This is a genomic window from Streptomyces acidiscabies (genome assembly GCF_020010905.1).
Taxonomy (GTDB): Bacteria; Actinomycetota; Actinomycetes; order Streptomycetales; family Streptomycetaceae; genus Streptomyces; species Streptomyces acidiscabies.
The window spans coordinates 461374-519044 of record NZ_JAGJBY010000002.1; the positions used below are offsets into that span (position 1 = coordinate 461374).

43 protein-coding genes and 1 pseudogene (2 of these 44 only partly in view) are annotated in these 57671 nt (G+C 71.6%); 27 read left to right on the plus strand and 17 right to left on the minus strand.

Annotated elements, in window-relative coordinates; translation table 11 throughout:
- From J8M50_RS29150 to groL, 3 genes are all read left to right on the plus strand, one after another.
- Nucleotides 1-391: the final stretch of a polysaccharide deacetylase family protein gene (locus J8M50_RS29150; RefSeq protein WP_029183580.1), read on the plus strand. It extends 542 nt beyond the left edge of the window; the window shows 391 of its 933 coding nt (coding positions 543-933); its start codon lies off the left edge, out of view; it ends in the stop codon at nucleotides 389-391.
- A 213-nt stretch (nucleotides 392-604) separates the two neighbouring features.
- On the plus strand, nucleotides 605-913 hold the full coding sequence (groES, locus tag J8M50_RS29155; protein ID WP_010351749.1) for a co-chaperone GroES: 309 nt from the start codon (nucleotides 605-607) through the stop codon (nucleotides 911-913).
- A gap of 115 nt (nucleotides 914-1028) precedes the next feature.
- The gene (gene groL / locus J8M50_RS29160; RefSeq protein ID WP_010351750.1) at nucleotides 1029-2654 is read left to right on the plus strand and encodes a chaperonin GroEL; all 1626 of its coding nucleotides are present in this window, start codon (nucleotides 1029-1031) and stop codon (nucleotides 2652-2654) included.
- A gap of 96 nt (nucleotides 2655-2750) precedes the next feature.
- Here the strand turns inward: groL and J8M50_RS29165 are convergent, their stop codons facing one another.
- Nucleotides 2751-3524, minus strand: coding sequence for an SDR family NAD(P)-dependent oxidoreductase (locus J8M50_RS29165; protein WP_010351751.1), 774 nt, complete (start codon nucleotides 3522-3524; stop codon nucleotides 2751-2753).
- A gap of 131 nt (nucleotides 3525-3655) precedes the next feature.
- Nucleotides 3656-4324, minus strand: a complete 669-nt coding sequence (locus J8M50_RS29170; protein WP_029183581.1) for an MOSC domain-containing protein — start codon at nucleotides 4322-4324, stop codon at nucleotides 3656-3658.
- A gap of 92 nt (nucleotides 4325-4416) precedes the next feature.
- Between J8M50_RS29170 and J8M50_RS29175 the strand changes: the two genes are divergently transcribed.
- Entirely contained in the window at nucleotides 4417-5328 is a 912-nt protein-coding gene (locus tag J8M50_RS29175) for a LysR family transcriptional regulator (protein ID WP_010351754.1), read from the plus strand.
- A 74-nt stretch (nucleotides 5329-5402) separates the two neighbouring features.
- On the opposite strand, the gene J8M50_RS29180 is transcribed toward J8M50_RS29175, so the two are convergent.
- Entirely contained in the window at nucleotides 5403-5729 is a 327-nt protein-coding gene (locus J8M50_RS29180) for a WhiB family transcriptional regulator (RefSeq protein WP_010351756.1), read from the minus strand.
- A 378-nt stretch (nucleotides 5730-6107) separates the two neighbouring features.
- Here J8M50_RS29180 and J8M50_RS29185 point away from each other — a divergent pair, with 378 nt between their 5' ends.
- The 4 genes from J8M50_RS29185 to J8M50_RS29200 all read left to right on the plus strand — a co-directional run bounded on the left by J8M50_RS29185 (nucleotide 6108) and on the right by J8M50_RS29200 (nucleotide 10615).
- Nucleotides 6108-6719, plus strand: a complete 612-nt coding sequence (locus J8M50_RS29185; RefSeq protein ID WP_003948568.1) for a response regulator transcription factor — start codon at nucleotides 6108-6110, stop codon at nucleotides 6717-6719.
- A 346-nt stretch (nucleotides 6720-7065) separates the two neighbouring features.
- Nucleotides 7066-7653, plus strand: a complete 588-nt coding sequence (locus J8M50_RS29190) for a sigma-70 family RNA polymerase sigma factor (RefSeq protein WP_010351757.1) — start codon at nucleotides 7066-7068, stop codon at nucleotides 7651-7653.
- 217 nt (nucleotides 7654-7870) lie between these two features.
- A complete protein-coding gene (guaB, locus tag J8M50_RS29195; protein WP_010351758.1) occupies nucleotides 7871-9373 on the plus strand; it encodes an IMP dehydrogenase in 1503 nt (500 codons plus the stop codon).
- 117 nt (nucleotides 9374-9490) lie between these two features.
- Entirely contained in the window at nucleotides 9491-10615 is a 1125-nt protein-coding gene (locus tag J8M50_RS29200) for a GuaB3 family IMP dehydrogenase-related protein (RefSeq protein WP_010351759.1), read from the plus strand.
- 658 nt (nucleotides 10616-11273) lie between these two features.
- On the opposite strand, the gene J8M50_RS29205 is transcribed toward J8M50_RS29200, so the two are convergent.
- On the minus strand, nucleotides 11274-12473 hold the full coding sequence (locus J8M50_RS29205; RefSeq protein ID WP_010351760.1) for a nucleotide sugar dehydrogenase: 1200 nt from the start codon (nucleotides 12471-12473) through the stop codon (nucleotides 11274-11276).
- 222 nt (nucleotides 12474-12695) lie between these two features.
- Between J8M50_RS29205 and J8M50_RS29210 the strand changes: the two genes are divergently transcribed.
- Nucleotides 12696-14402, plus strand: coding sequence for a glycerol-3-phosphate dehydrogenase/oxidase (locus J8M50_RS29210; RefSeq protein ID WP_029183582.1), 1707 nt, complete (start codon nucleotides 12696-12698; stop codon nucleotides 14400-14402).
- 214 nt (nucleotides 14403-14616) lie between these two features.
- Here the strand turns inward: J8M50_RS29210 and J8M50_RS29215 are convergent, their stop codons facing one another.
- A complete protein-coding gene (locus tag J8M50_RS29215; protein ID WP_010351762.1) occupies nucleotides 14617-15657 on the minus strand; it encodes a serine hydrolase domain-containing protein in 1041 nt (346 codons plus the stop codon).
- A 347-nt stretch (nucleotides 15658-16004) separates the two neighbouring features.
- Between J8M50_RS29215 and J8M50_RS29220 the strand changes: the two genes are divergently transcribed.
- The 6 genes from J8M50_RS29220 (at nucleotide 16005) to J8M50_RS29245 (ending at nucleotide 27420) form a co-directional block, all read left to right on the plus strand.
- Nucleotides 16005-17828 (plus strand): serine/threonine-protein kinase, encoded by a 1824-nt coding sequence (locus tag J8M50_RS29220; RefSeq protein WP_010351763.1) that lies wholly within the window; start codon nucleotides 16005-16007, stop codon nucleotides 17826-17828.
- Nucleotides 17829-18006: 178 nt separating this feature from the next.
- Nucleotides 18007-20583: a serine/threonine kinase C-terminal domain-containing protein gene (locus tag J8M50_RS29225; protein WP_010351764.1), complete on the plus strand. Its 2577-nt coding sequence runs from the start codon at nucleotides 18007-18009 to the stop codon at nucleotides 20581-20583.
- A 133-nt stretch (nucleotides 20584-20716) separates the two neighbouring features.
- Nucleotides 20717-22507: a serine/threonine-protein kinase gene (locus J8M50_RS29230; protein WP_010351765.1), complete on the plus strand. Its 1791-nt coding sequence runs from the start codon at nucleotides 20717-20719 to the stop codon at nucleotides 22505-22507.
- A gap of 298 nt (nucleotides 22508-22805) precedes the next feature.
- The gene (locus J8M50_RS29235) at nucleotides 22806-23852 is read left to right on the plus strand and encodes a serine/threonine-protein kinase (protein ID WP_075662316.1); all 1047 of its coding nucleotides are present in this window, start codon (nucleotides 22806-22808) and stop codon (nucleotides 23850-23852) included.
- A gap of 146 nt (nucleotides 23853-23998) precedes the next feature.
- Nucleotides 23999-25618: a succinic semialdehyde dehydrogenase gene (locus tag J8M50_RS29240; protein ID WP_010351767.1), complete on the plus strand. Its 1620-nt coding sequence runs from the start codon at nucleotides 23999-24001 to the stop codon at nucleotides 25616-25618.
- A gap of 11 nt (nucleotides 25619-25629) precedes the next feature.
- A complete protein-coding gene (locus J8M50_RS29245; protein WP_010351768.1) occupies nucleotides 25630-27420 on the plus strand; it encodes a GMC family oxidoreductase N-terminal domain-containing protein in 1791 nt (596 codons plus the stop codon).
- A gap of 58 nt (nucleotides 27421-27478) precedes the next feature.
- On the opposite strand, the gene J8M50_RS29250 is transcribed toward J8M50_RS29245, so the two are convergent.
- Complete coding sequence (locus tag J8M50_RS29250; protein WP_029183583.1) at nucleotides 27479-28480, minus strand: LAETG motif-containing sortase-dependent surface protein; 1002 nt, start codon at nucleotides 28478-28480, stop codon at nucleotides 27479-27481.
- Between the two features lie 239 nt (nucleotides 28481-28719).
- Here J8M50_RS29250 and J8M50_RS29255 point away from each other — a divergent pair, with 239 nt between their 5' ends.
- Nucleotides 28720-29868, plus strand: a complete 1149-nt coding sequence (locus J8M50_RS29255) for a hypothetical protein (RefSeq protein WP_010351770.1) — start codon at nucleotides 28720-28722, stop codon at nucleotides 29866-29868.
- Between the two features lie 577 nt (nucleotides 29869-30445).
- On the opposite strand, the gene J8M50_RS29260 is transcribed toward J8M50_RS29255, so the two are convergent.
- Complete coding sequence (locus J8M50_RS29260) at nucleotides 30446-30727, minus strand: chorismate mutase (protein WP_010351772.1); 282 nt, start codon at nucleotides 30725-30727, stop codon at nucleotides 30446-30448.
- A 278-nt stretch (nucleotides 30728-31005) separates the two neighbouring features.
- Here J8M50_RS29260 and guaA point away from each other — a divergent pair, with 278 nt between their 5' ends.
- Nucleotides 31006-32580 carry a glutamine-hydrolyzing GMP synthase gene (gene guaA, locus J8M50_RS29265; RefSeq protein WP_010351774.1) on the plus strand — a complete coding sequence of 525 codons (1575 nt, stop codon included), beginning with the start codon at nucleotides 31006-31008 and terminating at the stop codon, nucleotides 32578-32580.
- On the opposite strand, the pseudogene J8M50_RS29270 reads toward guaA, so the two are convergent.
- Nucleotides 32581-32739, minus strand: a pseudogene (locus J8M50_RS29270) (pyridoxamine 5'-phosphate oxidase family protein); the annotation flags it as partial.
- 194 nt (nucleotides 32740-32933) lie between these two features.
- Here J8M50_RS29270 and J8M50_RS29275 point away from each other — a divergent pair.
- On the plus strand, nucleotides 32934-33722 hold the full coding sequence (locus tag J8M50_RS29275) for a class II aldolase/adducin family protein (protein ID WP_010351776.1): 789 nt from the start codon (nucleotides 32934-32936) through the stop codon (nucleotides 33720-33722).
- Here J8M50_RS29275 and J8M50_RS29280 read toward each other — a convergent pair.
- Nucleotides 33719-34594 carry a DUF4429 domain-containing protein gene (locus J8M50_RS29280; protein ID WP_010351777.1) on the minus strand — a complete coding sequence of 292 codons (876 nt, stop codon included), beginning with the start codon at nucleotides 34592-34594 and terminating at the stop codon, nucleotides 33719-33721. The genes J8M50_RS29275 and J8M50_RS29280 overlap by 4 nt on opposite strands.
- A gap of 193 nt (nucleotides 34595-34787) precedes the next feature.
- On the opposite strand from J8M50_RS29280, the gene J8M50_RS29285 reads away from it, so the two are divergent.
- Nucleotides 34788-36074: a hypothetical protein gene (locus J8M50_RS29285; RefSeq protein ID WP_010351778.1), complete on the plus strand. Its 1287-nt coding sequence runs from the start codon at nucleotides 34788-34790 to the stop codon at nucleotides 36072-36074.
- Between the two features lie 124 nt (nucleotides 36075-36198).
- Nucleotides 36199-36717 (plus strand): DoxX family membrane protein, encoded by a 519-nt coding sequence (locus tag J8M50_RS29290; protein ID WP_029183584.1) that lies wholly within the window; start codon nucleotides 36199-36201, stop codon nucleotides 36715-36717.
- On the opposite strand, the gene J8M50_RS29295 is transcribed toward J8M50_RS29290, so the two are convergent.
- The gene (locus J8M50_RS29295; RefSeq protein WP_010351780.1) at nucleotides 36714-36932 is read right to left on the minus strand and encodes a hypothetical protein; all 219 of its coding nucleotides are present in this window, start codon (nucleotides 36930-36932) and stop codon (nucleotides 36714-36716) included. The two genes, J8M50_RS29290 and J8M50_RS29295, sit on opposite strands and share 4 nt — an antisense overlap.
- The gene (locus tag J8M50_RS29300; protein ID WP_010351781.1) at nucleotides 36919-38280 is read right to left on the minus strand and encodes a PspC domain-containing protein; all 1362 of its coding nucleotides are present in this window, start codon (nucleotides 38278-38280) and stop codon (nucleotides 36919-36921) included. The genes J8M50_RS29295 and J8M50_RS29300 overlap by 14 nt, the downstream gene beginning before the upstream one ends.
- Nucleotides 38281-38433: 153 nt before the next feature.
- Here J8M50_RS29300 and J8M50_RS29305 point away from each other — a divergent pair, with 153 nt between their 5' ends.
- On the plus strand, nucleotides 38434-39723 hold the full coding sequence (locus J8M50_RS29305; RefSeq protein WP_078841509.1) for an ATP-binding protein: 1290 nt from the start codon (nucleotides 38434-38436) through the stop codon (nucleotides 39721-39723).
- The gene (locus tag J8M50_RS29310) at nucleotides 39720-40406 is read left to right on the plus strand and encodes a LuxR C-terminal-related transcriptional regulator (protein ID WP_029183585.1); all 687 of its coding nucleotides are present in this window, start codon (nucleotides 39720-39722) and stop codon (nucleotides 40404-40406) included. The genes J8M50_RS29305 and J8M50_RS29310 overlap by 4 nt, the downstream gene beginning before the upstream one ends.
- Nucleotides 40407-40446: 40 nt before the next feature.
- On the opposite strand, the gene J8M50_RS29315 is transcribed toward J8M50_RS29310, so the two are convergent.
- Complete coding sequence (locus tag J8M50_RS29315; protein WP_010351785.1) at nucleotides 40447-41493, minus strand: C40 family peptidase; 1047 nt, start codon at nucleotides 41491-41493, stop codon at nucleotides 40447-40449.
- Nucleotides 41494-41852: 359 nt separating this feature from the next.
- Nucleotides 41853-42893: a C40 family peptidase gene (locus J8M50_RS29320; protein WP_010351786.1), complete on the minus strand. Its 1041-nt coding sequence runs from the start codon at nucleotides 42891-42893 to the stop codon at nucleotides 41853-41855.
- Between the two features lie 481 nt (nucleotides 42894-43374).
- Between J8M50_RS29320 and pcrA the strand changes: the two genes are divergently transcribed.
- Complete coding sequence (gene pcrA / locus J8M50_RS29325) at nucleotides 43375-45849, plus strand: DNA helicase PcrA (protein WP_010351787.1); 2475 nt, start codon at nucleotides 43375-43377, stop codon at nucleotides 45847-45849.
- A 72-nt stretch (nucleotides 45850-45921) separates the two neighbouring features.
- Here pcrA and J8M50_RS29330 read toward each other — a convergent pair whose 3' ends face one another.
- The gene (locus J8M50_RS29330) at nucleotides 45922-47349 is read right to left on the minus strand and encodes a M23 family metallopeptidase (protein WP_010351788.1); all 1428 of its coding nucleotides are present in this window, start codon (nucleotides 47347-47349) and stop codon (nucleotides 45922-45924) included.
- 237 nt (nucleotides 47350-47586) lie between these two features.
- Nucleotides 47587-48618, minus strand: coding sequence for an esterase/lipase family protein (locus J8M50_RS29335; RefSeq protein WP_010351789.1), 1032 nt, complete (start codon nucleotides 48616-48618; stop codon nucleotides 47587-47589).
- A 717-nt stretch (nucleotides 48619-49335) separates the two neighbouring features.
- Here J8M50_RS29335 and icmB point away from each other — a divergent pair.
- Nucleotides 49336-49758, plus strand: coding sequence for a coenzyme B12-dependent isobutyryl CoA mutase small subunit (icmB, locus tag J8M50_RS29340; protein ID WP_010351790.1), 423 nt, complete (start codon nucleotides 49336-49338; stop codon nucleotides 49756-49758).
- Nucleotides 49759-50036: 278 nt separating this feature from the next.
- Here the strand turns inward: icmB and J8M50_RS29345 are convergent, their stop codons facing one another.
- Complete coding sequence (locus J8M50_RS29345; RefSeq protein ID WP_010351792.1) at nucleotides 50037-51710, minus strand: DUF5691 domain-containing protein; 1674 nt, start codon at nucleotides 51708-51710, stop codon at nucleotides 50037-50039.
- A gap of 31 nt (nucleotides 51711-51741) precedes the next feature.
- Nucleotides 51742-53073: an SWIM zinc finger family protein gene (locus J8M50_RS29350; protein ID WP_040835702.1), complete on the minus strand. Its 1332-nt coding sequence runs from the start codon at nucleotides 53071-53073 to the stop codon at nucleotides 51742-51744.
- A gap of 132 nt (nucleotides 53074-53205) precedes the next feature.
- On the opposite strand from J8M50_RS29350, the gene J8M50_RS29355 reads away from it, so the two are divergent.
- The 3 genes from J8M50_RS29355 to J8M50_RS29365 form a co-directional block, all read left to right on the plus strand.
- Nucleotides 53206-54363: an ATP-binding protein gene (locus J8M50_RS29355; protein ID WP_010351794.1), complete on the plus strand. Its 1158-nt coding sequence runs from the start codon at nucleotides 53206-53208 to the stop codon at nucleotides 54361-54363.
- A gap of 37 nt (nucleotides 54364-54400) precedes the next feature.
- On the plus strand, nucleotides 54401-56623 hold the full coding sequence (locus J8M50_RS29360) for a DUF5682 family protein (protein WP_010351795.1): 2223 nt from the start codon (nucleotides 54401-54403) through the stop codon (nucleotides 56621-56623).
- Between the two features lie 157 nt (nucleotides 56624-56780).
- Nucleotides 56781-57671, plus strand: the 5' portion of a protein-coding gene (locus J8M50_RS29365; RefSeq protein WP_078480527.1) for a VWA domain-containing protein. 330 nt of this gene lie beyond the right edge of the window; only the first 891 of its 1221 coding nucleotides appear in the window; its start codon is at nucleotides 56781-56783; the stop codon falls past the right edge of the window.

Below are 57671 nucleotides of genomic sequence, written 5' to 3' on the forward strand. Positions count from 1 at the left end.
CAACCTCCAGAACCACACCCTCCACCACGCCGCCCTGCGCGGCCTCCCCTACGCGGGACAGCGCGCGGAGATCTGCGGCCAGCAGGACAAGCTCCGGTCCCGCTTCGGCCTGCGCCCCCGCTTCTTCCGCCCGCCCTACGGCACGTACGACGCGACGACCCTGCGCGCGGCGGCCGACTGCGGCATCTCCACCGTCGTCCTCTGGCGCGCCGCCATGACCCCCGCCGGGCTCGCCTACACGCGCGGCTCCCGGCACCTCCTCCCCGGCGACATCGTCGCGATGGACTCCGACGAGGCGGGCGGCCCGACCCTCAGGGAACGGACCGTGCGGGTGCTGCGGGAGGCCCAGGAGCGGGGGCTCACCGTGGGGAGACTTGAGGACTACCGGTAGGCCGCCGATAGGGAAAAACTCGGTCACCACGGCGTCGGAATTAGCAGTCCGCTTGACCGAGTGCTAATCGCGGTCATAGTCTCAGGTCTGGCACTCCCCACTGGAGAGTGCCAACAACGCGACGGGCAGGTCCGGCACCCGCGACGACGGATCCACCTGGTCGCCACCTCAGACAGTTAACCCCGTGAGATCTCCGAAGGGGGAGGTCGGATCGTGACGACCGCCAGCTCCAAGGTTGCCATCAAGCCGCTTGAGGACCGCATCGTGGTCCAGCCGCTCGACGCCGAGCAGACCACGGCCTCCGGCCTGGTCATCCCGGACACCGCGAAGGAGAAGCCCCAGGAGGGTGCTGTTCTCGCCGTGGGTCCGGGCCGGTTCGAGAACGGCGAGCGCCTGCCGCTCGACGTGAAGGTCGGCGACATCGTTCTCTACAGCAAGTACGGCGGCACCGAGGTCAAGTACAGCGGCGAGGAATACCTCGTCCTCTCGGCTCGCGACGTGCTCGCGATCATCGAGAAGTAAAGACACCTCAGTTCTTCCAGCTGCGCCCCTGGCCCCGCGATCCCTTGAAGGAGCCGGGTGCCAGGGGCGCGGCGTTTTTTGTATCCGCAGATTTTTCGAGAGGGCACCCGCTGTCATGGCGAAGATCCTGAAGTTCGACGAGGACGCCCGTCGCGCCCTTGAGCGCGGCGTCAACAAGCTGGCCGACACGGTCAAGGTGACGATCGGCCCCAAGGGCCGCAACGTCGTCATCGACAAGAAGTTCGGCGCGCCGACCATCACCAACGACGGCGTCACCATCGCCCGTGAGGTCGAGCTCGACGACCCCTACGAGAACCTCGGCGCCCAGCTGGTGAAGGAGGTGGCGACCAAGACCAACGACATCGCGGGTGACGGCACCACCACCGCCACCGTGCTCGCGCAGGCGCTGGTCCGTGAGGGCCTGAAGAACGTCGCCGCGGGTGCCTCCCCGGCGCTGCTGAAGAAGGGCATCGACGCGGCCGTCGCCGCCGTCTCCGAGGACCTCCTCGCGACCGCCCGCCCGATCGAGGACAAGGCGGACATCGCCGCCGTCGCCGCGCTGTCCGCGCAGGACACGCAGGTCGGCGAGCTGATCGCCGAGGCGATGGACAAGGTCGGCAAGGACGGTGTCATCACCGTCGAGGAGTCCAACACCTTCGGCCTGGAGCTGGACTTCACCGAGGGCATGGCCTTCGACAAGGGCTACCTGTCGCCGTACTTCGTGACGGACCAGGAGCGCATGGAGGCGGTCCTGGAGGACCCCTACATCCTGATCAACCAGGGCAAGATCTCCTCCATCCAGGAGCTGCTGCCGCTGCTGGAGAAGGTCATCCAGGCCGGTGCCTCCAAGCCGCTGCTGATCATCGCCGAGGACGTCGAGGGCGAGGCCCTGTCGACCCTGGTCGTCAACAAGATCCGCGGCACGTTCAACGCCGTCGCCGTCAAGGCGCCCGGCTTCGGCGACCGCCGCAAGGCGATGCTCCAGGACATGGCGACGCTGACCGGCGCCGAGGTCATCTCCGAGGAGGTCGGCCTCAAGCTCGACCAGGTCGGCCTTGAGGTGCTCGGCTCCGCGCGCCGCGTCACCATCACCAAGGACGACACCACGCTCGTCGACGGTGCCGGTGACTCCTCCGCCGTGCAGGGCCGCGTCGCCCAGATCAAGGCCGAGATCGAGAACACGGACTCCGACTGGGACCGCGAGAAGCTCCAGGAGCGCCTCGCGAAGCTCGCCGGCGGCGTGTGCGTGATCAAGGTCGGCGCCGCGACCGAGGTCGAGCTCAAGGAGAAGAAGCACCGCCTTGAGGACGCGATCTCCGCGACCCGCGCCGCGGTCGAGGAGGGCATCGTCTCCGGCGGTGGCTCCGCGCTCGTCCACGCCGCGAAGGTCCTGGAGGGCGGCCTCGGCAAGACCGGCGACGAGGCGACCGGTGTCGCCGTCGTCCGCAAGGCCGTCGTCGAGCCGCTGCGCTGGATCGCCGAGAACGCCGGCCTGGAGGGCTACGTCATCACCTCCAAGGTCGCCGAGCTCGACAAGGGCCAGGGCTTCAACGCCGCGACCGGCGAGTACGGCGACCTGGTCAAGGCCGGCGTCATCGACCCGGTCAAGGTCACCCGCTCCGCCCTGGAGAACGCCGCCTCCATCGCCTCCCTCCTCCTCACGACCGAGACCCTGGTCGTCGAGAAGAAGGAAGAGGAGGAGCCGGCCGCCGGGGGCCACTCCCACGGCCACTCGCACTGACCTCTGAGTGCACAGAAACCCGGCACCCTCTCGGGGGGGTGCCGGGTTTCCCCGTTCCCGGCGCCGCGCGGAAAGCGGGGCGCGGCGGGGGACCGCTCACTGCGGCCCGTACTTGCGCCCCGCCTTCGACGAGACCCCGCCCAGCAGCCCCCGGGGTGCCATCTTCACGACGCCCATGAGCGCCTTGTAGCGGGGGTCCGGGATGGAGACCGTCTTGCCGCGGGCGAGATCCTGGAGAGCGGCCGTGACCAATTTGTCCGCGTCGAGCCACATCCAGCCGGGAATGTTGTCCGTGCCCATACCGGCCCGCTCGTGGAACTCCGTACGGACGAAGCCGGGGCACAGGGCCATCAGGCGTACGCCGCTGCCCGCGAGATCCTTCGCCGCGCCCTGGGTGAACTGGACGACCCAGGCCTTGGACGCGCCGTACGTGCCGCGCGGCAGGAACGCGGCGACCGAGGCGACGTTCACCACGCCCCCGCGTCTGCGCTCGCGCATCGCCTCGGCGGCGGCGGACGTGAGCCGCAGGACGGCTTCGCAGTGCACCTTGAGCATGGTCAGCTCGTCCGCCATGGAGACGTCGAGATAACGGCCCTTGTTGCCGAAACCGGCGTTGTTGACCAGCAGGTCGACGGGGTTCTTGCGGTCACCGAGACGGGTGGCGACCGACTCGATGCCGGCGTCCTCGGAGAGGTCCGCGGTGAGGACCTCCGCCTCGATGCCGTGCCGGTCGTGCAACTCCGTCGCCTGCTCGCGCAGCCGCTTCGTGTCGCGCGCCACCAGCACGAGGTTGTGCCCGTCGGCCGCCAGCCGCCGCGCGAACGCGGCACCGATCCCCGCGGTCGATCCCGTAATCAGAGCCGTTGTCATGGCAGAAGCGTAGGCGGCCGAAGTACGCGCGTCCGTCTGCCCCAGGGGCTTTCCCGAGGGCTGAGAACCCCTCGGCAACGGCTTGGTGACACTCCTTCCGCCGCCCTGGACAAAGCACCCCTGACGTCGTTTCAGCCGCCGTGTCTCTCCACGTACTTCAGCGCCTGCGCCCTCCCCTCCGGATGCAGCGCCTCACCCGCCGCCAGCAGCCGGGGCAGCAGCTCCCGCTCGGTGGTGACCGCGCGGAACGCGACCGCCACCGTCACGTCGTGCTCCGGCCGGTGCACGATCTCCAGCGGGTCGCCCGCGCGGATCTCACCCGGCTCGATCACCCGCAGATAGGCCCCCGGCGCCGCCTCGCGCGTGAACCGCTTGACCCACTGCTTCTCGCCCACATGGCCCTGGAAGGTGAGACAGGGGATCCGCCCGGTCGTGACCTCAAGGACCACCTCCGCGCCGATCCGCCACCGCTCCCCGATCAGCGCCCCCGAGACGTCCACCCCCTCGGTCGTGAGGTTCTCCCCGAACGCCCCGGCGGCCAGCGGCCGGCCCAGCGCGCGCTCCCAGGCGTCGAGATCCTCCCGCGCGACCGCGTACACCGCCTGGTCGGCCCCGCCGTGGTGGCGCAGGTCGGCGATCTCGTCCCCGGCGAGCCCGCTCCCGCCGGTCCCCTTCGGCCCCGGCGCCGACACCCGCACCGGCCCCGCCACCGGACGCTTGTCGATCCCGGTCAGGCCCTGCGGCTGATCGGTGTACGGCACGGCCGCCAGCCGCCCCAGGTTCACGGACAGAATCTTCATGTACGCACCGTAATCGAGCGGACCTCAAAGAGTCGACATACTTTGGGCTGTCATACCCAAGAGCTACTTATGGCCAGGGCTATGCTCGCCCGGTGATAGAGGCCCGCCATCTGCGCGTTCTGCGCGCCGTCGCCACCACCGGCTCCTTCTCCGCCGCCGGCCGCGAACTCGGCTGCACCCAACCGGCCGTCAGCCAGCAGATGAAGGCGCTGGAGACCTCCGTCGGCACCCCGCTGCTGGTGCGTGGCGGACGCGAGATGCGCCTCACCGAGGCGGGCGAGGCCCTGGTGCGGCACGCGTCCGGCATCCTCGCCGGGCTGACGGCCGCCGAGGAGGAGATCGCCGCGATCGCGGGCCTGCGCGCCGGCCGGGTCCGCCTGGTCTCCTTCCCCAGCACCAGCTCGACCCTCGTCCCCGCCGCCCTGGCCGCCCTGCGCGCCGCCCACCCCGGCACCCGCGTCTTCCTGGAGGAGGCCGAACCCCCACGCTCGGTCACCCTCCTGCGCGAGGGCGACTGCGACGTGGCGCTCGCCTTCCGGTACGAGAGCTCCCGAGGCACAGCGGCCGACACCGAGGAGTGGGCCGACCTCGTCGTACGGCCCCTGCTGACCGACCGGCTCGTCGCCCTCGTCCCCGAACGGCATCCCCTCGCGCGCGCGGCGGCCGTCGGGATCGCCGATCTCGCGCGCGAGCCCTGGATCGCGGGGTGTCCGCGCTGCCGGCGTCAGCTGGTCGAGGTGTGCGAGGGCGCCGGGTTCACCCCGCGGATCGACTTCGCGACCGACGACCACCCGGCGGTCGTCGGCCTGGTCGCGGCGGGGCTCGGGGTCGCCGTACTGCCCCGGCTGGCCCTGGAGTCCGTCCGGCCGCGCGGTGTGCGCACGCTGGCGCTGGAGCCGGCCGTCCGGCGCGAGGTCGTCGCCCTCACGCTGCCCGACCTCGCGCGCGTGCCCGCGGTGGCGGCGACGCTGGAGGAGCTGGAGCGGGCCGCCGTACGGCAGTGAGAAACCGGGGCGCGCACGCGCGCGCCCCGGCCTCAGACGGTGGTGGTGGCCCTTCTCTTAGGAGAAACGTTCCTTCATGTGTTCGAAACGGCGGCCGTCTCGACCGACGCCGTGACGAGGCGGCTCCGTGCCCGCCCCATCAGTTCCTCGCGCTCGTCCTCGGTCAGTCCGCCCCACACGCCGTACGGCTCACGCACCGCCAGTGCGTGAGCCGCGCACTGCGCGCGGACCGGACACCTCATGCAGACCTCCTTGGCCGAGTTCTCGCGAGCGCTCCTGGCTGCCCCGCGCTCGCCCTCAGGGTGGAAGAAGAGCGAGCTGTCGACCCCGCGGCAGGCAGCGAGGAGCTGCCAGTCCCACAGGTCCGCGTTCGGTCCGGGAAGGCGGGAGAAATCTGCCATTACGTGACCCCTTGTAGCCGTGCTGAGCGGATACGGTGCCCACGACCGTACAACTACGATCTAAGGAGATGAAAATATGACTCATTGGAAATCTAGCCCTAGACACCACCTGAAGGGAAGAAATGGGTCTAAATGGGGCACCGGTTGTGATGAAACGGCGAGGGTCTGTTGTGCCTATCTGCACCGTCCGAGCACCCTCACGTAGAGTGCCGAAGAGGCTACGCAGCCCCGTAACTCTTTCGAGTGACCGTCGTTGAGAGTGCGGAGGCGGTTGAAAACACAAAAGCTCGGGCAGATGTCCGAGCCGGTCGACCGCACAGGTGAATACGTACCAGCCTGGAGGCACAAGGTGACGCGCATCAGCTGCGGAGGGCGGCCATGACTTCCGTCCTCGTCTGCGACGACTCCCCGCTTGCCCGAGAGGCGCTGCGCCGCGCGGTCGCGACCGTGCCCGGCGTCGAGCGCGTGACAACCGCGGCCAACGGCGAGGAAGTCCTCCGCCGCTGGGGTGCGGACCGCTCGGACCTGATCCTGATGGACGTACGCATGCCCGGCCTGGGCGGCGTCGAGACCGTACGGCGGCTGCTGTCCGCCGACCCCGGTGCGCGCATCATCATGCTCACCGTCGCCGAGGACCTGGACGGCGTGGCCCTCGCGGTCGCTGCCGGGGCCCGCGGCTACCTGCACAAGGACGCGTCCCGCGCGGAACTGCGCGCGACCGTCACGCAGGCCCTCGCCGACCCGACCTGGCGGCTCGCGCCGCGCCGGCTGCGGTCCGCCGAGATGGGCGCCGCACCGACGCTCACCGCGCGCGAGATCCAGGTGCTCGAAGGGATGAGCCACGGGCGGTCCAACGCGGAGATCGGGCGCGAGCTGTTCCTGTCCGAGGACACCGTCAAGACGCACGCGCGACGGCTGTTCAAGAAACTGGGCGCGTCCGACCGGGCGCACGCGGTGGCCCTCGGGTTCCGGTGGGGGCTCGTCCGCTGAGTCCCGCGCCGACGGTGCCGGACGCCCGCGGGGAAACGTGTTCCCGGAGTCATCTTGGACACATTCCGGGTGTGCTTCCGGCGGCTGTCGTCTCCTCACTCTCCGCTGGTGGGTGGGGTGGTGGGAGCCGGCGGGCGCGGGCCGTGCGGGCCGGTTCCCCGGAGGGGTGCTGCTCGTTTCGGCGGGGATGCCGCATGCTTGAGGTGTGGAGTTCCTCGGGGACGAGTCGGCCGAGCGGGAGGGGAGGGCGCGGGGTATGAGTTCCGGCGCACCTGCTCATAACGCTTCGGTGCACAACGAAGGACACGGAGCCACGGACGAGACGGCCTCGGTGCACCATGGACCGATGCGTGATGACGAGGCGGTCCGTGCCCAGGGAACGATCGGCTCCCTCGTCCATCGCGCGGTGGACGGCGACGAGCAGGCGACCCACGACCTGCTCGCCCACGTCCACCCCCTGGCCCTGCGCTACTGCCGTACGCGCCTGTCGCGTCTGCCCGGGGACGCGCGGCACTTCGTCGAGGACCTCGCGCAGGAGGTCTGCGTGGCCGTCCTCCTCGCCCTGCCGCGCTACCGGGACACCGGGCGCCCCTTCGAGGCGTTCGTCTTCGCCATCGCCGCCCACAAGGTCGCCGACCTCCAGCGCGCCGCCATGCGCCACCCCGGCTCGACGGCCGTCCCCTCGGACGAGATGCCGGAGCGGCCCGACGACTCCCTCGGCCCCGAGGAGCGCGCCCTGCTCAGCAGCGACGCCGCGTGGGCCAAGAAACTCCTCGCCAACCTCCCCGAGAACCAGCGCGAACTGCTCCTGCTGCGGATCGCCGTGGGGCTGACGGCGGAGGAGACCGGACAGATGCTCGGCATGTCGCCCGGCGCGGTCCGGGTGGCCCAGCACCGCGCGCTGAGCAGGCTGCGGGCACTGGCGGAGCAGTGACGCCGGTAAGGGGCGGGCTCCAGGGAGACGCCCCTTACTTGTCGAGTCACCTGCCGAGCGGCGCCCGCGCGCGGACGGGGCCCCGGCTGAACGGAGCGCCCGTCGGTTCCGTACGAACATACGAAGCCCGAGGTCACCTCGTACCGTGGAATTTGCGGCCCCTGCTTCCCGTTAGCATGGACATCCGCACCGATCAAGGCCATTTGGGGAAGGTGTCATGACTGCCAACGTCGACGGAGTGCCCGGCAAGTTCGCGACTCTCGGGTTGACCTACGACGACGTGCTGCTGCTGCCGGGAGCCTCCGAGGTCCTCCCGAACGCGGTCGACACCTCGTCCCGCGTGTCCCGCAACGTCCGGGTGAACATCCCCCTGCTGTCGGCCGCCATGGACAAGGTCACCGAGTCCCGCATGGCGATCGCCATGGCCCGCCTCGGCGGCGTCGGCGTGCTGCACCGCAACCTGTCCGTCGAGGACCAGGTCAACCAGGTCGACCTCGTGAAGCGCTCCGAGTCCGGCATGGTCTCCGACCCGATCACGGTCCACCCGGAGGCGACTCTCGCCGAGGCCGACGCCCTGTGCGCGAAGTTCCGCATCAGCGGCGTCCCGGTCACCGACCCCGCCGGCAAGCTCCTGGGCATCGTCACCAACCGCGACATGGCCTTCGAGAACGACCGCGCCCGCCAGGTCCGCGAGGTCATGACCCCGATGCCGCTGGTCACCGGCCACGTCGGCATCTCCGGCGGCGACGCGATGGAACTCCTGCGCCGCCACAAGATCGAGAAGCTGCCCCTCGTCGACGACGCGGGCATCCTCAAGGGCCTCATCACCGTCAAGGACTTCGTCAAGGCGGAGAAGTACCCGAACGCCGCCAAGGACGCCGACGGCCGCCTCATCGTCGGTGCCGCCGTGGGCGCGTCCCCCGAGGCCCTGGAGCGCGCCCAGGCGCTCGCCGAGGCCGGCGTGGACTTCCTGGTCGTCGACACCTCCCACGGCCACAACAGCAACGCCCTCAGCTGGATGGCGAAGATCAAGTCCAGCGTGAGCGTCGACGTCATCGGCGGCAACGTCGCCACCCGCGACGGCGCGCAGGCCCTCATCGACGCCGGTGTCGACGGCATCAAGGTCGGCGTCGGACCCGGTTCGATCTGCACCACGCGCGTGGTCGCCGGTATCGGCGTCCCGCAGGTCACCGCCATCTACGAGGCGTCCCTCGCCGCCCGCACGGCAGGCATCCCGCTCATCGGCGACGGCGGCCTCCAGTACTCCGGCGACATCGGCAAGGCCCTCGCCGCCGGCGCCGACACCGTCATGCTGGGCTCGCTGCTCGCGGGCTGCGAGGAGTCGCCCGGCGAACTCCAGTTCATCAACGGCAAGCAGTACAAGTCGTACCGCGGCATGGGCTCGCTCGGCGCCATGCAGTCGCGCGGCCAGGGCAAGTCGTACTCCAAGGACCGCTACTTCCAGGCCGAGGTCGCCGCCGACGACAAGCTCGTCCCCGAGGGCATCGAGGGCCAGGTGCCCTACCGGGGCCCGCTCTCCAGCGTCCTGCACCAGCTCGTCGGCGGCCTGCGCCAGACCATGGGCTACGTGGGCGCCGCCACCATCGACGAGATGGAGAGCAAGGGCCGCTTCGTACGGATCACCTCGGCCGGTCTGAAGGAGTCGCACCCGCACGACATCCAGATGACCGTCGAGGCGCCGAACTACAGCCGCAAGTAAAGCTTCACGCGCGCGTGAAGCCCGATCGAGGCGGTCCCGGGAACTCCGGGGCCGCCTTTGTCATACCCGTCGGGGATACTGGGAGACGCTGCAACGCAACAGGGAAAGGCCACAGACGTGACTGAGATCGAGATCGGGCGCGGCAAGCGCGGCCGGCGGGCGTACGCCTTCGACGACATCGCCGTCGTCCCCAGCCGTCGTACGCGGGACCCGAAGGAGGTCTCGATCGCCTGGCAGATCGACGCCTACCGCTTCGAACTGCCCTTCCTGGCCGCCCCCATGGACTCGGTCGTCTCCCCGGCCACCGCGATCCGCATCGGCGAGCTGGGCGGCCTCGGCGTCCTCAACCTCGAAGGGCTCTGGACGCGGTACGACGACCCGCAGCCGCTGCTCGACGAGATCGCCGAGCTGCCCTCCGAGCAGGCCACCCGCCGCCTCCAGGAGATCTACGCCGCGCCGATCAAGGAGGAGCTGATCGGCCGCCGCATCAAGGAGGTGCGCGACGCGGGCGTGGTCACCGCCGCCGCGCTCTCCCCGCAGCGCACGGCCCAGTTCTCCAAGGCCGTCGTCGACGCGGGCGTGGACATCTTCGTCATCCGGGGGACGACGGTCTCCGCCGAGCACGTCTCCGGGTCGCACGAACCGCTCAACCTCAAGCAGTTCATCTACGAACTCGACGTCCCGGTGATCGTCGGCGGCTGCGCCACGTACACGGCCGCGCTGCACCTCATGCGCACGGGCGCGGCGGGCGTCCTCGTCGGCTTCGGCGGCGGCGCCGCGCACACCACGCGCAACGTGCTCGGCATCCGCGTCCCGATGGCCACCGCCGTCGCTGACGTCGCCGCCGCGCGCCGCGACTACATGGACGAGTCCGGCGGGCGGTACGTCCACGTCATCGCCGACGGCGGGGTCGGCTCGTCCGGCGACCTGCCCAAGGCGATCGCCTGCGGCGCCGACGCGGTCATGATGGGCTCCCCGCTCGCGCGCGCCACCGACGCGCCCGGCAAGGGGCACCACTGGGGCATGGAGGCCGTCAACGAGGAGCTGCCGCGCGGCAAGAAGGTCGACCTCGGGACCGTGGGCACGGTCGAGGAGGTCCTGACCGGGCCGTCCCACACGCCTGACGGGTCGATGAACTTCTTCGGCGCGCTGCGCCGGGCCATGGCGACGACCGGGTACAGCGAGCTGAAGGAGTTCCAGCGGGTCGAGGTCGCTGTCGCGGACTCGCAGGATCGGCGGTAGTCGGTCGTACGACGCTTGAAGGGGCCGGTTGCCGCGGGTGCGGTGATCGGCTCCTTTTGGTTTTTCTTGAGGCTTTTGGTGGGGGAGCGCGAGGTGAAGTGGGGGGCGTGCGGTGGTGAACGGGGTTTGGCGGAAGGTTTCTGCTGATCTTCGAGCGATAGCGTCCTTCTTGTGGCGCTCCAGGCTTTTGGTAGCGCCCCCTTCCAAGGACTTGATCCGGACCCCGTCCCCTCGGGGCCCGGCCCGATTCCAGACGAGCTGCTCTACCGGGCTATCGGGCGGCGTCGTGGAAGGGGGCGCCCATGGGACGCCATCGCAAGCCCACCCGCTGGGACAAGGTCCGTCTTCGGATGGTCCAGTTCAAGAGGAGGTGGATCTTGCGGATTTACGGAAGGTAGGCGGCCGCCCCCCAACAGCCTGGGGGCGGACACCCAATTACCTTCAGGAGCCTGCCACAGTGCCCTCTGTGGCGGGCTCCACCCTTTAGGTGAGACGGAGAGTGGCCGCCCCCACGTGAACTAGGGGCGGAACACCCATGAACCATCCGGGAGCCTGCCGCAGAAGCCACTGCGGTGGGCTCCCACCCATCCCTAAAGTACTGGCCCCGTCTGCCACGCGCCACCAACCCCAGAAGTGCGCTCCTCCCGCGCGCCCCCTTTCACAACCGATGCGCCGCCCCCGTAGGCGTCGCTCCCCGGGTGTCCAGCAGGAGCTGTGCCTTTACCGACAGGCCCTGGAGGTCGTACGTCCGGTGCTGTTGGAGGAGGATCGTCAGGTCGGCGTCGGCTGCGGCCTCGTAGAGGGAGTCGGCGCGGGGGACGGGGCGGTCGAGGACGTTCCAGGAGGGGACGTGGGGGTCGTGGTAGCTGATGGAGGCGCCTAGTTCCATCAGGCGGACCGCGATCTCGTGTGCGGGGGTGTTCTGGCGGTCGGCCAGGTCCGCCTTGTAGGTGACGCCCAGGAGGAGGACTCGGGCGCCGCGTGCTGACTTGCCGTATTCGTTGAGGAGAGCTGCGGCGCGCTGGACGACGTACCGGGGCATGCGTGTGTTGACCTGCTGGGCGAGTTCGACCATGCGCAGGGGGCCGCCGGGGTGGTCGAGGGGGACGGAGTGGCCGCCGACGCCGGGGCCTGGGCGGAACGCCTGGAAGCCGAACGGCTTGGTCTCGGCGCAGCGGATGACGTCCCAGAGGTCGACACCCAGACGGTGGCAGAGGATCGCCATCTCGTTGACGAGCGCGATGTTGACGTGCCGGAAGTTGGTCTCCAGGAGCTGCACGGTCTCCGCTTCACGCAGCCCGCGCGCGCGGACGACCTTGTCGGTGAGGCGGCCGTAGAACGCGGCGGCGGACTCCGTGCACGCGGGCGTGAGGCCGCCGATGACCTTCGGGGTGTTGGCCGGGGTGAAGGCGCGGTTGCCGGGGTCGACGCGGCTGGGGGAGTGCGCGAGGTGGAAGTCGCGTCCCGCGTGCAGGCCCGAGGTCTCCTCCAGGAGGGGCCGCAGGAAGTCCTCGGTCGTCCCGGGGTGCACCGGCGATTCGAGGATGACGGTGGTGTGCGGGCGCAGGTGACCGGCGAGGGTGCGCGCGGCCGACTCCACCTGGCCGAGGTCGAGTCCGCCGTCCGCGTCGCGTGGGGTGGGCGCGCAGATCACCGCCGTACGGACGCGGCCGAGTTCGGCGGGGTCCGTGACGATCCGGAAGCCCCCCGCGAGCATCCGGCGCAGTTCGGCGGGGGTGAGGGAGCCGGGTTCCGGGCCGGTGCGGTAGCCGATGGTGGGGATGCCTGCGGCGACCGCTGCCTGGGCCAGGGGGAGGCCGAGCGGGCCGAGTCCGATGACGGCGAGATCTGCGGGCATGGAGTGGGCCGTCCTTCCCAGTCACCGAGAACGGTGGGGTTAACCGAAGCGGGGCGGGTGCGCAAGCCCTGTGGACTGAACGAGCGAGCGCAATGTCAGACTAGGAGTAAATATGACCGTTATGCGGGATTGGCCGGGCGTGTTGTCCACAGGTGTGGCCTGACGCGGACAAGGCGGTCAGAATCTGAGCGAGGGCAAGGTGATCGACGGCGGGAGGCGACGGTGAGGACAGCGACACTGGGACCGGTGCAGCGGGCCGAGTCACTGGCGGACATGGCCGAGCACGAACTCGACGTACTGGTCGTCGGAGCCGGGGTGGTCGGCGCGGGGACGGCCCTCGACGCCGTCACCCGGGGCCTGTCCACCGGCCTGGTCGAGGCGCGCGACTGGGCGTCGGGCACCTCCAGCCGCTCCAGCAAGCTCATCCACGGCGGACTGCGCTACCTGGAGATGCTCGACTTCGCCCTCGTCCGCGAGGCGCTGAAGGAACGCGGCCTGCTCCTGGAACGCCTCGCGCCGCACCTGGTCAAACCGGTGCCCTTCCTCTACCCGCTGAAGCACAAGGGCTGGGAGCGGCTGTACGCGGGCTCGGGCGTCGCCCTCTACGACGCGATGTCGATGGCCCGGGGCCACGGCCGGGGCCTGCCCACGCACCGCCACCTGAGCCACCGTCACGCCCTGCGCGTCGCCCCCGCCCTGCGCAAGGACGCCCTCGTCGGCGCGCTCCAGTACTACGACGCCCAGATGGACGACGCCCGCTTCGTCGCCACGCTGGTGCGCACGGCGGCCTCGTACGGCGCGAAAGCCGCCAACCGTGCGCGGGTGACCGGGTTCCTGCGGGAGGGGGAGCGGGTCGTCGGCGCGCGCGTGCAGGACGTCGAGGCGGGCGGGGAGTACGAGATCCGGGCCCGGCAGATCGTCAACGCGACCGGGGTGTGGACCGACGACACACAGGCGATGGTCGGCTCACGCGGGCAGTTCCACGTCCGGGCCTCCAAGGGCATCCACCTCGTCGTGCCGCGCGACCGCATCAACTCCTCGACCGGGCTGATCCTGCGCACCGAGAAGTCCGTGCTGTTCGTCATCCCCTGGGGGCGGCACTGGATCGTCGGGACGACCGACACCGACTGGGACCTCGACAAGGCGCACCCGGCCGCGTCCAGCGCCGACATCGACTACCTGCTGGAGCATGTGAACTCGGTCCTCGCGACGCCGCTCACCCGCGATGACGTCGAGGGCGTGTACGCCGGGCTGCGGCCCCTGCTGGCCGGGGAGTCGGACGCGACCAGCAAGCTGTCGCGCGAGCACACGGTCGCGCATCCGGTGCCGGGGCTCGTCGTCGTCGCGGGCGGTAAGTACACGACGTACCGGGTGATGGCCAAGGACGCGGTCGACGAGGCCGTCCACGGGCTCGATCAGCGGGTCGCCGCGTGTGTCACCGAGGATGTGCCGCTGCTCGGGGCCGAGGGGTACCGGGCGCTGTGGAACGGGCGTGCGCGGATTGCTGCGCGGGCTGGGCTGCATGTCGTGCGGGTCGAGCATCTGCTGAATCGGTTCGGTGCGTTGGCGCAGGAGGTGTTGGACCTCATCGCCGGGGATCCCTCGCTCGGGGAGCCGCTTCAGGGGGCCGACGACTATCTGCGGGCCGAGGTTGTGTATGCCGCTTCGCATGAAGGGGCCCGGCATCTGGATGACGTGCTGACGCGGCGGACCCGGATCTCCATCGAGACGTTCGACCGGGGGACGCGGTGTGCCCGTGAGGTCGCCGAGTTGATGGCGTCGGTGCTGGGGTGGGACGAGGGGCAGGTCGAGCGGGAGGTTCAGCATTATGAGAAGCGGGTGGAGGCGGAGCGGGAGTCTCAGCGGCAGCCGGATGATTTGACGGCGGATGCGGCGAGGTTGGGGGCGCCGGACATCGTTCCCCTGTGAGGGGCGTTCACTTCTAGGTGCCTAATGGGGTGCCTGGTGCGGTTGGTCGGCGAGTGCGGGTTCGATGTGGCTTGTCGCGCCCACGCGGCGGTAGCCGCATATCGATACAGCCCCGCGCCCCTGATCGGCGATGGCCTTCCCGGCGTAGTCCTGGAAACGCCACTCGATCGAGCTACAGGCTGCCGGGATCTTTGCCTGGAGCCCCGCCGTTCTCCTAGTAACGCGGGCAGAACTCGGCAGCGAGCAAGGCCGGTTCGAGGTTGGGGGTCGCCAGCGTCGTGGTGTTCACGCGGAACGTGAGGACGTGGCGGCCGTCAGGCGTCGCGGCGGTGCGGACGTAGCTGCCGGGGATGCGGCCGTCGTGGCCCCACACCGTGACACCGCAGGGCAGCCTCACGGGGAACAGGCCCATGCCGTACGAGCCGTGTGCGGCGCGGGTGTCCAGCATCTCGTGCAGCCAGTGCGGGGGCAGGAGTTCACCGGAGAGCAGCGCCGCGTAGAAGCGGTCGAGGTCGGCGAGTGTGGTCACCAGCTCGCCGGCGGCGCCCGCGACGCGGGGGTCGAGATCGGTGACGTCGGAACCGTCGCTCGCGAAGGCGCGGCCGTGAGGTGAGGGAAGGGACGTACGGGAGCCAGGGAAGGAGGTGCCCGCCAGACGGAGGGGAGCGATGACGCGGCGTTCGGCCTCGGCGGCGTAGGAGCGGCCGGTGATCTGTTCGACGACCAGGCCGAGCAGGACGTAGTTGGTGTTGGAGTAGGAGAAGCGGCCTCGGTCGGCCGGAGGGTGGGTGAGGGCCAGACGAACGGCTTGGAGAGCGGTGAGCGGGACGGTCCCCCGGGTGGTCCGGGTGAAGTCGTACAGGCCGCTGGTGTGGGTGAGCAGGGAGCGCAGGGTCAGCGCGCGGCCGTCGTTGCCGGCTCCCCGCACCAGTCCCGGCAGGTGCCGCTCCACCGGGTCGGACAGCGACAGCCGGTGTTCCGCGGCCAGTTGGAGCACCACGGTGGCCACGAAGGTCTTGGTGACGCTGCCGGCCCGGAAGTGGTCGTCCGGGGAGATCCTGGTCCCGGCGGAGGCGTACCGGCTGCCGTCCGGCGTCCGTGCCAGCAGGGCGGCGGCCGGGGCCTTCCCCCGGGAGACCAGCAGGGGGAGCAGCGCCTGAGGGGACGGGTTCACGGTGGCCCGTGAGCCGGCCGTCGCGAGTTCCAGCAGGAGCAGGGCGACGGCCACGACCAGCAGGCTCCGGCGCGGTGGCATCGCGGTCCTCCTCGGGTGGGTGGGGGTCATGATGCAGGCCGCAGATGAGGGTGAGGTGTGACAGGCAGGGGGGAGGCGTGGGGTTGACGTGACGGTCGGGGGCAACTGGCCCCGGGTGGCGGGTGGTTCGGTCACTTCGGGTGCCGGTGCGGTGAATGTCCGGGCGGGCGTGGCGGGGTGACGGAGGACGAGGTCGGTGGAAGGAGGTGAGGATGGCTCAACGGCGGTGTACCTATTGGCCGGAATGTGAAGAAGGGGGGTGCGAGGAGAGGGGGGTCTGGGCGTCGGGCACTTGGCGGGTAGGGGACAATGGAGGCTCTGTCAGGGCGGGTTGCATGAGGGGACGCATGTCGGAGGCGGAGCGGGCGGGGACATCCCGTCAGGACAAGAGCGCACGTCTCCTCGCCGGGCGGTACCGGCTGGGAGGCGTACTCGGCCGCGGCGGCATGGGGACGGTGTGGCGCGCGGAGGACGAGACGCTCGGGCGGACCGTCGCCGTCAAGGAGCTGAGGTTCCCGTCGAGCATCGACGACGAGGAGAAGCGCCGGCTCATCACGCGCACGCTGCGCGAGGCCAAGGCGATCGCGAAGATCCGCAACAACAGCGCGGTGACCGTCTTCGACGTGGTCGACGAGGACGACCGGCCGTGGATCGTCATGGAGCTGGTCGAGGGGCGCTCGCTCGCGGAGGTCATCCGTGAGGACGGCCTGCTGAAGCCCCGGCGCGCGGCCGAGGTCGGGCTCGCGATCCTCGACGTGCTGCGGGCGGCGCACCGCGCGGGCATCCTGCACCGGGACGTGAAGCCGTCGAACGTGCTGATCGCCGAGGACGGCCGGGTCGTGCTCACCGACTTCGGCATCGCGCAGGTCGAGGGCGACCCGTCGATCACCTCGACCGGGATGCTCGTCGGCGCCCCCTCGTACATCGCCCCCGAGCGCGCGCGGGGCCACAAGCCCGGCCCCGCGGCCGACCTCTGGTCGCTGGGCGGCCTGCTGTACGCGGCGGTCGAGGGCGCCCCGCCGTACGACAAGGGCTCGGCGATCGCGACGCTCACGGCGGTGATGACCGAACCGCTGGAGGAGCCGAAGAACGCGGGCCCCCTCAGGGACGTCATCTACGGGCTGCTCACCAAGGACCCCGTGCGGCGCCTCGACGACGCGGGTGCGCGCAGGCTGCTGGAGCGGGTCGTCTACGCGCCCGAGGCCGAGGAGCCGCCGCCGCTGGACGTGACGCAGGCCGTGCCGATGGTGGCGCCGCCGGAGCAGGCGGACAAGCCGCGGAAGGCCGCCGTCACGGCCGGTGCCCCCGCCGCCGGGCGCACCGAGTCGGCGGCGGGCAGCGGTCCCGCACCGGCGAACGCCCCCGTGGCCGGGCGCAGTTCGGGCTGGCCCGTCATGGAGCCGCCGGACCTGCCCGCGCGGCCGGTGCAGCGGGCGCCGCTGACGGACGTGGTGCCGAAGCGGACGCTGGTCATCATCGCGGTGGTCGTGGTGCTCGCCGTGATCGGCACGGTCCTCGCCGTCACCCTCGGCGGGGACGGCGGCGCCGACGACTCGGGCGCGGAGGGCGGCAAGCAGACCGTCGCGAGCGAGGGCGTCGGCACCAAGGAGGACCAGTCGGACGGCACGCGCACGGACGGGTCGGCCGGCCGGTCCGCCGAGCCCGGTGCCTCCGCCCCGGCCGGCGGGACCGCGCCCACCGGCGGCACCGGCACGCAGGTGTCGCCCTCGGCGGACGGCGCGGCGGTGTCGACGCACAAGGGCGGCCAGGGGTACACGATCGGGCTGCCCGCAGGGTGGAAGTTCGGTACGGCCAGCTCCGCGGGCGACCGGTTCACCGGGCCCGGCGGGCAGAAGCTGCTCGTCGCCTGGACCAGTACACCCAAGGGCGACGCCGTCGCGGACTGGACGGCCCAGGAGAAGTCCATGCTGCGCGCGCAGTACCGCAAGATCCGAATAGAGGCGGTGGACTACCGGGGCTGGAACACGGCCGACTGGGAGTTCACCTACACGGAGAGCGGTACCTCGTACCGGACCATCGACAGAGGCTTCGTCGTCAGCGAAACGCAGGGGTACGCGCTCATGTACACGGCCGAGGCCGCCGACTGGGACGGTGAGCTGCGGAAGTCCACCTGGACGGCGCTCACGGAGAGTTTCCAGCCCAAGAAGTGAGACGGACGCTTCCGGGCGGCCCGTACGGGGGATGGACCGGGATATATGGCAACCGCTCTTTGCGAGTTGCCTCCGGCACGTATCGTGAGTGCTTGCGGACCGTACGCATCCAGGTAGAGGTGCACAACGGAGCGCGACGCGAACGGAATTGACAGACCGGGCGGCCGGGGGAGGCACGATGGACGACTACGCGGGTCGGGTGCTCGCCGACCGCTACCGGCTGCCGCTGCCGCCGTCCGAGGCGTACGAACTCAGCGAGACCCGGGCCTTCGACACGTACAGCGGCCAAGAAGTCCTCGTCCGGCAGGTGCCGTTGCCCGAGGTCGTCGAGGCGGAGGTGCTCGACGCGGAGGGGCTGCCGGAGGGCTTCACCGCGCGCGAGCGCGCGTACGGCGCCGGTGCGAGCACCCGCAGGCCCGCCGACCCTGTCGTACGGCGCGCCCTCGAAGCCGCGCAGGCCGCCGCGCGGATCCCCGACCACCCCCGGCTCGACCAGGTCTTCGACGTGTTCGCCGAGGGCGGCTCGCTGTGGATAGTGAGCGAACTCGTGGGCGCGCGCCCGCTCGCCGAGCTGCTCGCGGAGAAGCCGCTCACGCCGTACCGGGCCGCCGAGGTCGCCTCCGACGTGCTGATGGCGCTCCGGGTGCTGCACGCGCACGGCTGGGTGCACCGCAACATCACCGCGCGGACCGTCCTCGTGTGCGACGACGGGCGGATCGTCCTCACCGGCCTCGCGGTCGGCGCGGCCGAGGAGGCGCTGTGCGGGAACGACCCGGTGCCCACCGAGGACGGACCGCTGCCCAGGACCGTCTCCGTGCCGCCCCTCGGGGACGGTGGGACGGACCCCGAGGCCGCGCGCCGGGCCGCGATAGAGGCACGGGCCGCGGGCCGGCTCCCCGGCGGCGCGACCGGCAACGGCGGCACGTTCGGCAACGGCACGGCGGCGGCCCCGGCCGGTGAACTCGCCCCGCCCACCGCGCCCTCGGAGACCGGCGGCGACATCCGCGCCGCGCGCGCCGGGGCCATCGCCGCGTACCGCGCGGGCGCGCGGGCGGCGGCCCGGGTCCAGGAGGCCGAGCAGAACGGGAAGGCGCTGGAGAGCGGGCGGGCGCCGGAGAACGGGCGCACCGTGCTGCCGGGCGCGCGGGGGGAGGGCTCGCACGGGCAGATCGCCGATCCGTACGGGGTGCGCGAGGCGCAGGGCCTCGCCGGTTCGTACGGCTCCCGCGAAGCGCAAGGGCTCGCCGGTCCCTACGGCGCCGGTGGGGCGCAGGGTTTCGGCGGCTCGCACGGCGCCCGTGAGACGCCGGACGTCGCCAGCCCGTACGGCATACGCGATCCCCGGACCCCTCGCCCCGAGTCAACGCAGGCACCCGTCACTCCCACCCGATGGAGTGACCTCGCGGCGGGAACTCCGTCGGCGGCCCCGGCCGTTGAGCAGGCAGACACCGCTCGCCTCGGCCACACCGTCCCGCAGCAGCCGACCCCGACGTCCGCCCCGACCACCGCCCTCGCCGCCGAGCGTGCCCGCCAGGCACGGATGGCCGTCGTGGGACCCGTCACCGAGCGCTGGGCCCCCGAGCAGGCCGGACCGGTCCACGAGAACTGGCAGCTGGCCGCGCCCATCGGCCCCGCCACCGACCTGTGGGCGCTCGGCGCGCTGCTCTTCAGGTCGGTCCAGGGACACGCGCCCTACCCGGAGGAGTCGACGGCCGAACTCGTCCAGATGGTGTGCGGCGAGCCTCCGGCGTTCGCCGAGGAGTGCGGGCCGCTCAGGCCGGTCGTGGAGTCGCTGCTGCGCCAGGACCCGACCGAGCGGCCGGACTTCGAGGAACTGCGCGGCTGGCTGCGGTCGCTGGTGCGGTCGGCGCCCGAGGCGGAGGCAGGCGCGTACGTCGTCACCGCGCCGCCCGCCGACCCGCGACGGCTGCCGATCATCCGCCGCAAGGGCGAGCTGGTGCGCCGGCGCAAGGCCAAGGCGAAGGCCGCAGCGGGAGGCGCGCACGCCCGGCACAAGCGGGGCCGCGCCGAGCCGGAGCGTTCGCCGCGCAACCTGGGGCGGACGCTGCTGGTGATCGTCCTGCTCCTGCTGGCGGGGGCCATCGCGTACGCGGTGTTCTTCATGCCGAAGGCAAGCGAGGAGGGGGCCGCGAACAGTCCCAGCTCCTCGGCGGGAGCCACCGAGCCCGCCGGGGCGACCGCCTCGCCGCCGCCCGCCAGCAGCGAACCCCGGCCCGACCAGTCGACGCCGGGGGGCGACGAGACGACGGCGGGCACGTCCACGCAGGCCGGGTCCGACGTGGCCGACGGGTTCACGCTGCGCGCGGACGACGCCGGGTTCAAGGTCGCCGTGGCCGACGGGTGGGAGCGGTCGCCGAAGAACGGGCGCGGGCAGGTCGTCTACTCGCACGGGGACTTCGAGCTGATCGTCGTACCCGGGAGGGACAGCGCCGCGGCCAACGGGAGTGATCCGATGGCCTATCAGCGGGACAAGGAGAGCGAGCTGGAGCCCTACCGGCAGTCCAGTTGGGCGACCGCGTCGGGGCTGAGGAACATCCAGGTCGGGCAGCAGAAGATGGCCGAGGGGCAGTTCACCTGGACGAGTGACGGCGGGCAGGAGTTGTTCGTGCGCAACCGGGCAGTTCTCATCGCGGGGCGGTACCACGTCGTCCAGGTGCGAGGGCCGGAGGCGGAGCGGGACGAGGTGACGCGGCTGTACGAACAGGCCGCCGAGAGCTACCGGTACACCGGCTGAGACCGGGTTCCCGGAACGCGTCCGAAGCGACAACCGTCACAGTGCTGTCTCCATGGGCCCCCTTTGGTTCCACGGACGTCGGCCGGTCTTTACGCTGAGCCTGTCAAGAGCATTGCGGGGCAACGTGAATCAGATGCAGGGCCTGCTCATCGCGGGCCGCTACCGGCTCGTCGACTCCATCGGGAGCGGCGGCATGGGCCGTGTGTGGCGTGCGCACGATGAGCTGCTGCACCGGGCCGTCGCGATCAAGGAGCTGACCGCAGCCCTCTACGTCGCCGAGGCCGACCAGCCCGTCCTGCTCGCCCGGACCCGGGCCGAGGCGCGCGCGGCGGCGCGGATCAACCACTCCGCCGTCGTCACCGTCCACGACGTCCTCGAACACGACGGTCGGCCCTGGATCGTGATGGAACTCGTCGAGGGGCGCTCGCTCGCCGACGCGGTCAAAGCCGACGGGCGGGTCGAGCCCACCGAGGCCGCGCGGATCGGGATGTGGGTGCTGCGGGCGCTGCGCGCGGCGCACTCCGCGGGCGTGCTGCACCGGGATGTGAAGCCTGGCAACGTTCTCCTCTCCGAGGACGGGCGGGTGCTGCTCACCGACTTCGGTATCGCGCAGATCGAGGGGGATACGACGATCACCCGTACGGGTGAGGTCGTCGGGTCCGTGGACTACCTCGCGCCCGAGCGGGTACGCGGCAACGACCCCGGGCCCTCCTCCGACCTGTGGGCGCTCGGCGCGACGCTGTACACCGCCGTCGAGGGGCGCTCGCCCTTCCGGCGTACGTCTCCGCTGAGCACGATGCAGGCTGTCGTTCAGGAAGAGGCTGCCGATCCGCAGCACGCGGGGGTGCTCGGGCCGGTCATCACCGCGCTGCTGCGCAAGGATCCCGCTACGCGGCCTGGTATCGCCGAGGCTGAGCAGATGCTGGCGGAGGTTGCCGAGGGGCGGCGGGCGCATGGGGCTCAGGCGTATGTGCCTACGCAGTATGGGGGCGGTGGGTACGGGGCTTCTGGGCAGGGGGTTGAGTCGGGGGCGGGGTTCGGGAGCGGGTCCAACGGGGTTTATGGGGTCGGTGGGACCAGCGGGGTTGGTGGGGCTGCGGGTGGGACGGTCGGTGGGGGGAGCAACGGGGCTGGCTTCGGGACTGTCGGTGGCAGCAATGGGAGTGGTGGGGCCGGGTTCGCGGGTGGTGGGGACGGGTTCGGGTCCGGGGGCGGGGTGCCCTCGTACGGTGGTGGGGGCGAAGTGCACTCCGCCGGGGGCGGTGTCGTGCAGGCTCCGCCCAAGCGGCGGCGGTTGCGGACGCTCGCTCTCGTCGTCGTGCTCGCCGCGCTCGTCGGTGGGGGGACCGCCGTCGCCTTTCAGCGGTGGGACGAGGGGCGGCAGAGTGGGGGTTCGTCCTCCGCCGGGGCCTCGCCGAGTCCGTCCGCCGTCGAGGGGGCCGTGCCCGACTCCTGGGTCGAGGTGAACGATCCGCTCGGGTTCGGGCTGTCCCTGCCCAAGGGGTGGAACCGGCAGGTCTTCCAGGACGACGGGGATCTCAAGCAGATCGACTACACGCCGGACAACGGCAAGCACTTCCTCCGCATCGCCATGGACATCTCGCCCGACTACGCCGATCCGCACGCCCATCAGATCGACCTGGAGAAGCAGCTTCAGCGGCTCGTCGACTATCGGCGCGTCAAGCTGGAGGAGAACCTGTACCGGGACCGCAAGGGGTCCGAGTGGGAGTACACGTGGACGGCGCTCGCCAAGGACACGAAGTTCCCGGGGTCTCGGCGGGCGGTCGAGGAGACGTACGTCGCGCATGACGGGACGGAGTACGCGATCTATATGTCGTCGCCGGTGGAGGATTGGGCTGCCGCGGCCAAGCAGTTCACGTCCGTGTTGAAGAGTTGGCGGGAAGCGGATCGGTCGGGGGGCTGAGGTTCGTGGGTGGGTCGGGGGTGCGGGGGTGCGGCGAGCCCGTTGCGGGGACGATGGGCCCCCGTTTCCAAGGAAGCCCGCAACCGACTGTGTAAGCAACGGGCTGCGCCGCACCCCCGCACCCCGCTCCCCGCCGTTCGCGGCTGTCCCGCCGTGGGGCTTCCTGGTTCGGTTTTCGTCGGGCTTGGTTTTCCAGCGGTGCTTTCTCGGGGGGCTTCTGGTGGTTCGTCGGGTTCCCTCCGGGCTTGCGATCCGCTCGCGTTGATAATCCGGTGGTTCGCACGGTAGTCATGGGGGCATGAGCGACGACCGGGGTGCTGGGGATGATGGGGACGGGCTGATAGTGGGTGGGCGGTATCGCCTTCTCGGGGGGACGGGAGTTGTTCGGCGGGCCTGGGATGTGGAGGCTGGGCGGGAGGTTGCCGTCAAGGCGCCTCGGGTGCCTGGGGCGCCGGGGGGTGAGGAGTTTCGGCGGGCCGCTCATCGGCTTTATCAGGAGGCTCGGGCTGCGGCTCGGGTGGAGCATCCCGGGGCTGTTGTCATCCATGACGTTGTGGTGGAGGGGGAGGATCAACTTCCCTGGGTGGTCATGGAGTTGGTCGAGGGGGAGTCGCTCGCCGAGGCTTTGGAGCGGGGGCCTCTGGGGGTTGTCGAGGCCGCTCGCGTTGGGGGCGTCGTGTTGGGGGCTCTGCGGGCCGCGCACGCCGTGGGGATCGTGCATCGGGACGTGCGGCCCGAGCATGTGCTGCTGGGGGTGGACGGGCGGGTCGTGGTGACCGACTTCGGGATCGCTCATGGGTACGAAGACGGGGGCCCCGTAAGGGAGTTGGAGTTCGCGGCGCCGGAGCGGGCCGCCGGGGGGCATGCGGGGGCCGAGTCGGATCTGTGGTCGCTCGGGGTGTTGTTGTATGCCGCCGTCGAAGGGGTGTCGCCGTTCCGGCGGGGTACGGCCGAGGAGACGCTCGCGGCGGTCCTCGCCGGGGAGGTGCCCGAGCCGGTGCGGGCCGGTCGACTGGGGGTGCTGCTCTCGGGGTTGCTCGTGAAGGAGCCAGGGGAGCGGATGGGGGCGGGTGAGGTGGAGGAGGTGTTGAGGGCGGTCTCCGGGAGTGGTGCCGAGGGGTCCGCGCAAGGGGGTGTCGTACCTGAGGGGGACGCACGAGAGGAGCGCGCTCGGGGTGTCGTACCTGAGGCCGAGGCGCCGGAGGACCGTACCCGAGTCGTCGTACCTGAGAGTGAGGCGCCTGACGAGCCTGCCCGAGTCGTCGTGGCCGAGGACCAGAGCGAGTACGGCGTCCAGGAGCCGGCCCGGCGGCGCCCCTTCCCGCTCAGCCTCTTCTTCGGGTGACCCGGCGGCGACTTACCGGGCACCTCGGCGGCAACCCCCTGATCAGCACCTTCCTTGCCAGTGAACGCTGGCGCGGTGTGCGGGTGCGGTGAATCCGCGTTACCGACGGGTACCCAAAGGCGTGGCGGCGGCATACCCTGCGCGTCATGACGGACTCGCAGGCTCGAAGCAGCGCCCCGCACGGCACGAACCCCGTCGCCCCGGCCCCCGCCGGAGTGCGCACCGCAGCGGACGTGGTCACCCCCGAACTGGTCGCCCAGCTCACGAAGGGCGTCGTGGGCTCGGGGCGCACCGCCAACCACACGCCGTTCACCGGGGAGAAGCTCGCCGACCTGCCGGAGTCGACGCCCGAGGACGTGGCGCTCGCCTTCGAGCGGGCCCGCGCCGCGCAGGACGTCTGGGCGCGGACGCCGGTCAGGGAGCGGGCGGCGGTGCTGCTGCGCTTCCACGACCTGCTCCTTGAGCGCCAGGCCGAGGTCCTCGACCTGGTCCAGCTGGAGACCGGCAAGGCCAGGCTGCACGCGCACGAGGAGGTCCAGGCCGTCGCGGTCGCCGCCCGGCACTACGGCCGCAAGGGACCGTCGTACCTGAGGGCCAAGGGTCATACGGGCGCCGTCCCGAGCCTCACCAAGGTCACCGAACTGCGTCACCCCAGAGGGGTAGTCGGACAGATAGCCCCCTGGAACTACCCCCTCGAACTCTCCGTCGGCGACGCGATCCCCGCGTTCGTCGCGGGCAACGCCGTCGTCATGAAGCCCGACACCGGGACCTGCCTCACCGCCCTGTGGGCACGCGACCTGCTGATCGAAGCGGGGCTGCCCGCCGAGGTGTTCCAGGTCGTGCTCGGCGACGGACCGGTCATCGGGCCGGAGATCGTCCGGCACGCCGACTACGTCTCCTTCACCGGCTCCACCCGCGTCGGCCGCGAGGTCGCGCAGGGCGCTGCCGCCCGGCTGGTCGGGGTGTCGCTCGAACTCGGCGGCAAGAACGCCATGTTGGTGCTCAAGGACGCGGACATCGAGAAGGCCGCCGCAGGCGCCGTCCGGGCCTGTTTCTCCTCCGCCGGTCAACTCTGCGTGTCCATCGAGCGGTTGTACGTCCACGAGTCGATCGCCGACGTCTTCCTCGACCGGTTCGCCGCCCGCACGCGCGCCATGCGGCTCGGCAACTCCCTCGCCTACGGTGCCGAGATGGGCTCGCTCGTCGGACAGCGGCAGCTCGACACCGTGACTCGGCACGTGGAGGAGGCCGTCGCCAAGGGGGCCACCGTCGTCACCGGCGGCGTGGCCCGGCCCGACATCGGGCCCTACTTCTACGAGCCGACCATCCTCGACGGCGTCGAGGCGCCGATGGCCGTGTGCGGGGAGGAGACGTTCGGGCCGGTCGTCGCGATCTACCGGTTCACGGACGAGGACCAGGCGATCGCGCTCGCCAACTCCACGGCGTACGGCCTCAATTCGTCCGTCTGGACCAAGGACGGGCGGCGCGGGCGGGCCGTCGCCGCGCGGTTGCGGACCGGGACCGTCAACGTCAACGAGGGATACGCGTCCGCGTACGGCAGCGTCCAGTCGCCGATGGGCGGCATGAAGGACTCCGGGCTCGGCAGGCGGCACGGGTCCGAGGGGATCCTCAAGTACACCGAGGCCCAAACCGTGGCCCATCAGCGGCTGTTGCCGATGGCGCCCTCGCTCGGCATGGACGACGAGAAGTACGCGCGGTTCATGAGCCGGAGCCTCAAGGCGATGAAAGCGTTCCGGTTCCGGTAGGAGGGGACAGCGTGTCAGAGACATCCCAAGGCGCCCACGACTACGACGTGCTGGTCGTCGGCTCCGGCTTCGGCGGGGCCGTGACCGCGCTGCGCCTCACCGAAAAGGGCTACCGGGTAGGCGTGTTGGAGGCCGGACGCCGGTTCGGCCGCGACCTGCTGCCCAAGAACTCCTGGGATCTCAGGAACTACCTCTGGGCACCCCGGCTCGGCTTCTACGGCATCCAGCGCATCCATCTCCTGGGCAACGTCATGGTGTTGGCCGGCGCCGGGGTCGGCGGCGGGTCCCTCAACTACGCCAACACCCTCTACGTACCGCCCAAGGCGTTCTTCGAGGACCCCCAGTGGAAGGAAATCACCGACTGGGAAGGGGAGTTGACGCCCTACTACGACCAGGCCCGGCGGATGCTCGGCGTGCGGCTGAACCCGACCCTCACCCCCTCCGACGTCCACCTCAAGGCCGCCGCGCAGCGCATGGGCGTAGGCGACACCTTCCACATGGCGCCGGTCGGCGTCTACTTCGGGGACGGCGAGGACGCGGACGGGCAGGGGCCAACGGCCAAGCCGGGTGAGGAAGTTGCCGACCCGTACTTCGGCGGGGCCGGGCCCAAGCGGCGTGCCTGCACCGAGTGCGGGGAGTGCATGACCGGCTGCCGGCACGGCGCGAAGAACACCCTCAACGAGAACTACCTGTACCTCGCCGAGAAGGCCGGGGCGACGGTGCACGCGATGACCACCGCCGTCTCCGTCACCGACGACTCGCGCGGCGGGTACGCGGTCGCCACGCTGCCCACCGACAACCGGCGCAAGGGCAAGGGGCGGATCTTCACCGCCCGCCGGGTCGTCCTCGCGGCCGGCACGTACGGCACGCAGACGCTGCTGCACCGGATGAAGGCGGGCGGCCAACTCCCGTACCTGTCCGAGCGGTTGGGGGAGCTGACCCGGACCAACTCCGAGGCGCTCGTGGGGGCCCAGGCCGACGAGCGGCGCTACCGGAAGGCCACCGGGCGAAGCCCCGACTTCACGCGCGGGGTCGCCATCACCTCGTCCGTGCACCCCGACGCCAACACGCACATCGAACCCGTGCGGTACGGCAAGGGGTCCAACGCGATGGGCGGCCTGTCGATCGTCCAAGTCCCTTACGCCGAAGGGTCGTCGAGGGTCGCCGGGTGGCTCGCGCACGTCGCCAGGCACCCGATGCTGCTGCTGCGGTCCCTGTCCAACCGGAAGTGGTCCGAGCGGACCATCATCGGCCTCGTCATGCAGTCGCTGGACAACTCGCTCACGACGTACCTGAAGCCATCCGGTGTGGGCAAGGGGCTGTTGACGGCCCGTCAGGGGCACGGCGCGCCCAACCCCCAGCAGATCAAGGCCGCTTCGGAAGCCGCGTCCGCGCTCGCCGCCGACATCAATGGGTTCGCCGGGTCCAACGTCGGTGAGCTGATGGGGACTCCGCTCACCGCGCACTTCCTCGGCGGCTGCCCCATCGGGGACTCCCGGGAGAGCGGCGTCATCGATCCCTACCACCGGCTGTACGGCCACCCCGGGATCTCCGTCGTCGACGGCGCCGCCGTGTCCGCGAACCTCGGCGTGAACCCCTCCCTGACGATCACCGCGCAGGCCGAACGGGCCATGGCGTACTGGCCGAACAAGGGCGAGCCCGACACACGGCCCGCGCAGGGGGAGGCGTACGAGCGGCTCGCCGCCGTCGAGCCGAAGTCACCGGTGGTGCCCGAAGAGGCGTTCGGGGCGCTGAAGTTGCCGTTCCTCGGGGTGCCGGTGGTGCCGCCGAAGAAGAGCTGAAAGCACGGAAGGACCTGCGCCCCCCTCCGAGCGCAGGTCCCTCCGTCGTCCTCAGGTACTACGCGTGGCTGCCGTCCGTCTTGCGGCGACGGACGATGAAGATCGCGCCCGCGCCGGCGACGACGGCCGCGCCGCCGACGAGGCCGATCATCGGGAGCGCGGAGGAGGAACCGGTCTCCGCGAGGCTTCCGGTGACCTCGACGTCGTTCAGGTTGACCGGCTTGGCGCCGCCCGTCTGGGGCTTGGCGTTGCCCGGCTTACCGGGCTTCGAACCGGCGGCGAGGATCTCGAACTCGTAGGACGCGCCGTTCGGGTCGTTGCCGACCCAGCAGCTCTTGGCGTCCGAGTAGGTCGCCAGACCGATGGCGATCCCCATGGAGTCGGGCGTCTTGCCCTTGACCGAGAGCCGCAGCTTGTACGACGTGGACTTGCCCGCGTCGAGCGTCAGCGTGCTGAAGGTCGTCGCGTCGCCGAAGCCGTCCTCCAGCGTGATCCACTTGCCCGAGGAGGGCTGGAAGACCTGGAGCGAGAGGGCGTCGGAGTAGTCGTCCTCCTCGGTCCCGGCACCGACCAGGATGAACGGCTTGATGTTCTTGATCGTGTCCTTGCCGTCGTTGGCGATGTCGAAGCTGAAGTTGTGCCAGCCGCTGCCCGCGACGATCGTCTCCGGAAGGTTGGACAGACCGGTGCTCAGGCTCTCGCTGAGCTGGATCTCGTCCTCGTCGGAGAAGGTCTCGCAGTAGTCGACGTCCGCCGGGGCCGACGGCGAGGAGCTGACCGACGTGCTCGCGGACGGCGTACCGGTCGGCGTGCTGGTCGCGCTGCTGCTCGGCGAGCTCGACGACGAGGTGCTCGGCGACGCGGCGCCCTTGTCGTCGGTCGCCGGGGGCGTCGGCGCAGCCTCGGGCGCCGACTCGCTGGCCGAAGCGGAAGCGGACGTAGAAGCCGACGGAGACGGGGACCCGCTCTCCTCCGCGAACGCGGACGGCGCGGACATCAGAGCCAGCGGGGACAGTGCGGCGGTCGCGGCGGCCACGGCTATGGCACGGCGGAGCTTCATGAGAAGACCTCTGGGTGTCAGGCACGGCGCGCCCGGTTGGCGTGACGTGTCGGCGGGAGACCTTCCGCGTTGGGGGCGCGGGTGTGGCCCGTGTTACGCGAGGTTTGATCCGCGAGTTGTGGGAAAGGTTGTACGGATTCTCACGCCATTCTCATGTGTTCCACGTCACATGTTTTCGTGTGGGTCGCGTCACGTTCTACGCTCTGCTGCCGCAGAAGCCTGCGTGAGGACCGAGGGGGATGGCCATCGTGCCCGAGATATCCGACGACGACTGGGACAAGTTCCTGCGCGAGAGTGCGGAGAACACGCCGGACGACGCTCCGAAGGAGCCGTCCGCGCGCGCCCGCATGGTGACTGCGCGCCTGCGCGAGCAGGAGGCGCGGGGTGAACTCCCCGAGGGCTGGCGCACCGGCCCGGCCTGGCAGAACACGGAGGCGCGGGCGCGCAAACGGCGCCGCCTGTGGACGTTCGTCGGCGTCCCCGTCGCCGCCGCGCTGGCCTTCGTCGCGATGAAGCCGTCCGTCATCCCGGGCGACCCCTTCGGTACGGGGTCGAGCGGCACCGACGTCGCCGCGACCCCCCTCCCGCCCGAGACGGCGGCCCCCAGCGCCGCCCCCGGAGCCGTCGACCCGGACGCCCCCACGCAGGCCCGCCCCTTCGCGGGCTCCCCGGCGTTGCAGTGGGCCGACGGCGCCGCCGGCATCGTCGCGCCGCCCGCGACGCCGGTGAAGGGGTTCACGAAAGCGCAGGTCCAGGACCTGCTGACGAAGACGCGGACGCTCCTGATCGACACCAACCTCGACCCGGCGACGCTGAGGGGCGGGCGCCCGGACGCCGCGTCGAAGATCGTCGACCCGCTCCAGAAGGACGTACACAAACTTTTCGGTGCTGCCCTGAGCAAGCCCGGCAAGGACGGTGACGATCCGCTGCTGATGGCCAGCCGGTTCGACCCCGCCGAGGTGCGGATCGCCGGGAGCGTGGTGAAGACGCGCGGGCGGATGACCTTCGCCGGGGACAAGGACGGGGCGGTCGTCGTCCACGCCGACTACACCTTCGTCTATCCCGTCGTCCGCGCGAGCACGCCGGCCGACGACAAGGACGCCGAGGCCACGAGGACCATCGTCCGCCGCCTCCTGGAGGTCAAACTCGCCGACCCCGCGCGCTACCAGGTGACCCCGGGGACGGTCTTCATCTCCCTGTACCAGATGGAGAGCGGCAACTCGTCGTGCGACGTGTACGACGGCTGGTTCCACCCCGAGTTCCGCGACGACCGCTCGTCCGGGCCGTCGCCGTCGGGCCCCGAGGCGGACCCGTACGACCGGAGCAAGGAGATGTCGACGGAGGCACCGGCCGAGGACGAGCCGTGCGGAACGGTCTCGCGGATCTGAAAAGAGCGAAGGGCCCCGCGGGACGGAGCCGCGGGGCCCTTCTTTCGTCAGCACCGGCGTCAGGGCAGCGCCGGTGCCTCCCGGGAACGGCGCCGGGGGGTGCGCCGCTGTGGGTGGTACGTGGGCCGGCCCGTCACCTGCCGTACGCCAGTGGTCTGGACCTCTGGCAGTAGACGTTCCGGCGTCTCCACTCAGCCGTGCACGGCGAGCGGGGTTTCGTGGGGGGACGTGAAGCTGTACGCATCGTGCTGGATGAACGCGGTCGCCGCAACCGTTTGACCCGTACCTCATAGATTTTTGCAAGTTCCGCCGGTCGGCCCCGAGCGTCCCCGGGGCCGGCCGTTTCTCTGGGATGACCGGGCCGCTGTCCCCTGCCGTCCGGTCATCTCGCTGGAGCGAGGTCCCACGACGTACGGCACGATCCGTACGTCTCATCGCTCCGACGAGCCACGCGTGGTTCTTCCGGGCCCGCGCCTGGCTGGCACGGACACCGGTACCAACGACGGACACCGGGAGTCGGTCACGCGCCGTACGGGTGAGGGAGGGCCCGAACTCATCTGCGAGACACGGCCGATGCTCAGATACGACCCCGGCACAGCTCCAGCAACGTCATCGCCAGCGTCGTACCCGGCTTGCCCAGCGCCTCGCTGTAGTGGCCGATGACCTCCATCTCGCGGGAGAGGTTCACGCGCCGCCCGCCGGAGGTGATGCGCGCGTCCTGGATGACGGCGGAGACGGCGGCGCGCTCCTGGATGAGGCCGATGATGCGGTCGTCGAGGGCGTCGATGCGCTCGCGGGCGCCGGTGATGACGTCGGCGGCGTCGGGGGTCTTCGCGCCGGTGAGGTCGAGGGAGGTCATGCGGGGCTCCTTGGGATTCGGTGAGCCCCGGATCGAGCAGGTCCCGGAGGGGAAACGACAGGCGCCCCGGGCCTTGTCGGCCCGGGGCGCCTGGGAAGTCGCTCGGCTCTACGCGCAAGCACGACCATGGCAGCCGGCGGGCCGGGTGCCATAGGTAAAGAACGTCGTGGGCGTGAGCATTCGGTCAGTATGCCACGGCCTCCCTCCCCACCGGCCCCCCTCCGGCGGCCCCGGTAGAATCGGCCCCACGCACCCCGCCCCTCCGCCGGAAGGCCCCCGTGTCATCAGCGACCCCAGCCGCCCCCGACACCGTCCTGGTCGTCGACTTCGGCGCGCAGTACGCCCAGCTCATCGCCCGTAGGGTCCGCGAGGCGCGGGTCTACAGCGAGATCGTGCCGAGCACCATGCCGGCCGCGGAGATGCTCGCGAAGAACCCGGCGGCGATCATCCTCTCCGGCGGCCCCTCGTCCGTGTACGAGGAGGGCGCCCCCCGCATCGACCGCGCGCTCTTCGAGGCCGGCGTCCCCGTCTTCGGCATGTGCTACGGCTTCCAGCTGATGGCGCAGGTCCTCGGCGGCACGGTCGACAACACGGGCGCGCGCGAGTACGGCCGTACCGACCTGCACGTCTCGAAGGTGTCGTCCACCCTCTTCGAGGGCACCCCGGCCGAGCAGGCCGTGTGGATGTCCCACGGCGACGCCTGCTCGGCGGCGCCCGAGGGCTTCGCGGTGACCGCGTCCACCGACGTCGTCCCCGTCGCCGCCTTCGAGGACGACGAGAAGCGGCTGTACGGCGTTCAGTACCACCCCGAGGTCATGCACTCCACGCACGGCCAGCAGGTCCTGGAGCACTTCCTGTACCGGGGCGCCGGGCTCAAGCCGGACTGGACCACTGGCAATGTCATCGAGGAGCAGGTCGCGGCGATCCGCGAGCAGGTCGGCGACAAGCGCGCCATCTGCGGGCTCTCCGGCGGCGTCGACTCCGCCGTTGCCGCGGCGCTCGTCGCGCGCGCCATCGGGGACCAGCTGACCTGCGTGTACGTCGACCACGGGCTGATGCGCAAGGGCGAGACCGAGCAGGTCGAGAAGGACTTCGTGGCCGCGACCGGCGTCAAGCTGGTCGTCGTCGACGCGGAGGAGCGGTTCCTGTCCGCGCTCGCGGGGGTCTCCGACCCCGAGGAGAAGCGGAAGATCATCGGGCGCGAGTTCATCCGCGTCTTCGAGCAGGCGCAGGCCGAGATCATCGCGGACGCGGGTCCGGCGGTCGAGTTCCTCGTGCAGGGGACGCTCTACCCGGACGTCGTCGAGTCCGGCGGTGGCACCGGTACGGCCAACATCAAGTCGCACCACAACGTCGGCGGGCTCCCCGAGGACCTGGAGTTCCAGCTCATCGAGCCGCTGCGCAAGCTGTTCAAGGACGAAGTCCGCATGGTCGGCCAGGAGTTGGGCCTTCCCGAGGAGATCGTCCAGCGCCAGCCCTTCCCCGGCCCCGGCCTCGGCATCCGCATCGTCGGCGCGGTCACCAAGGAGCGCCTCGACCTGCTGCGCGAGGCCGACGCGATCGCCCGCGAGGAACTGACGGCGGCCGGTCTCGACCGCGAGATCTGGCAGTGCCCGGTGGTCCTCCTCGCGGACGTCCGCTCGGTGGGCGTCCAGGGCGACGGCCGCACCTACGGCCACCCGATCGTGCTGCGCCCGGTCTCCTCCGAGGACGCGATGACGGCGGACTGGTCGCGGCTGCCGTACGAGGTGCTGGCACGGATCTCGACACGGATCACGAACGAGGTGCGGGACGTCAACAGGGTGGTACTGGACGTGACTTCGAAGCCGCCGGGCACGATCGAGTGGGAGTAGTCACCTGCGTTTGATCGTACGTAGGGGTTTTCCGGGCTCCCAGAGTTCGACGACCAGGTAGGTCTCGTCCTCCACAAACGTCCTCGTGACATCGGTGAGTTCGACACGGAAGAGGTGGAACGGCTCCGGCGGTTCCACCTCTTTCACGTACGACGCCTGGAGCGCGAACCGTGCCTCGACGGTCGCGGCGAGGGCGGGTTCGGCCGTGTGGAAAGCGGCCCAGTTCGTGGTCATGTCGTGAGTGTCCCGGCGTATCCCGACAACCTCTGTCGCCTTTCCTGCGTGGCCCTGCCTTTTTCTGCTGACCGGCGGTAACTTCCGGGCCTGTAGCGCAGTTCACCGCTGGAGGACCGATGCCCACGCCGCCTTCCCCGTTGCCCACCGACCGGCTCCGGTTCGCTCTGCCGCCGGTGCACGAGTCGCCCGAGGACGAGCGGCGGTACCGCAAGGAGCGGCTTGCTGGGGCCGTGCGGGTCTTTGGGCGGCTTGGGTTCGAGGACGGGGTGTCGGGGCACATCACCGCTCGGGATCCGGAGTTCAGTGACTGTTTCTGGGTGAATCCGTTCGGGATGCCGTTTCGGCATGTGACGGTGAGTGATTTGGTGCTGGCTAACTCCGAGGGGCAAGTTGTCGAGGGGAGTTATCACGTCAACCAGGCCGCGTTCACCGTGCACGCGCAGGTGCACGCCGCGCGGCCGGACGTCGTTGCCGTCGCGCACTGCCACTCCGTGTACGGGAGGGCGCTCGCGGCGCTCGGGGAGCTGCTTGATCCGATCACGCAGGAGAGCTGCGCCTTCTTCGAGGATCACGCGCTGTACGACACGTACACCGGGGTGACCGTCGACGCGGACGAAGGGCGGCGCATCGCCTCGGCGTTGGGCTCGCGGAAGGCTCTTGTCCTGCGCAACCACGGGCTGTTGACCGTCGGGGACTCCGTGGACGCCGCCGCCTGGTGGTTCCTGTCCATGGAGCGGTCGAGCCAGGTGCAGCTGGCCGCGAAGGCCGCCGGGCGTCCCGTGCTGATCGAACGGCGCCAAGCGGTCGCCACGCGTGAGCAGTTGGGCGGGGACCTGGTCGCGTGGATCAACTACCAGCCGCTGTGGCAGGACATCAGCCGCAGCGAACCGGACCTGCTCAGCTAGCTTCCGAAACCCCTGAGAACCACGGTCTTCGTCCGCGCGAACTCCTCGTCCGTGAGCACCCCGGCCCGGTGCAGCTCCCCCAACTCCCGCAGGCGGCGCAGGAGTACGTCATGGTGGTCGGCCGACGGCGGAGGCAGGGATGGGAAGTTCTCGCGAGACGGGCGGGTCGACGGGTGCGGGAGGCGCGCCGTGACGGCCGTCGCGACCAGGGCGGTGAGCAGGTCGCGGCGCGTGTTGCCCCACAGGTCCAGGGTGTACGGGTCTTTCTCCGGCGGGAGTTTCGAGAACACCGTGTCCCGGGTGACGAACCTCAGAAACCCGTCGTCGTAACCGGAGTTGGGCATCCACTCGACCCGGACGAGGTCTCCGACGCCGATCACGCGCGGCCCCGTCGCCCGCTTCACCCGGTCCGAGGTGTCCGCCCAGTCGATGCGGACGCGGGTGCCGTCGAAGGAGACCGTGCCGTCCGAGGAGCGCACCGAGACCGGCACCGGCGGGCCGGGGAGGAGATAGCCGGCCGTCGGGTCCTTCGGGATCTGCTCCAGGAGCAGCGCGTTGCGGATCTCCTCGGCGACGAACTCGGCGGTCCCGGCGCTGTCCGGGTCCACCAACAGGCGGTAGGGGTCGGCGGGTTCGGGGAGCCGGCCACCGGTCGCCTGGAGGAGCGGGTCGGCGCCCTCGCGCAGGCGGACCCGTAACCGGCCGCGCCTGCGCTCCGGTTCGTAGACGACGCCCGCGACCGCTTCCAGGGGGAGCGCGACCTCGCCGTACGTCTGGCGGAACAGGGGGACGGTGCGGTGCAGACCGGGGGTGATCCTGACCGTCGTACCGTCGAAGGCCCAGGTCCCGTCGCGCTGGATGATCTCGGCCATAGGGGAATTGTCCCAGGGAGGTCAACAGGGGGTGGGAGGTCAGCGCGCGACGGTCCCGATAGGGCACAATTCGCTCTCGGTACACGGGAGTTGTCGGGGGGCCTCACAGCCCCCGCCCGTCCTCTGTCCGAGTTCTCTGTCCAGGCGCTCAGCCTGGGGTTTCTTTCTGGTCGCGGGAAGGCGGTCGTCGGACGTGGCGGTGCGGGAAGCTGGGCAGGGGGCCGGTGTCGACGCCGGGGGCGTCCACACGGGCGGATGCACGTGCGGAGGGTGTCCGCACGGGGCCCGGGAAGGGCACCGGCGGGCCGTCGCGGCGTTCCTCGTGCAGCGGGACTCCTTCGCGGCGGGCGAGGGGGTGCCGGCGGCGGTCGCGCACTCGGCGTTCGCCTCCCGGCAGTGGGTGTCGGAGGAGCTGACCCAGTCCGCCGGGGACGTCGCCGAGCGGGGGCGCGCCGAGGGCGAGGCGTGGCTCGGCGGGCTGTGGCGGTGGGCCGTCGTCTCCGTGTGGGCGGGCGTGCTCGTGCTGCTGCTCGTGCAGGCGCTCACGGCGATCGGGGCGGGGTGGAGCAGCGCGCGGACGGCCGGTCTGCTCGCGGCGGTCGTCGTGGGGTGTGCGGTGAGCGCCGCCGCCTGGTTCCACCGGGGTCGCGGCGGGGCGCTCGCGCCGGTCATCGGGGAGGACAACCGGCTCTCCACCTCCCGTGTGGTCGCCGGGAGTTGGGTGCTGGTCGTGGCGTACTCGGTGCTCGTGCTGGTGGGGGAGCTGGCTGCCGCGTCCGGGTCCGCCGAGCGGGACGCGTTGATCGACGGGCTCGATCTCGCGCGGGGTGCGGGCGTGGTGACCGTCCTCGCCGTCGTGTGCGGAATCGCCGTACTGGTCAGGCGAGTTGTGGGCGTGCGGGTGCTGGCGCAGCGGTTGCAGAAGGTGCGGGCGCATCGGCCGCGGGCCGCCGATCTGCTGACCGACGACTCCGGGCGCGGGGCGTTCGCCGACATCCAGTACGTCGTGATCAGCGGGGTCGCCCTCGTGTTCACCGGTGTGCGGCTCGCCCGGCGGCCCGATCAACTGCCCGACCTGCCCTGGGGGTTGGCGCTGGTCGTGCTCGTGTCGGCCGGGACCTATCTCGCCGGGAAGTACGCCGAGGGCGGGCGGCCGGTGATCCTGTCCGTCGTGCGGTCCCGGGAGGCCGGGGATCTCGACGGGCCCATCCGCACCGGTGACGACATCGAGATCCGGGGCGCCGGATTCGTACCGCCCGGGGCGCAGAGCGCCGATCGGCTCGCCCGGATGGTCGTCCGCGTCGGGGCCGTGCATGTGCACGTGCCGCTGGTGCCGGTCGTCGGGGGGTTCAGCAATCCGACCGACGCCGTGCTGACCGTGCCGGTGCCCGCCGAGGTGGAGCCGGGGCGGGTGGAGGTGCAGGTCGTGACCGCCGCCGGGGTGGAGACCGGGCGGTACGCGATCGACGTGGCCGAATAGCGCCCGCTGTCGCTTTGCTGTCAGTCACGGCGGACGGTGAGCCGGGGGCACCCCGCGTCCGTATCGTCTGGTGAGGGGTTCACGGTGTGGTGGACGAGAGGCGGCGACGGCAATGGCTCACGGGATGCGTACGGATACCTACCCTTCTTCGGTCGGTGGCGGCGGAGGGCAGGGCTGGCGTGACCTGGCGGCGCGGTACGCGCTCGTACCGCTGCGGATCTTTCTCGGCGTGACGTTCGTCTACGCCGGGCTCGACAAGCTCACGGACAGCGCGTTCATGAAGGACTCGGGCGCCGGGTCCCTCGGCGACACGATGCGGGCCGTACGGGACTCCTCGGCGATCCCCGCGCTCGTCGACCTGGCGCTGAAGAGCCCCGTCGGGTTCGGGTACGCCATCGCGCTCGGTGAACTCGCCGTCGGGCTCGGCGCGTTGCTCGGGCTGCTGACCCGGCTCGCGGCCCTCGGGGGACTGCTCATCTCGCTCAGCCTGTGGCTGACGGTGAGCTGGGCCTCGGACCCGTACTACTACGGCAACGACCTGCCGTACATGATGGCCTGGCTGCCGTTCGTGCTGGGCGGGGCGTCGGTGCTGTCGGTCGACGCGCTGCTCAAGGAACGGCGGCGGAACTCCAGGGGGCTCTAGGCGGTAGCGCCGGGTTTGCGGGCCCGGCGCTTTCGTACGGCGCGGGCCGTCGCGCCCGCCGCCCCCGCCAGCACCAGGCCGAACAGGACCAGCGGGACCATCGCCATCCACGGCGTCTCCCACAGACCCCCCGCGTCGCCCGCGTAGACCGCGCCCGCGAGGGCGAAGAAGAGGCCCGCCAACAGGCGGCCGGGGCGGAACTCATGACGCGGCACGGGACACCTCCAGCTGGCCGAGACCCACGTGGACGTCGAGGTCCAGGGTGCCGGCCGGGGTCGTACCGGCGGGGGGCGTGAGGGTGAGGTCCTGGTGGCGTCCCGGCTGCACGTCCACGTCCTCCTTCTTGTCGTCCGGCAGTTGGATGTCCCCGAGGCCCACATCGGCGCTGAGCCGTACGGTCGCGTCCTTCGGGACGATCACGCGCAGCTTGCCCAGGCCCACGGTGATCCCGGTGGCGGCGGTGGAGCCCTTCGGCAGGGCCAGGCCCGTCAGGTCGAGGGTGCCCTTGCCCGTGCCGAGGTCGTACGAGCTCTGGAGCTGCGTGGTGGTGACCGGGCTCCAGGTCAGGTCCCGCCAGTGCGTCGTGATGTTCTTCGGTACGGCCGTCGTCGCGGCGAGCAGGCCCGCCGTGACCAGGGCGAGGAAGAAGGAGCCCGCGCCCGTGCGGCCCCGGAACGAGCTGATGGCGATGCCGAGGCCCAGCATGATCAGGGCCGCCGACAGGCCCGCCTGGAGGCTCGTGCCCAGCGGGTGATCGTCCCAGGTCAGGCCGGTGGTCAGGGCGCCGGCGGCCAGCGCGAGGAAGAAGAACCGGCCGCCGATCGGACGGGGGCCGCGCCTCAGCTGGGCCGCCGTCCCGTGGTGCCGGGGCTGTGGGCGGTGCTGGAAGCCGCGGTGCAGCGTGTGGAGGTTGGGCCACGAGAAGGCGGGCGGAGTGGCGTCGGCGGGCTCGCTCGGCCCCCACAGATAGCCCGTGCCCCCGTTGTGCGTGCCGTCCTTCACGATCGGGTCGCGCCACCAGGACGGCAGCGTCGCCGTGATCGGCGGGGCCTGCGGCTCCGGCGGGGCGTCGGCGGCGGCCTGCGCGGTCAGGGGGGCCGTGTCCGAGGTGTCGCGGTTGCGCGACCAGTAGCCCGCGCCCGCGAGGAGCAGGGACAGGACCGCCGCGAACGTCAGGACGTCCCCGTTGCGCAGCATCGACAGGAAGATGCCGCAGCCGACGAGCGCGAACAGGACGGCGGCGAGCGCCTGCCCGTCGACCCGGCCGGTCAGCAGCCGGCGTACCTCGTTCTCGTCGTCGTCCTCGTACGGGACGAACAGCCAGGCGAAGCCGTAGAAGATGAGGCCGATGCCGCCCGTCGCCGACAGCACGGCGAGGGTGATCCGGAAGATCACCGGGTCCATGTCGCACTGCCGCCCGAGGCCCGCGCAGACACCGGCGATGAGCTTGTGATCACGGTCGCGGCGGAAGGCGAGAGGGGCGAGGGGGGCGGGCTTCTCGGCGGTGGTGCCGGGCGGGGCCGCGGCTCCCCTCGGGTTCGCGGCGGGTTCGTGATCTGCCATGGGTCCATGGTGGCGGGTCCGAGGGAGGTGCGGGAGTCGGGACGACCCTGGTCGGACCCTGATATCGCCCTGAGGCGGGGGTGGCGGGATCAGGGGAGTCTCGGGGGCGGACCCTGATGTCAGGGGGCGACTTTCCGTGTGACCATCGTCCGTATGCCGGACGCCGCAACCGCACCCCTCGTCGAACCGCGGCCTCTGCGCAAGCTCTACCGCAGCAGCGACGGCCGCTGGCTCGGCGGAGTGGCGCGGGGGCTCGCCGGACATCTCGGGCTGCCCGTGATCTGGGTCCGGCTGACGTTCGTCGGCATGTTCATGTCCGAGGGGCTGGGTGCGCTGCTGTACGCCGCGTTCTGGTTCTTCGTCCCCCTCGGCGTCGGTGGCGTCGGCGGAAAGCCGCCGCCCTCCCTGGTCACGACGGAGACCGCGCCCGACGGCCGCCGCAGACTGGTCGCCCGCAAGCCGGACCGGGGCCAGATCCTCGCCCTGCTCCTCATGGTCGTCCTCGCGATGGTGTTCGTCGGCAGCGTCGACGTGGGCAGCGGCGCGCGCGTGTACTTCCTGCCGATCGTGCTGGTCGGCGCGGGTGTCGCGCTGGTCTGGCGGCAGGCCGACAACGCGCGCCGCGCCCGCTGGGTCGAGGTCGGCAGCCGTCGGCGCACCCTGACGCTGGTGCGCACCCTCGGCGGCGTCCTCCTCGTCGCCGCCGGCGTCTCCGGCGTCTTCGTCCTCCAGGGCTCCGCCGCGCACCTCGGCTCGGTCCTCCAGGCGGCGCTCGCCGTGCTCGTCGGCATCACCCTCCTCGCGGGCCCGTACCTCGTCCGCATGACGCAGGACCTCTCCGAGGAACGGCTGATGCGCATCCGCGCACAGGAGCGTGCCGAAGTCGCCGCGCACGTCCACGACTCCGTCCTGCACACCCTCACCCTGATCCAGCGCAACGCCGAGAACGCCGCCGAGGTCCGCCGCCTCGCCCGCGCGCAGGAACGCGACCTGCGCACCTGGCTGTACAACCCCGAGGGCACCGGCAAGGACGAGGCCGACGAACCCACGACCGTCGCCGACGCGGTACGCCGCAGCGCCGCCGAGGTCGAGGACAAGCACGGCGTCCCCATCGAGGTCGTCGTGGTCGGCGACTGCGCCCTCGACGACCGGACGTCCGCACAGATGCAGGCCGCGCGTGAGGCGATGGTCAACGCCGCCAAGTACGGTGGCGAGGGCGGGGCCGTCCAGGTCTACGCCGAGGTCGAGGGACGTACGGTCTTCGTGTCCGTCCGTGACCGGGGCCCCGGCTTCGACCCCGACGCGATCCCCGCCGACCGCATGGGCGTACGGGAGTCGATCATCGGGCGCATGGAGCGCAACGGCGGTACGGCACGGCTGCGCGCCGTGCCCGGCGGCGGCACCGAAGTCGAGCTGGAGATGGAGAGGGCGGAGAAGACGTGACGAGCGAAGAGACGGGTCCTGAGCGCCGGGTGAGGGTCGTCCTCGTCGACGACCACCGGATGTTCCGTACGGGGGTCCAGGCGGAGATCGGCCGCACCGACGAGACCGGTGTCGAGGTCGTGGGGGAGGCGGCGGACGTCGACCAGGCGGTCACCGTCATCACGGCGACCCGGCCGGAGGTCGTCCTCCTCGACGTCCACCTGCCCGGGGGTGGCGGCGTCGAAGTCCTGCGCCGCTGCGCCGACTTGGCGTCCGATCCGGAGCGACCGGTGCGGTTCCTCGCACTGTCCGTGTCCGACGCCGCCGAGGACGTCATCGGCGTGATCCGGGGCGGTGCGCGGGGGTACGTCACGAAGAACATCAACGGCACGGATCTGGTCGCCTCGGTGTTCCGGGTCCAGGAGGGCGACGCGGTCTTCTCTCCGCGCCTCGCGGGCTTCGTCCTCGACGCGTTCGCCTCCACGGATGCGCCGCCGGTCGACGAGGATCTGGACCGGCTGACCCAACGCGAGCGTGAGGTACTGCGGTTGATCGCTCGGGGGTACGCGTACAAGGAGATCGCCAAGCAGTTGTTCATCTCCGTGAAGACGGTGGAGTCGCATGTGTCGGCGGTGCTGCGGAAGTTGCAGCTGTCGAACCGGCATGAGCTGACTCGGTGGGCCACGGCTCGTCGGCTGGTGTGAGGTCCTTGCTGGTGTGAGGTCCTTTTGGATCAACTCGGCTTCACACCACCCGTGTCGCCCCCGCGAACGGCATCTCGTCGATCGGGGCGATGCGGACCGGGGCCGAGGGGTTGGGGGCGTGGATCATCTGGCCGTTGCCGATGTAGAGGCCCACGTGACTGATGCCGGAGTAGAAGAACACCAGGTCGCCGGGGAGGAGTTGGGAGCGGGAGACGCGCTGGCCCGCGCCGATCTGGGCGTACGTCGTGCGGGGCAGGGAGAGGCCCGCCGAGCGGTACGCGGCCTGGATCAGGCCGGAGCAGTCGAAGGCGTCGGGGCCGGTGGCGCCCCAGACGTAGGGGCTGCCGAGTTTGGCGTAGGCGTACGAAACCGCTGCGCTCGCGCGGGAGTTGGGGGCCGGAGCTGAGGGGCCCGGCAGGGCGGCGCGTGCGCTTCGGGAGGCGCGGGGCTGTGCCGTTCCGGTGACCTGTTCCCTTTGCTGTGCCGGGAGTTGGGCCAGCAGACTCCGCGCCGAACCCAGCTTCTCCGTCACCGTCTCCTTGTGCCGGCGCAGTTCCGCCCGGCGCGCGGCGAGGGAGTCCAGCTCGATGCGCGCGGCGCCGCGCAGCCGCTCGACCTCGGCGAGCCGGCGCCGTACCCGGGAGACCGCTGCGGACTGCCGGTCACCCGCGCGTTCTGCGAAGGCGGCGCCGTCGAGGTAGCGGTCCGGGTCGCCGGAGAGCGCGAGCTGTACGGCGGGGTCGAGGGCGCCGTCGCGGTACTGGGCGGCGGCGAGTGAACCCAGCTTGTCGCGCTCGGAGTTGAGGTCCGCCTCCTGCCGTGCGGCCTCGTCCCGCAGGGAGTTGAGTCGCCGCTGGGCCGTGTCCGCCTTCTCCCGGGCGCCGTTGTACTGCTCGGTGGCCACCTCGGCCTCCCGGTACAGCTTGTCCACCTTCGCCTTCACCTGGGCCGCCGTCGGCGCGGGCTCGGCGTGGCCGGTCCCGTCGAAGGCCGTCGCGGTCGCCGCGCCGGCGAGGGCGAGGGTCGCTGCGGTACGGGCGGTGTGTGCGACGTTCGTGCGCTGACGGGGCTTGCGGTGCGCTGCCACGGTGGACCTGTCACGTCCTTTCGTACGACCGCGTCCGGCGACGCCCCGCACAGGGGGAGCGCGACGCCGCCGGACTTTCTCGGCGGTGGTGTCCGACTGCCGCCCTGACCCGGGCGGCGGTGGGGAGCCGGGCACCTGGGGCAGGACGCTAGGCCGCACTGTGACGTTTGAGTAACGCGATGTGCGGAAGTGGTTCCAGAGAGTTGTCGGCTGACCGTATCTGCGTACCGATCCCGCCTTCGAGGGCGGGGCGGGGTACGGGGTTGACCGAGTACGGGGAACCGGCCCGCAGGGGTGGGGGTGGCTGATACGGGGCTGACTTACCTGAGTTTCGGCGTTCTTCCGGTGCTTACACGTGTTCAGGCCGGGCGTACCACGCTGTGGATCTCCGACGTTCCCGCGAAGTGGATGGATTCCTCGCACACGTACGCGCCGGGGCGCGGGGCGTGGATCATCCGGCCTTCTCCTGTGTAGATGCCGACGTGCGTGATGGCGTCGTGGAAGAAGATCAGATCGCCGGGGCGGGCGTCCGGGAGGCGGATCGGTTTGCCTGCCGTGACCTGGCCGAACACCGTGCGCGGGAGGTTCACTCCGGCTGATTTCCAGGCGGTCTGGGTGAGGCCGGGGCCGTCGAAGGAGCCGGGGCCCGCCGCGCCTAGGACGACCGGTTTGCCGAGTTGTTCGTAGGCGAAGGCGAGGGCCCTTTCCGCCTCTGCGGAGATCTGGGTGGATTCCGGCCGGCGGGGGGTCGCTTTCTGCTGTCCGGCGGTGTGGAAGGACAGTAGGGCTTGCGCTTTGCTCAGTTTTCCCTGGACGACGGATTTCGCGTGGCTGAGATCGATTTCCGGGTCGTCTGTTTCGGGAGCGGCTGTTTCGGGGCCGGCTGTTTCCGTGTCGGCCAGGAGCGCCGCCGGGAGGGGGATCTCCGGGAACGACGGGTGGCCCGGCGGCATCTCGTCGTACCAGTCCGGAATCCGGTCGGTGCTTCTCGGCGCGGCCTCGTGACCTGCGGGCGCGCTCGCGAAGTTCTCCGGTTCGGCCGTGAAGTCGTAGCCGTGGGCGCGGTCGTGGTCATGGCCGGGGGAGACCGACGGCGGGAACGACGGGAGCGGCGGCAGCGCGGGGGGCGGCGGGAGCGCCGGCTCCTCCTGCGTGCGGTAGCGCGCCGCCGTGTCGAGGAAGGTCTTGGCGCGCTTGGTCTCCTTCTCCTTGGCGGCCGTGTCCTTCTTCGATCCCGACTGGCTGCTGTAGAAGGCGTCGAGTTTGGCCTCGACGTCCTCCAGGGTAGGTCTGCCCTCGTCGGACGGGTCCGGGGCGGCCTCGGCGGGCTGGGAGAACATCGCCATGGACGTGATGGCGGCTGTGGCGAGGGCGGGGGCGCTGATGCCTGACGCGCGCATGCCCGTCCAGCGGAGCCTGCGTTGATGCGACGCCAATGGAGGCGACTCCTTCCTTGTACCGCCTAGCGGGTTAGCGGTGGGGGTTCCCCCGGGCTTCGGGCCCCGGGGGAGGGTTCGGGCGGTTTGCTGCTGCGGAAGGTTGCCCTACGGCCTTCCTCGGCGGAGGTCGGCCGATTCACCCCAAGTTCTCGGTGGGTCCCCGGCTCCGGCTGCCTCGCGCACGGGGGCGGGCCGGATTCGGCGGAGGCCGCGCGGCCCGGCGACGTTCGCCGGTGGGGACAGGCGGCCCTGACCGGCACGGTAGCCAACTCGTGTGGCTTCTGTGAAGGTTGGCGGGCGATTTGCCCGATACGTTTTTGTGACCTGTGTCGAAGTCCCCGCAGGTCATCACGGGTTGTGATAGAGGCGATCCGGAAGGTGAGCGTGGAGATTGCCGGGACCGGGTCTGGTTGTCAGTGGGGCCCTCTAGACTCGGAGAGCGATGAGCAGCCTCTTTGACGACAGCTTCCTGGCCGACCTCCAGGCCCCGCGCGGGCACGCCGAGGAACCCCCTCCGCCGCCCGAGGACGAGCAGGGTCCGGAGCCGGTCCCGGACGATCTGTTCGGCGGGAAGTTCGACCTGCCGCCGGACCGTGACGCCCACTACCGGGGCGGCACCCCCCGCCCGGTGCTGGACTCGGCGGCCCTCGTCGACGGGCTGAACGACAACCAGCGCGCGGCGGTGATCCACGCCGGCTCGCCCCTGCTCATCGTCGCCGGCGCCGGGTCCGGCAAGACCCGCGTACTGACCCACCGCATCGCGTACCTCCTCGCCGAGCGGGGCGTCCACCCGGGCCAGATCCTCGCGATCACCTTCACCAACAAGGCCGCCGGTGAGATGAAGGAGCGCGTCGAGGCGCTCGTCGGCCCGCGCGCGAACGCGATGTGGGTCATGACGTTCCACAGCGCGTGCGTACGGATCCTGCGCCGCGAGTCCAAGAAGCTCGGCTTCACCTCGTCGTTCTCGATCTACGACGCGGCCGACTCCAAGCGGCTGATGGCCCTCGTCTGCCGGGACCTCGACCTCGACCCCAAGCGGTTCCCGCCGAAGGCGTTCAGCGCGAAGATCAGCAACCTCAAGAACGAGCTGATCGACGAGGAGGACTTCGCGGCGCAGGCCGGCGACGGCTTCGAGAAGACCCTCGCCCAGGCGTACGCGCTGTACCAGTCGCGCCTGCGCGAGGCGAACGCCCTCGACTTCGACGACCTGATCATGACGACCGTCAACCTGCTGCGGGCGTTCCCGGACGTCGCCGAGCACTACCGGCGGCGCTTCCGGCACGTGATGGTCGACGAGTACCAGGACACGAACCACGCGCAGTACGCGCTCGTACGGGAACTCGTGGGAATCACGCCGCTCGTGGGGGAAGCCTCGGACGTGCCGCCCGCCGAACTCTGCGTCGTGGGCGACGCCGACCAGTCCATCTACGCCTTCCGCGGCGCGACGATCCGCAACATCCTCCAGTTCGAGGAGGACTACCCGAACGCGACGACGATCCTGCTGGAGCAGAACTACCGCTCCACGCAGACGATCCTGACCGCCGCCAACGCGGTCATCGAGCGCAACGAGTCCCGTCGGCCCAAGAACCTGTGGACCAACGCGGGCGAGGGCGCCCGCATCACCGGCTACGTCGCCGACACCGAGCACGACGAGGCCCAGTTCGTCGCCGAGGAGATAGACCGCCTCACCGACGAGGGCGCGGCCAAGGCCGGGGACGTCGCGGTCTTCTACCGTACGAACGCCCAGTCCCGCGTCTTCGAAGAGATCTTCATCCGGGTCGGCCTGCCCTACAAGGTCGTCGGCGGCGTCCGCTTCTACGAGCGCAAGGAGGTCAGGGACGTCCTGGCCTACCTCCGCGTCCTCGCCAACCCCGAGGACTCCGTCCCGCTGCGCCGGATCCTCAACGTCCCCAAGCGCGGCATCGGCGAGCGCGCCGAGGCGATGATCGACGCGCTCTCCCAGCGCGAGAAGATCAGCTTCCCGCAGGCCCTCAAGCGCGTCGACGAGGCGTACGGCATGGCCGCGCGCTCCGCGAACGCCGTCAAGCGGTTCAACGAGCTGATGGACGACCTCCGTACGGTCGTCGAGTCCGGCGCCGGACCCGCCACGGTCCTGGAGGCCATACTCGAACGCACCGGCTACCTCGCCGAGTTGCAGAACTCCACCGACCCCCAGGACGAGACCCGCATCGAGAACCTCCAGGAACTCGCCTCCGTGGCCCTGGAGTTCGAGCAGGAGACGGGGGAGGCCGCAGAGGGTGAAGAGGCGGCTCCTCGCGGGCTCTCCGACTTCCTGGAGCGCGTCGCGCTCGTCGCCGACTCCGACCAGATTCCGGACGAGGACGACGACGGGTCGGGGGTCATCACGCTGATGACCCTGCACACCGCCAAGGGGCTGGAGTTCCCCGTCGTCTTCCTCACCGGCATGGAGGACGGGGTCTTCCCGCACATGCGCGCCCTCGGGCAGGTCAAGGAGCTGGAGGAGGAGCGGCGGCTCGCGTACGTCGGGATCACGCGTGCGCGTGAGCGGCTGTACCTGACGCGGTCCACGCTGCGCAGTGCGTGGGGGCAGCCCTCGTACAACCCGCCGTCGCGGTTCCTGGAGGAGATTCCGGGGACGTACGTCGACTGGAAGCGGACGGGGGCGCCGGCCGCGCCGTCTTCCGCCGTCGCGTCGTCGCTGTCGTCGTCCCGGTCCTCGGCGAAGGGGGCTTCCGGGTTCGCCACGCGGCGGGGGGCGGAGGAGAAGCCCGCTATCGCGCTGGCCGTCGGGGACCGGGTGACGCACGACCAGTTCGGCCTCGGGACCGTCGTCGGTGTGGCGGGTGCGGGGGTGAAGGCCGAGGCGACGATCGACTTCGGCGAGGGGAAGCCGAAGCGGTTGCTGCTGCGGTACGCGCCGGTCGAGAAGCTCTGAAGGTACGCAGGCGAACGTGAACGAGCCCCCACCAGGGACAGCGGTGGGGGCTCGCGGCGTGTGGGACGGGGCTTACGTCGGGTCCAGCCCGTGGCTGCGCAGCCACGGCAGGGGGTCGATCGACGAGCCGCCGTTCGGCCGGACCTCCAGGTGCAGGTGCGGGCCCGTGGAGTTGCCGGAGTTGCCGGAGTACGCGATCGGGTCGCCCGCCTTGACCGTCGTACCCGACGCGACGCGGTAGCTGGAGAGGTGGCAGTACCAGGTCTCCGTGCCGTCCTTCGCCGTCAGGATCAGCATGTTGCCGTAGGCGCTGTTCCACTGCGTGCGGACCGTGCCGTCGGTCACGGCCATGACCGTCGTGCCGTACGCCACGGGGAAGTCGATGCCGGTGTGCATCGACATCCAGTTGATGCCGGACTGGCCGTAGTACGCGCTCAGGCCGTGCTGGGCGACCGGCAGCGCGTACTTGGGGCGCAGCCGCTCCAGGCGTGCCGCCTCCGCCGCCGCCTTCTTCCGCTCGGTCTCCTGCTGCGCCTTGAGGTCGATGCGCTCCTGCGTACGGCTCGCGCGGTCGGCGAACGCGTCGGCCTCCGCGCTCAGGCTCGCCAGCTGGGTGTCCAGCTTGTTGTTCGCTGCGGACGGCTTGACCGACTTCGTCTCCACGGACGAGGCGGTCGTCTCCTTGGCGTCGTCGCTGAACGTGCCGACCGAGGCGGCGGCGATACCGGCGACGCTCATCACGCAGGCCGAGGGGACGGCGATGGTCAGCAGGGCGGAGCGCTTCGCGGGGGGCTTGCGGCGGGCCGCGCGGGTCGCTGCGCGGCCTCCGGGGCGGGGGGTGGGGGTGTGGTGGTCGGCGCCGTAGGGGGCCGTCTCCTCCTGGCCGTCCAGGAGGACGGGGAGTTCACCGGTCTCGGTCTCGGCGTGGGGCGTCGCCTCGAACGTAGTGGTCGGCTGCTGGTCGAAAGGGAGGCCGGGGCTGTCGGGGCTGTCGTACACGGCGTCGGCGGTGTCGTATCCGTCGCCGCTTGTCTCGTGAACGTCCGGGGCGCTCGCCGAGTTCCACTCCGTCGCGTCGTACGCGCCCGTGTCGAAACTCTGCGTCCCCCACTCCCACTGCTGGGTCTGGTCGGTGGTCCCGCCCGTCTGTTCAGGGGGGAGCCAGGTCCGCGCGTCCCACTGACCCGTGCCGTCGTCCTGCGCCGGGGCCTGCGCGGGGATCGCGGACAGCTGCTGGTAGTCGGCCTGCCAGCCCGTCGTGTCGTACGCGCCCGTGTCGTACGCGGCGTGGTGCTGGGCCGCGTACGGGTCGTAGTTCAGGTTCTGGTGACTGCCCGTCGCCGTCTGCCACGCGCCGGTGTCGTAACCGCCCGTCGCGTACGTGCCGGTGTCGTAGCCGGTGTAAGAGGAGGTGACGTCGTCGTACGTGGCCTCCTGGGTGCCGTACGACGCCGAGTGCGCCGGGCCGGCTTCGGAGGCCGGGGTCGGGGGGGTGGTCATGGTCCCCGACGGGTGACGATCGTTCACCAACTTCTCTTTCGCCTCGACAACAGGGGCTGCCAGAGCAGTGCGGTGACTGTACCCGGCAGTATGCGGGCACGACAATCTTCGTCAGGTTTCCCCCTTGCGGGAAACGGGCATTCGGCCGTGTTTCGGGGGAGGGCGGGCGCGGGTTTGGGGATGTGTTCGACGGGTGTTCGAGGCGAGTGGGGGCTCGGGCCGTCTCGGGCGGGTGGCTCAGGCGACCGTCAAGCCGTTTCGCCGCGTGTCGGACGCCGCCTGGTGCGGGAGGTTCGCGTCCAGGGCCTCGCGTATGCCCGCCGCCACGGCCGGGTGCACCGGCAGGGCGAGGTGGCCGATGCCGGTGACCCGTATGTTCTCGGCCAGCAGGTCGGGGTGGTCGACGCACGCTGTCTCCGGCGGGTCCATCACCTGGTCCATGTCGCTCCAGAAACTCACGAAACGCGTCCGGCAGCCCGGCGCGGGACGCTCCAGCTCCTCCATCACCGGTGAGCCGGGGCGCATCTGGCGCACGATCGGGTGCGCGTTCGCCAGCGGGACCGCGCGCGTGCCCCCGTGCGGGGTGCCGAGCGTGACCAGCGTGCGGACCCGGGTGTCGCCGCCGAGGCGCTGCACGTAGTAACGGGCGATCAGACCGCCGAGGCTGTGCCCGACCACGTCCACCTGCCGGCTGCCCGTGCGCTCGCAGACGTCCTCTATGTGCCGGGCCAGCAACTCCGCCGCCGTGCGGATGTCGCAGGTCAGGGGGGAGTAGTTGAGCGAGGTGAGGGTGCGGGTGCCGTGCTCTGCGAGGGCTCGGCGGAGGAGGACGAAGACGGAGCGGTTGTCGATGAAGCCGTGCAGGAGGACGACCGGGGGGCGGGGTGGGGCGGGCAGTCGGGTCGCCTTGTCGTCGGGGGTGGTGGGGGCCGGGGTCGCGCGCTCCTGCGTGATGCCGGTGGGGTAGAGGAGGAGGTGACCGGCGAGGATCGCTAGCTCCAGGGCTGTCGCTTTCCACAGGGCTGCGGAGAGGGTGGTCAGGCAGGCGGGGATGAGGCGTTTCAGGGGGGTGGGGGGTTCGGGTGTGGCCTGCGCCGGGATCGGGGCGTCGGCTGGAGGCTGCGCGCCGGGCGCCGGGGCCTTGGCTAGGGGCTGAGGTTCGGCGGGTGCGGGGAATGCGGCCGGCGTCGCCGGAGGCCGGGTGCCGGCTGTGGGCTCGGCTTCGGGTGCCTCGGCTTCGGCTGTGGGGGTCTGTGTGGCGCGTGTCATGGCCGGCCTCCTCCTGTCGGCGCGCGGGAGGAACGGCTCTGTTCCCCCGTGTGCCCTCGTGGGAGTCCGGGCGGAGGGTGGCGGCGAGGCGGTGGGGGTGGTGCGGAGGGGTGGCCGGGCGGCGTGGTGATCGGTGTGCTGGTGCTGGTGCTGGTGCTGGGTGCCGTGCCGGTGCTGGTGCCGGGTGTGCGGTGCTGGTCGGCTGCGGTGTTGCGTGTCCGCGGTGCCGTCGTCCGTGGTCCCGTCGCCTGCGGTCCTGCTGGCTGTGGTGCTGGTCGTCGTGCTGGTCGTCCGTGGTGCGTGAGTCGTGCCTGAACTGCTGCCCGTGACGCGGCGAGGCTCCTTGCCGGTGTGGCGACGAGGCTTCCCCGCTGTCGTGCCGTACCTGCTCTGCTCGTGCCCTCCCCTCAGAGCCAATGGCGCTGAGAGGTGCCCCCAGTTGCCTGCGCCGACTCGCCGTACCGCCGCGACGCGCGGCCACGGCGCGGCGGTACGGCGACCTCGTTGCGGCTCCCGTTGCGCTTGTTCCCCCGTGTTGCGAGGGGAGCGGTGCGCGGCGAACGTGTCCCACTGTGTGATGTGCCCCTCGCCCTCCGCCGTGAAACGGCAGGTTGCGGGAAGCTGTAGGAAACGTTCGTTCACATCTCGTGCCACTGTGGGCCTGGGGCGTCCGTGCCGCAGGGGCACCGACGAGGTGATCCCTCCAGGGAGGCAGTGATGGGTGTGGCAGCCGGCCGGATCCGTGTCGTGGTGGCCAAGCCGGGGCTCGACGGCCACGACCGTGGGGCCAAGGTCATCGCGCGTGCGCTGCGCGACGCCGGGATGGAGGTCATCTACACCGGCCTCCACCAGACCCCGGAACAGATCGTCGACACGGCGATCCAGGAGGACGCCGACGCGATCGGCCTCTCCATCCTCTCCGGCGCCCACAACACGCTCTTCCCTGCGGTCCTCGCCCTCCTGCGCGAACACTCCGCCGACGACATCCTCGTCTTCGGCGGCGGCATCATCCCGGAGGCCGACATCCCGCCCCTCAAGGAGCAGGGCGTCGCGGAGATCTTCACACCCGGGGCCACGACGCAGTCGATCGTGGAGTGGGTACGGGGGAATGTGCGGCAGTCGACGGTCTCCGGAGGCTGAGGGGCCCGGGGAGCGGCGCCGGCAGCACCCGTACCCTGCGCGGCGCGCGCTCACTCCCTGTCGGCTCCCTCCACGGCAGCGGCAGCCGTGCCCTGAGCGCCCCGCCCCGTCTCCTCCGGCCTTCACGACGCGGTCACCGTGCCCCGAGTGCCTCGCCTCGTGCCCTCCGGCTTTCACGAGATGGTCGCGGTACCCCGAGCGCCTCCCCCCACTCCCTCCTGGTTTCGCAACGCGGTCACCGTGCCCCGAACGTCGTCCCGCCCCCGGCTCCTCCGGCCTCACGCCCCCTCCAGCTCCCGCCGCATCTCGCCCCGCAGCCTCAGTGTCGCCGCGAGTCTCTGGAACGCCTCCGCCCAGTAACTCCCGGCGCCGGGCGCGGTGTTCTCGGACTCCTCCGGTACTGAGAGGAGCGCGTCGAGCCGGGTGGCCTCCTCGGGGGCGAGGCAGCGTTCGGCGAGGCCCATGACGCCGCTGAAGCTCCACGGGTAGCTGCCGGCGTCGCGGGCGATGTCGAGGGCGTCGACGACGGCGCGCCCGAGGGCCGGCGCCCAGGGGACCGCGCAGACCCCCAGGAGCTGGAACGCCTCGGACAGCCCGTGCGCGGCGATGAACCCGGCGACCCAGTCGGCGCGTTCGGCCGCCGCCAGCGTCCCGAGGAGCCGCGCGCGCTCGGCCAGAGAGACGGCACCGGGCCCGCCCGCACCCGGCGCCGAGGGCGCCCCGAGCAGCGCCCGCGACCACTGCGCGTCCCCCTGCCGCACAGCGGCCCGGCACCACGCCGCGTGCAGCTCACCGGCCCACCCGTCCGCCACCGGCATCGCGACGATCTCCTCCGGTGTACGGCCCCCCAGCCGCGCCGGCCACGCACCGAGCGGCGCCGCCTCCACCAACTGGCCCAGCCACCACGACCGTTCACCCCGCCCCGTCGGAGCCGTCCTGATCACCCCGTCGCGCTCCATGCCCGCGTCACACTCGTGCGGTGCCTCCACCCCGATCGTCGGGACCTCGGCCATGTGGTCGACGGCGACGCACGTACCGGCACGGGCCGCCATTCGCGCGGCCAGCGCGGAACCGGGGAGCGCGGAGAGCAGTTCCGCCGCCGTCGACCGGACGTTGCGGCTGCGGTCGGAGAGGGCCTGCTCCAGGAACGGCTCGTCGCGCGGCCCGAGCCCCGCCCGCAGGGAGTCCAGGAACATCAGCCGGTCCTCGGCACGTTCGGTGGCCCAGGTCCCCGCCAGCAACTCCCGCGCCCCGTCGGCGTCCCGCCCACGGAACGCGATCAGCAGCGTCACCCGCTCCGCGAACAGTCCCTCCTCCCACAGCCGCCGGACCCGCTCGGTCTCCTCCGGCCCCGGCAGCGCCACCCCGTCCCCGGCCGTCGCCCGCAACGCGAACCGCCAGTCCGGGTTGAGCCGCGCCAGCCACAGCGCCCTCGGCCCCGCGAACTCCAGCGCCGCGGGCCGCAGATCGGTCCGCCCCCTGGCCGCGTCCAGCAACGCGGGGAGCACCTGCGGAGGCGGCGCGTACCCGTGCGCGTTGGCCGCCGCCAGCCACTGCGGGAGCAGCTCCATGAGATCCGGGGCGGCACCCCGTCGGCCACCTGCCTGCGCGGCACGGTCGGCGAGCAGGAGCGCCAGACGCCGGGCCGCCGGAGCCGGAAGGGGCCGACGGAGATCCTCCGGGGACAGAGGAAGAGGAGGCGCGGCGAGCCCGGGAAGAAGACCGGCCCTGCGCCGGAGAGTTTCCGTGGCCGCGATGTCGAGGAGGACGGCGGGGGCGTCCTTGCCCAGGCCGTGGCCGTCGGGCGGGTCCGGCGCTCGCTCTCGCGGCGAACCCGGCGACGCTTCCCCGCCCGGCACCGGCAACATCCCCGTGACCGACCGCCGGTTCGTGCCCAGCAGCGCCGTCGTGACCAACTCGTCCCAGAGACCGGATGACGATGTGCCGTTCATGACCCTGTCCTTTCCTGCGGTTTCGGTGCCTTCACGAGGAGATCGGAACGAACAGCCCGATCGGTTCTCCCCGATCGGGTGACCATGCCGTCAGCGGCGTGAACCCCCGATGCCCGCACTCGCCGAAGACCGTGACGGGAGCGCCGCCGGAGAGAGCGACGAGACGCCAGAGCCCGGAACGGGACAGAGCGGTCGGGGTGAGGGGAAGCGCGGTCTTCCCTTCCAGGTCGGTGAGTTGCCAGGTGTCGCCCACGGGAGTCGGCACGACGCCGTCCAGAGTCACCGGGACGTAGTCCAGCCACGGATCGGCCTGGAGCGCGGTGCCGTAGAGCGCGGTGGCCTCGCCCGGCGTGACGCCGGGAGGCCGCAGGGACGTCGGGACCGGAACGGCGGAGAGGTCCCCCAGAGCGACCCGGGGGCCGACCGGATAGGCAGTGGCCTCCGCGCGCACGGACAGGCCGACGGGCAGGGACAGTTCGGGCGCGCGGCCCGCAGGCCCGTACGAGAGGACCAGGGCCGTACGCCCGGTGGCCGCGCCGTGCAGCCAGATGCGGCGGGTCGTCAGCCTGCCGTCCGACGTGTCGTACTGGGCCAGGACGAGCCAGTCGTCGAGGACCGGCGGGCCGGCCGGGGCAGTGGGCAGGCCGACGTGCGCGCGGACCGCCGCCGCCAACTCCTCGGGGAGGCTGTCCCGGTGGAGCCACGCCCGGGTCAGGAGGTGCAGCAGGGCGCACTCCTCCAGCAGGCGGGACGGCCAGCCGGGGCCGGAGGCCGGTATCGCGCCCACCTCGCGCACGCGCGCGGCGAGCCCCGGCGCCTGCGCGTCGACCATCCGGGCCGCCGTCTCCTCCCACAGCCCGTACCCCTCCCGCTCGGCCCCCGCGAGCCCCGACCGGACCAGGTCGGCGAGCCGCTGCTCCAGCTCCACGACCCCCGCGGTGATCCGCGCGGCCCGACGCTCGGCACGCCGCCGCGCGGCCCCGGGATCGGCCAGGCCGCCGTCCTTCGCCGGCGACGCCTCCTTCGGGCCGCCTTGCCGGACCCAGTCCGGCGCCACCCCCTCCCGCACGGCCGGATCCTCCGCCGCCCAGAGCAGCAGCAGCCCCAGCACGTGCTTGCACGGCGACTTCCGGCTCGGGCAGCCGCACGCGGACACCAGCCCCTCGGCGCCCGAGAGGTCGGCGAGCGCCCGGTACGGCGCCCCGCCCGCCTCGTACACCCCCCACACCACCCCCGTCCCGGAGCAGCCCGCACCCGACCACCGCCCGGCCTCGGCCAGTTCGCTCCCCGCTTCGCGCGACGCGTCGTCAGGCGCCAGTGCCAGCACCTGGTCCGCGGTCCGGCGCACCCCCTGCTGAGTCATGACACCGACGGTAGAACCCCCCACTGACAATCGCCCTCGAAAACGCGTTTGTGCAGGTCAGGGTGATTGTCAGTGGGGTGGTGCATGGTGGGACCAGATCCGAAACCGGCCGAGCTGGAGGGGGCCTCAGCCATGTCTTTCACCGCTGGACCGACGTCCGCCGAACCGACCCAGAACCATGCCGCGCTCGCGAACGAGACACCCGCGACCGAGGCCGTCCTGCGACCGCACGCCGAGACCGCCTTCGCGTCCGAACTCGCCGCGCTGGCCGCGCAGGACGACCGTCCGCGCCCCCCGAACTGGAAGCTGTCCCCGTGGGCGGTGGCGACGTACCTGCTGGGCGGCACGCTGCCCGACGGCGAGGTGATCTCGCCGAAGTACGTGGGCCCGCGCAGAATCGTGGAGGTCGCCGTCTCCACGCTCGCCACGGACCGCGCACTGCTCCTGCTGGGTGTCCCCGGCACCGCCAAGACGTGGGTGTCGGAGCACCTCGCGGCGGCGGTCAGCGGCGACTCGACGCTCCTCGTGCAGGGCACGGCGGGGACGCCGGAGGAGGCGATCCGCTACGGCTGGAACTACGCGCAGCTCCTGTCGCACGGCCCGAGCCGCGCCGCCCTCGTACCGAGCCCGGTGCTGCGGGCGATGGCGGAGGGGATGACGGCCCGCGTCGAGGAGTTGACGCGCATCCCGGCCGACGTGCAGGACTCGCTGATCACGATCCTCTCCGAGAAGACCCTCCCCGTCCCGGAGCTGGGCCAGGAGGTGCAGGCCGTGCGGGGGTTCAACGTCATCGCGACGGCCAACGACCGCGACCGGGGGGTCAACGAACTGTCCAGCGCGCTGCGCCGCCGGTTCAACACGGTCGTGCTGCCGCTGCCCGCGAGCGCGGAGGCGGAGGTCGAGATCGTCGCCCGGCGCGTCGAGCAGATCGGCCGCTCCCTGGACCTGCCCGCCGTCCCGGACGGCATCACCGAGATCCGGCGCGTCGTGACGGTCTTCCGCGAACTGCGCGACGGAATCACCGCCGACGGCCGCACGAAGGTCAAGTCGCCCAGCGGCACGCTCTCCCCGGCGGAGGCCATCTCCGTCGTCACCAACGGCCTCGCGCTCGCCGCCCACTTCGGCGACGGCGTCCTGCGCCCGGCCGACGTCGCCGCCGGGATCCTCGGCGCGGTCGTCCGTGACCCGGCCTCCGACCGGGGCGTCTGGCAGGAGTACCTGGAAGCCGTCGTGCGCGAGCGCGAGGGATGGACGGACTTCTACCGCGCCTGCCGGGAGGCGAGCGCGTGAGAGACGACAGCACGCGACCGGGACGGAGGTGAGGACGATGAAGCTGCTGGGGGTACGGCACCACGGACCGGGTTCGGCCCGCGCCGTGACCAGGGCGCTGGAGGAGGCGCGGCCCCGGGTCGTGCTGATCGAGGGACCCGCCGACGCGGACGCGCTGGTGCCGCTCGTCGCCCACGCGCACATGCGCGCGCCGGTCGCCCTGCTGGCCCACGTCGTCGACGAGCCCGGACGGTCCGCGTTCTGGCCGTTCGCCGAGTTCTCCCCGGAGTGGGCGGCCCTCACCTGGGCGCTGGCGCACGGCGTACCGGCCCGCTTCATCGACCTGCCGGCCGCCCACACCCTCGCCGCGCCCCCGGCCACCGCCCCCACCGCCGTCCGCGTCGACCCCCTGCGCGCCCTCGCCGAGGCCGCCGGCCACGACGACCCGGAGCGCTGGTGGGAGGACGTCATCGAACACCGGGGAACCGGCGACCCGTTCGCCGCCGTCGAGGAGGCCATGGGCGCGGTCCGCGAGGCGTACGACGACCAGGAGGACGCGCGGGACGCCGTACGGGAAGCCCGGATGCGGCTCCACGCGCGCGCGGCGGTGAAGGAGTTCGGCGAGGACGGCGTGGCCGTCGTGTGCGGCGCCTGGCACGTGCCCGCGCTGCGTCGCCGTACGACCGTCGCCGCCGACCGCGCGCTCCTGAAGGGACTGCCGAAAGTCAGGGCCGAGCTGACCTGGGTGCCGTGGACGTACCGCAGGCTCGCGCGGGCGGGCGGGTACGGCGCGGGCATCGAGTCACCGGGCTGGTACGGGCACCTGTTCGGCGCGCCGGACCGGCCGGTCGAGCGGTGGATGACGAAGGTCGCACGGCTGCTCCGGGAGGAGGACCGGATCGTCTCCCCGGCGCACGTCATCGAGGCCGTACGGCTCGCCGAGACGCTCGCGGCGCTGCGGGGGAGGCCGCTGGCGGGGCTCGGGGAGGCGACCGACGCGGTACGCGCGGTGCTGTGCGAGGGGTCGGACGTACCGCTGGCGCTCGTGTGGGACCGGCTCGTCGTCGGGGACGTCATGGGGGAGGTCCCCGACGAGGCGCCCGCCGTGCCCCTGCGCCGCGACCTGGAGCGCGAGCAGCGCCGGCTGCGGCTGCGCCCCGAGGCGGCCGAGCGGGAGATCGACCTGGACCTGCGGGGCGACACCGACACCGCGCGCAGCCGCCTGCTGCACCGGCTGCGCCTGCTCGGCGTCGACTGGGGAACCGCCCTCCCCGCGCGCGGCGCCACGGGCACGTTCCGGGAGACCTGGCGGCTGCGCTGGGAACCCGAACTCGCCGTACGGGTCGCCGAGGCCGGCGGCTGGGGGACGACGGTCCAGGCCGCCGCGACCGCGAAGGCCCAGGCCGACGCCGTCGCCGCGCGCGCCCTCGCCGAGGTCACCGCCCTCGCCGAGCACTGCCTCCTGGCGGGCCTCACCGACGCCCTCCCGGCGGTGATGCGGGCCCTCGCCGACCGCGCGGCCCTCGACACCGACGTCGGCCACCTCGCGCAGGCCCTCCCCGCGCTCGTCCGCGCCCTGCGCTACGGCGACGTCCGGGGCACCGACACCGGCGCGCTCGCCGAGGTCGCCGCCGGGCTCGCCCTGCGGATCTGCGTCGGCCTGCCCGCCGCCTGCACCGGCCTCGACACCGACGCGGCCGGCGAGATACGCGCCCATGTGGACGCCGTCCACGGGGCGGTGGCGCTGCTCGCGGAAGGCACCGAGGGCACAGGGGACGACCTGGGCGCGCGCTGGCGCGGCGTCCTGCGCACCCTCGCCGGACGGGACTCCGTCGCCGCCGTGATCCGCGGGCGCGCGGCGAGGCTCCTGCTGGACGGCGGCGACGCCAGACCGGAGGAGGCCGCCCGGTGGATGGGGCTCGCGCTGTCCCGGGGGACCGCGCCCAGGGAAGCCGCCGACTGGGTCGAGGGGTTCGTCGGCGGCGGAGCGGGCGGCGGACTGCTGCTCGTCCACGACGAACGGCTCCTCGCGATCGTCGACACCTGGCTCACCGGCGTGTCCGAGGAGGCGTTCGTGGACGTACTGCCGCTGCTGCGGCGGACGTTCGCGTCCTTCGACGCGGGCGTGCGCCGGACGCTGGGCGAGGTCGTGCGGCGGGGGAGCGCGGCCGAAGCGGTCACGAGGACCACCGGATTCGCCGAGGAACTCGACACGGTCCGGGCCGAGGCGGTCGTACCGGTGGTGCGGCTCCTGCTCGGGATGCGTGAGGGCGCAGGTTAGCGGCGATTGGCCGTGGTTCGCCGAGATTTTCAGGGATTGAGAAATTGGTGAGCGGATGAGTGAACCGATGGGGGAGGCTGAAGCGATCGATGAGTGAGGGGCCGGAAAACCAGGCAACTACCCGACTCATAAAACGAATTGACGAATCATCAGATAAATGGAATGCCGCCGGGAGGCCCCGGTGGCGGCGACCGAGGGGGAGGTGAAGACGGTGACGGACACGAGCGGACTCGCGGGGGACGGCGAGGCGCGGGAGCGGTTGCGGCGATGGCGGCTGGTGCTCGGGGGAGCGGAAGCGGAGGGGACCGGATGCGAACTGCACGGGCAGGACGCGGGGATGGACGCGGCGCTGGGAGCCCTGTACGGGAAGGAGGGGGAGCGGCAGGGGAGGGGAGCGGGGCTCGGGGCGTCCGCACCGTCGGTCGCCCGCTGGCTGGGGGACGTACGGACGTATTTTCCCGCACCGGTCGTCCAGGTCATGCAGCGGGACGCCGTCGAGCGCCTCGGGCTCGCGTCCCTGCTGCTGGAGCCGGAGATGCTGGAGGCCGTCGAGGCCGACGTGCATCTCGTCGGCACCCTGCTCTCGCTGGACCGGGCACTCCCGGAGACCACCAGGGAGACGGCCAGGGCCGTCGTCCGCAAGGTCGTCCGGGACCTGGAGAAGCGGCTCGCCGGGCGGACCCGGGCCGCGCTCGCCGGAGCACTCGACCGCAGCGCGCGGACGGGGCGGCCACGCCCGCGCGACATCGACTGGAACCGCACCATCGCCGCCAACCTCAGGAACTACCTCCCGGACCACGGGACGGTCGTACCGGAGCGGCTCGTCGGATACGGGCGGGCGGCACAGTCACTCGACAAGGGGGTAATGCTATGCGTGGATCAATCGGGTTCGATGGCGTCGTCGCTGGTGTACGCGGCGGTGTTCGGGTCGGTGCTGGCGTCTCTGACGACGATCAGCACGCGACTCGTCGTGTTCGACACGTCGGTCGTTGATCTGACCGACCAGCTCGACGACCCGGTGGACGTCCTGTTCGGGGCGCACCTGGGC

What these genes read in the sequence shown, in the direction of transcription:
- groL (WP_010351750.1), top strand. Translation starts at nt 1,029, where the DNA reads ATGGCGAAGATCCTGAAGTTCGACGAGGACGCCCGTCGCGCCCTTGAG.
- J8M50_RS29165 (WP_010351751.1), bottom strand. Translation starts at nt 3,524, where the DNA reads ATGACAACGGCTCTGATTACGGGATCGACCGCGGGGATCGGTGCCGCG.
- J8M50_RS29170 (WP_029183581.1), bottom strand. Translation starts at nt 4,324, where the DNA reads ATGAAGATTCTGTCCGTGAACCTGGGGCGGCTGGCGGCCGTGCCGTAC.
- J8M50_RS29180 (WP_010351756.1), bottom strand. Translation starts at nt 5,729, where the DNA reads ATGGCAGATTTCTCCCGCCTTCCCGGACCGAACGCGGACCTGTGGGAC.
- J8M50_RS29185 (WP_003948568.1), top strand. Translation starts at nt 6,108, where the DNA reads ATGACTTCCGTCCTCGTCTGCGACGACTCCCCGCTTGCCCGAGAGGCG.
- J8M50_RS29190 (WP_010351757.1), top strand. Translation starts at nt 7,066, where the DNA reads ATGCGTGATGACGAGGCGGTCCGTGCCCAGGGAACGATCGGCTCCCTC.
- guaB (WP_010351758.1), top strand. Translation starts at nt 7,871, where the DNA reads ATGACTGCCAACGTCGACGGAGTGCCCGGCAAGTTCGCGACTCTCGGG.
- J8M50_RS29205 (WP_010351760.1), bottom strand. Translation starts at nt 12,473, where the DNA reads ATGCCCGCAGATCTCGCCGTCATCGGACTCGGCCCGCTCGGCCTCCCC.
- J8M50_RS29215 (WP_010351762.1), bottom strand. Translation starts at nt 15,657, where the DNA reads ATGCCACCGCGCCGGAGCCTGCTGGTCGTGGCCGTCGCCCTGCTCCTG.
- J8M50_RS29220 (WP_010351763.1), top strand. Translation starts at nt 16,005, where the DNA reads ATGTCGGAGGCGGAGCGGGCGGGGACATCCCGTCAGGACAAGAGCGCA.
- J8M50_RS29225 (WP_010351764.1), top strand. Translation starts at nt 18,007, where the DNA reads ATGGACGACTACGCGGGTCGGGTGCTCGCCGACCGCTACCGGCTGCCG.
- J8M50_RS29230 (WP_010351765.1), top strand. Translation starts at nt 20,717, where the DNA reads ATGCAGGGCCTGCTCATCGCGGGCCGCTACCGGCTCGTCGACTCCATC.
- J8M50_RS29235 (WP_075662316.1), top strand. Translation starts at nt 22,806, where the DNA reads ATGAGCGACGACCGGGGTGCTGGGGATGATGGGGACGGGCTGATAGTG.
- J8M50_RS29240 (WP_010351767.1), top strand. Translation starts at nt 23,999, where the DNA reads ATGACGGACTCGCAGGCTCGAAGCAGCGCCCCGCACGGCACGAACCCC.
- J8M50_RS29250 (WP_029183583.1), bottom strand. Translation starts at nt 28,480, where the DNA reads ATGAAGCTCCGCCGTGCCATAGCCGTGGCCGCCGCGACCGCCGCACTG.
- J8M50_RS29255 (WP_010351770.1), top strand. Translation starts at nt 28,720, where the DNA reads ATGGCCATCGTGCCCGAGATATCCGACGACGACTGGGACAAGTTCCTG.
- J8M50_RS29260 (WP_010351772.1), bottom strand. Translation starts at nt 30,727, where the DNA reads ATGACCTCCCTCGACCTCACCGGCGCGAAGACCCCCGACGCCGCCGAC.
- J8M50_RS29275 (WP_010351776.1), top strand. Translation starts at nt 32,934, where the DNA reads ATGCCCACGCCGCCTTCCCCGTTGCCCACCGACCGGCTCCGGTTCGCT.
- J8M50_RS29280 (WP_010351777.1), bottom strand. Translation starts at nt 34,594, where the DNA reads ATGGCCGAGATCATCCAGCGCGACGGGACCTGGGCCTTCGACGGTACG.
- J8M50_RS29290 (WP_029183584.1), top strand. Translation starts at nt 36,199, where the DNA reads ATGCGTACGGATACCTACCCTTCTTCGGTCGGTGGCGGCGGAGGGCAG.
- J8M50_RS29300 (WP_010351781.1), bottom strand. Translation starts at nt 38,280, where the DNA reads ATGGCAGATCACGAACCCGCCGCGAACCCGAGGGGAGCCGCGGCCCCG.
- J8M50_RS29305 (WP_078841509.1), top strand. Translation starts at nt 38,434, where the DNA reads ATGCCGGACGCCGCAACCGCACCCCTCGTCGAACCGCGGCCTCTGCGC.
- J8M50_RS29320 (WP_010351786.1), bottom strand. Translation starts at nt 42,893, where the DNA reads ATGCGCGCGTCAGGCATCAGCGCCCCCGCCCTCGCCACAGCCGCCATC.
- pcrA (WP_010351787.1), top strand. Translation starts at nt 43,375, where the DNA reads ATGAGCAGCCTCTTTGACGACAGCTTCCTGGCCGACCTCCAGGCCCCG.
- J8M50_RS29330 (WP_010351788.1), bottom strand. Translation starts at nt 47,349, where the DNA reads ATGACCACCCCCCCGACCCCGGCCTCCGAAGCCGGCCCGGCGCACTCG.
- J8M50_RS29335 (WP_010351789.1), bottom strand. Translation starts at nt 48,618, where the DNA reads ATGACACGCGCCACACAGACCCCCACAGCCGAAGCCGAGGCACCCGAA.
- icmB (WP_010351790.1), top strand. Translation starts at nt 49,336, where the DNA reads ATGGGTGTGGCAGCCGGCCGGATCCGTGTCGTGGTGGCCAAGCCGGGG.
- J8M50_RS29345 (WP_010351792.1), bottom strand. Translation starts at nt 51,710, where the DNA reads ATGAACGGCACATCGTCATCCGGTCTCTGGGACGAGTTGGTCACGACG.
- J8M50_RS29350 (WP_040835702.1), bottom strand. Translation starts at nt 53,073, where the DNA reads ATGACTCAGCAGGGGGTGCGCCGGACCGCGGACCAGGTGCTGGCACTG.
- J8M50_RS29355 (WP_010351794.1), top strand. Translation starts at nt 53,206, where the DNA reads ATGTCTTTCACCGCTGGACCGACGTCCGCCGAACCGACCCAGAACCAT.
- J8M50_RS29360 (WP_010351795.1), top strand. Translation starts at nt 54,401, where the DNA reads ATGAAGCTGCTGGGGGTACGGCACCACGGACCGGGTTCGGCCCGCGCC.